The sequence below is a fragment of the Geodermatophilus sp. SYSU D01180 genome (assembly GCF_054050415.1).
The window spans coordinates 1-57,671 of record NZ_JBJGZH010000006.1 but is presented as its reverse complement, the minus strand read 5'-3'; the positions used below and the strand labels follow the sequence as shown (position 1 = coordinate 57,671).

The 57,671-nt window shown below is 76.1% G+C and carries 51 protein-coding genes (1 of these 51 running past the window's edge); 14 read left to right on the top strand and 37 right to left on the bottom strand.

The window, feature by feature from the left end; all coding sequences use genetic code 11:
• Positions 1-375 carry the 3' portion of a TIGR03085 family metal-binding protein gene (locus tag ACI8AA_RS07715; RefSeq protein WP_457043908.1) on the top strand. The gene continues 267 nt to the left of window position 1, outside the view, so only the last 375 of its 642 coding nucleotides appear in the window; its start codon lies beyond the left edge, outside the window; it ends in the stop codon at positions 373-375.
• A 14-nt stretch (positions 376-389) separates the two neighbouring features.
• Here ACI8AA_RS07715 and hisF read toward each other — a convergent pair whose 3' ends face one another.
• From hisF to priA, 3 genes are read right to left on the bottom strand one after another with little or no spacing between them, the layout of a single operon-like run.
• Positions 390-1,184 carry an imidazole glycerol phosphate synthase subunit HisF gene (gene hisF, locus ACI8AA_RS07710; protein WP_457043907.1) on the bottom strand — a complete coding sequence of 265 codons (795 nt, stop codon included), beginning with the start codon at positions 1,182-1,184 and terminating at the stop codon, positions 390-392.
• A complete protein-coding gene (locus tag ACI8AA_RS07705) occupies positions 1,181-1,573 on the bottom strand; it encodes a RidA family protein (RefSeq protein ID WP_457043906.1) in 393 nt (130 codons plus the stop codon). Before ACI8AA_RS07705 ends, hisF begins: the two co-directional genes overlap by 4 nt.
• Positions 1,570-2,304: a bifunctional 1-(5-phosphoribosyl)-5-((5-phosphoribosylamino)methylideneamino)imidazole-4-carboxamide isomerase/phosphoribosylanthranilate isomerase PriA gene (priA, locus tag ACI8AA_RS07700; RefSeq protein WP_457043905.1), complete on the bottom strand. Its 735-nt coding sequence runs from the start codon at positions 2,302-2,304 to the stop codon at positions 1,570-1,572. Before priA ends, ACI8AA_RS07705 begins: the two co-directional genes overlap by 4 nt.
• Positions 2,305-2,362: 58 nt before the next feature.
• Between priA and ACI8AA_RS07695 the strand changes: the two genes are divergently transcribed.
• Positions 2,363-2,974, top strand: a complete 612-nt coding sequence (locus ACI8AA_RS07695) for a nitroreductase family protein (protein WP_457043904.1) — start codon at positions 2,363-2,365, stop codon at positions 2,972-2,974.
• Positions 2,975-2,984: 10 nt separating this feature from the next.
• Entirely contained in the window at positions 2,985-3,743 is a 759-nt protein-coding gene (locus ACI8AA_RS07690) for an SDR family NAD(P)-dependent oxidoreductase (RefSeq protein WP_457043903.1), read from the top strand.
• A 6-nt stretch (positions 3,744-3,749) separates the two neighbouring features.
• Here ACI8AA_RS07690 and ACI8AA_RS07685 read toward each other — a convergent pair whose 3' ends face one another.
• A complete protein-coding gene (locus tag ACI8AA_RS07685; RefSeq protein WP_457043902.1) occupies positions 3,750-4,151 on the bottom strand; it encodes a VOC family protein in 402 nt (133 codons plus the stop codon).
• A gap of 105 nt (positions 4,152-4,256) precedes the next feature.
• On the opposite strand from ACI8AA_RS07685, the gene ACI8AA_RS07680 reads away from it, so the two are divergent.
• Positions 4,257-5,201, top strand: coding sequence for a helix-turn-helix transcriptional regulator (locus ACI8AA_RS07680; protein ID WP_457043901.1), 945 nt, complete (start codon positions 4,257-4,259; stop codon positions 5,199-5,201).
• Positions 5,202-5,208: 7 nt separating this feature from the next.
• Here ACI8AA_RS07680 and ACI8AA_RS07675 read toward each other — a convergent pair whose 3' ends face one another.
• On the bottom strand, positions 5,209-7,524 hold the full coding sequence (locus ACI8AA_RS07675; RefSeq protein ID WP_457043900.1) for a M20/M25/M40 family metallo-hydrolase: 2,316 nt from the start codon (positions 7,522-7,524) through the stop codon (positions 5,209-5,211).
• A 65-nt stretch (positions 7,525-7,589) separates the two neighbouring features.
• Between ACI8AA_RS07675 and ACI8AA_RS07670 the strand changes: the two genes are divergently transcribed.
• Positions 7,590-8,630 (top strand): molybdopterin-dependent oxidoreductase, encoded by a 1,041-nt coding sequence (locus ACI8AA_RS07670; protein ID WP_457043899.1) that lies wholly within the window; start codon positions 7,590-7,592, stop codon positions 8,628-8,630.
• Position 8,631: 1 nt separating this feature from the next.
• On the opposite strand, the gene hisH is transcribed toward ACI8AA_RS07670, so the two are convergent.
• From hisH to hisD, 5 genes are all read right to left on the bottom strand, one after another.
• Complete coding sequence (hisH, locus tag ACI8AA_RS07665; protein WP_457043898.1) at positions 8,632-9,267, bottom strand: imidazole glycerol phosphate synthase subunit HisH; 636 nt, start codon at positions 9,265-9,267, stop codon at positions 8,632-8,634.
• Between the two features lie 149 nt (positions 9,268-9,416).
• Entirely contained in the window at positions 9,417-9,593 is a 177-nt protein-coding gene (locus tag ACI8AA_RS07660) for a hypothetical protein (protein ID WP_457043897.1), read from the bottom strand.
• Positions 9,594-9,596: 3 nt separating this feature from the next.
• Positions 9,597-10,193, bottom strand: a complete 597-nt coding sequence (gene hisB / locus ACI8AA_RS07655) for an imidazoleglycerol-phosphate dehydratase HisB (protein ID WP_457043896.1) — start codon at positions 10,191-10,193, stop codon at positions 9,597-9,599.
• A 5-nt stretch (positions 10,194-10,198) separates the two neighbouring features.
• On the bottom strand, positions 10,199-11,335 hold the full coding sequence (locus ACI8AA_RS07650; RefSeq protein WP_457043895.1) for a histidinol-phosphate transaminase: 1,137 nt from the start codon (positions 11,333-11,335) through the stop codon (positions 10,199-10,201).
• Positions 11,332-12,636: a histidinol dehydrogenase gene (hisD, locus tag ACI8AA_RS07645; RefSeq protein ID WP_457043894.1), complete on the bottom strand. Its 1,305-nt coding sequence runs from the start codon at positions 12,634-12,636 to the stop codon at positions 11,332-11,334. The genes ACI8AA_RS07650 and hisD overlap by 4 nt, the downstream gene beginning before the upstream one ends.
• Positions 12,637-12,742: 106 nt before the next feature.
• On the opposite strand from hisD, the gene ACI8AA_RS07640 reads away from it, so the two are divergent.
• Positions 12,743-13,579, top strand: a complete 837-nt coding sequence (locus ACI8AA_RS07640) for an LON peptidase substrate-binding domain-containing protein (RefSeq protein WP_457043893.1) — start codon at positions 12,743-12,745, stop codon at positions 13,577-13,579.
• Between the two features lie 122 nt (positions 13,580-13,701).
• Here the strand turns inward: ACI8AA_RS07640 and ACI8AA_RS07635 are convergent, their stop codons facing one another.
• The 6 genes from ACI8AA_RS07635 to lspA all read right to left on the bottom strand — a co-directional run bounded on the left by ACI8AA_RS07635 (position 13,702) and on the right by lspA (position 21,101).
• Positions 13,702-14,304 carry a hypothetical protein gene (locus ACI8AA_RS07635; RefSeq protein ID WP_457043892.1) on the bottom strand — a complete coding sequence of 201 codons (603 nt, stop codon included), beginning with the start codon at positions 14,302-14,304 and terminating at the stop codon, positions 13,702-13,704.
• Between the two features lie 50 nt (positions 14,305-14,354).
• Positions 14,355-17,918, bottom strand: coding sequence for a DNA polymerase III subunit alpha (gene dnaE, locus ACI8AA_RS07630; RefSeq protein WP_457043891.1), 3,564 nt, complete (start codon positions 17,916-17,918; stop codon positions 14,355-14,357).
• Between the two features lie 211 nt (positions 17,919-18,129).
• Positions 18,130-18,561, bottom strand: coding sequence for a GNAT family N-acetyltransferase (locus tag ACI8AA_RS07625; RefSeq protein ID WP_457043890.1), 432 nt, complete (start codon positions 18,559-18,561; stop codon positions 18,130-18,132).
• On the bottom strand, positions 18,558-19,376 hold the full coding sequence (locus ACI8AA_RS07620) for a CPBP family glutamic-type intramembrane protease (protein WP_457043889.1): 819 nt from the start codon (positions 19,374-19,376) through the stop codon (positions 18,558-18,560). Before ACI8AA_RS07620 ends, ACI8AA_RS07625 begins: the two co-directional genes overlap by 4 nt.
• Positions 19,377-19,383: 7 nt before the next feature.
• On the bottom strand, positions 19,384-20,319 hold the full coding sequence (locus ACI8AA_RS07615) for an RluA family pseudouridine synthase (RefSeq protein ID WP_457043888.1): 936 nt from the start codon (positions 20,317-20,319) through the stop codon (positions 19,384-19,386).
• Positions 20,320-20,336: 17 nt separating this feature from the next.
• Positions 20,337-21,101 carry a signal peptidase II gene (gene lspA / locus ACI8AA_RS07610; RefSeq protein WP_457043887.1) on the bottom strand — a complete coding sequence of 255 codons (765 nt, stop codon included), beginning with the start codon at positions 21,099-21,101 and terminating at the stop codon, positions 20,337-20,339.
• Positions 21,102-21,218: 117 nt separating this feature from the next.
• On the opposite strand from lspA, the gene mqo reads away from it, so the two are divergent.
• Positions 21,219-22,712, top strand: coding sequence for a malate dehydrogenase (quinone) (gene mqo / locus ACI8AA_RS07605; RefSeq protein ID WP_457043886.1), 1,494 nt, complete (start codon positions 21,219-21,221; stop codon positions 22,710-22,712).
• Positions 22,713-22,784: 72 nt separating this feature from the next.
• Here mqo and ACI8AA_RS07600 read toward each other — a convergent pair whose 3' ends face one another.
• The gene (locus ACI8AA_RS07600; RefSeq protein ID WP_457043885.1) at positions 22,785-24,296 is read right to left on the bottom strand and encodes a potassium/proton antiporter; all 1,512 of its coding nucleotides are present in this window, start codon (positions 24,294-24,296) and stop codon (positions 22,785-22,787) included.
• Positions 24,297-24,414: 118 nt separating this feature from the next.
• On the opposite strand from ACI8AA_RS07600, the gene ileS reads away from it, so the two are divergent.
• The gene (gene ileS, locus ACI8AA_RS07595) at positions 24,415-27,570 is read left to right on the top strand and encodes an isoleucine--tRNA ligase (RefSeq protein WP_457043884.1); all 3,156 of its coding nucleotides are present in this window, start codon (positions 24,415-24,417) and stop codon (positions 27,568-27,570) included.
• An 18-nt stretch (positions 27,571-27,588) separates the two neighbouring features.
• Here ileS and ACI8AA_RS07590 read toward each other — a convergent pair whose 3' ends face one another.
• Together ACI8AA_RS07590 and ACI8AA_RS07585 are read right to left on the bottom strand one after the other, a co-directional pair.
• On the bottom strand, positions 27,589-28,323 hold the full coding sequence (locus ACI8AA_RS07590; RefSeq protein WP_457043883.1) for a hypothetical protein: 735 nt from the start codon (positions 28,321-28,323) through the stop codon (positions 27,589-27,591).
• Positions 28,324-28,326: 3 nt separating this feature from the next.
• Entirely contained in the window at positions 28,327-29,448 is a 1,122-nt protein-coding gene (locus tag ACI8AA_RS07585) for an ABC transporter ATP-binding protein (protein WP_457043882.1), read from the bottom strand.
• 327 nt (positions 29,449-29,775) lie between these two features.
• On the opposite strand from ACI8AA_RS07585, the gene ACI8AA_RS07580 reads away from it, so the two are divergent.
• From ACI8AA_RS07580 to ACI8AA_RS07570, 3 genes are all read left to right on the top strand, one after another.
• Positions 29,776-31,146, top strand: a complete 1,371-nt coding sequence (locus tag ACI8AA_RS07580) for an ABC transporter substrate-binding protein (protein ID WP_457043881.1) — start codon at positions 29,776-29,778, stop codon at positions 31,144-31,146.
• A gap of 122 nt (positions 31,147-31,268) precedes the next feature.
• Positions 31,269-32,258, top strand: a complete 990-nt coding sequence (locus tag ACI8AA_RS07575; protein ID WP_457043880.1) for a carbohydrate ABC transporter permease — start codon at positions 31,269-31,271, stop codon at positions 32,256-32,258.
• Positions 32,255-33,178 (top strand): carbohydrate ABC transporter permease, encoded by a 924-nt coding sequence (locus tag ACI8AA_RS07570; protein WP_457043879.1) that lies wholly within the window; start codon positions 32,255-32,257, stop codon positions 33,176-33,178. The genes ACI8AA_RS07575 and ACI8AA_RS07570 overlap by 4 nt, the downstream gene beginning before the upstream one ends.
• Before the next feature lie 179 nt (positions 33,179-33,357).
• Here ACI8AA_RS07570 and ACI8AA_RS07565 read toward each other — a convergent pair whose 3' ends face one another.
• The 17 genes from ACI8AA_RS07565 to mraZ form a co-directional block, all read right to left on the bottom strand.
• Positions 33,358-34,083 carry a DivIVA domain-containing protein gene (locus ACI8AA_RS07565; protein ID WP_457043878.1) on the bottom strand — a complete coding sequence of 242 codons (726 nt, stop codon included), beginning with the start codon at positions 34,081-34,083 and terminating at the stop codon, positions 33,358-33,360.
• 60 nt (positions 34,084-34,143) lie between these two features.
• Positions 34,144-34,440, bottom strand: a complete 297-nt coding sequence (locus ACI8AA_RS07560) for a YggT family protein (RefSeq protein ID WP_073422422.1) — start codon at positions 34,438-34,440, stop codon at positions 34,144-34,146.
• Positions 34,441-34,509: 69 nt separating this feature from the next.
• Positions 34,510-35,418 carry a cell division protein SepF gene (locus ACI8AA_RS07555; protein ID WP_457043877.1) on the bottom strand — a complete coding sequence of 303 codons (909 nt, stop codon included), beginning with the start codon at positions 35,416-35,418 and terminating at the stop codon, positions 34,510-34,512.
• Positions 35,418-36,167, bottom strand: a complete 750-nt coding sequence (locus tag ACI8AA_RS07550; protein ID WP_457043876.1) for a YggS family pyridoxal phosphate-dependent enzyme — start codon at positions 36,165-36,167, stop codon at positions 35,418-35,420. The genes ACI8AA_RS07555 and ACI8AA_RS07550 overlap by 1 nt, the downstream gene beginning before the upstream one ends.
• A gap of 29 nt (positions 36,168-36,196) precedes the next feature.
• On the bottom strand, positions 36,197-36,883 hold the full coding sequence (pgeF, locus tag ACI8AA_RS07545) for a peptidoglycan editing factor PgeF (RefSeq protein WP_457043875.1): 687 nt from the start codon (positions 36,881-36,883) through the stop codon (positions 36,197-36,199).
• Between the two features lie 149 nt (positions 36,884-37,032).
• Complete coding sequence (ftsZ, locus tag ACI8AA_RS07540; protein WP_457043874.1) at positions 37,033-38,316, bottom strand: cell division protein FtsZ; 1,284 nt, start codon at positions 38,314-38,316, stop codon at positions 37,033-37,035.
• A 365-nt stretch (positions 38,317-38,681) separates the two neighbouring features.
• Positions 38,682-39,467 carry a cell division protein FtsQ/DivIB gene (locus ACI8AA_RS07535; protein ID WP_457043873.1) on the bottom strand — a complete coding sequence of 262 codons (786 nt, stop codon included), beginning with the start codon at positions 39,465-39,467 and terminating at the stop codon, positions 38,682-38,684.
• Positions 39,464-40,909, bottom strand: coding sequence for a UDP-N-acetylmuramate--L-alanine ligase (gene murC, locus ACI8AA_RS07530; RefSeq protein ID WP_457043872.1), 1,446 nt, complete (start codon positions 40,907-40,909; stop codon positions 39,464-39,466). The genes ACI8AA_RS07535 and murC overlap by 4 nt, the downstream gene beginning before the upstream one ends.
• Complete coding sequence (murG, locus tag ACI8AA_RS07525) at positions 40,899-41,999, bottom strand: undecaprenyldiphospho-muramoylpentapeptide beta-N-acetylglucosaminyltransferase (protein ID WP_457043871.1); 1,101 nt, start codon at positions 41,997-41,999, stop codon at positions 40,899-40,901. The genes murC and murG overlap by 11 nt, the downstream gene beginning before the upstream one ends.
• Positions 41,996-43,477: a putative lipid II flippase FtsW gene (ftsW, locus tag ACI8AA_RS07520; protein ID WP_457043870.1), complete on the bottom strand. Its 1,482-nt coding sequence runs from the start codon at positions 43,475-43,477 to the stop codon at positions 41,996-41,998. The genes murG and ftsW overlap by 4 nt, the downstream gene beginning before the upstream one ends.
• Positions 43,478-43,572: 95 nt before the next feature.
• Positions 43,573-44,652 (bottom strand): phospho-N-acetylmuramoyl-pentapeptide-transferase, encoded by a 1,080-nt coding sequence (gene mraY / locus ACI8AA_RS07515; protein WP_457043869.1) that lies wholly within the window; start codon positions 44,650-44,652, stop codon positions 43,573-43,575.
• A complete protein-coding gene (locus tag ACI8AA_RS07510) occupies positions 44,649-46,058 on the bottom strand; it encodes a UDP-N-acetylmuramoyl-tripeptide--D-alanyl-D-alanine ligase (protein WP_457043868.1) in 1,410 nt (469 codons plus the stop codon). Before ACI8AA_RS07510 ends, mraY begins: the two co-directional genes overlap by 4 nt.
• Positions 46,055-47,599, bottom strand: coding sequence for a UDP-N-acetylmuramoyl-L-alanyl-D-glutamate--2,6-diaminopimelate ligase (locus ACI8AA_RS07505; protein WP_457043867.1), 1,545 nt, complete (start codon positions 47,597-47,599; stop codon positions 46,055-46,057). The genes ACI8AA_RS07510 and ACI8AA_RS07505 overlap by 4 nt, the downstream gene beginning before the upstream one ends.
• A 65-nt stretch (positions 47,600-47,664) precedes the next feature.
• Positions 47,665-49,611 (bottom strand): peptidoglycan D,D-transpeptidase FtsI family protein, encoded by a 1,947-nt coding sequence (locus ACI8AA_RS07500; RefSeq protein WP_457043866.1) that lies wholly within the window; start codon positions 49,609-49,611, stop codon positions 47,665-47,667.
• 2 nt (positions 49,612-49,613) lie between these two features.
• Entirely contained in the window at positions 49,614-50,174 is a 561-nt protein-coding gene (locus ACI8AA_RS07495; RefSeq protein WP_457043865.1) for a hypothetical protein, read from the bottom strand.
• A complete protein-coding gene (gene rsmH / locus ACI8AA_RS07490; RefSeq protein WP_457043864.1) occupies positions 50,171-51,133 on the bottom strand; it encodes a 16S rRNA (cytosine(1402)-N(4))-methyltransferase RsmH in 963 nt (320 codons plus the stop codon). The genes ACI8AA_RS07495 and rsmH overlap by 4 nt, the downstream gene beginning before the upstream one ends.
• Positions 51,134-51,499: 366 nt before the next feature.
• On the bottom strand, positions 51,500-51,934 hold the full coding sequence (gene mraZ, locus ACI8AA_RS07485) for a division/cell wall cluster transcriptional repressor MraZ (RefSeq protein WP_387994466.1): 435 nt from the start codon (positions 51,932-51,934) through the stop codon (positions 51,500-51,502).
• 316 nt (positions 51,935-52,250) lie between these two features.
• On the opposite strand from mraZ, the gene ACI8AA_RS07480 reads away from it, so the two are divergent.
• Genes ACI8AA_RS07480 through ACI8AA_RS07470 form a run of 3 tightly spaced genes read left to right on the top strand, consistent with a single transcriptional unit; the run spans position 52,251 to position 57,084 of the window.
• On the top strand, positions 52,251-53,234 hold the full coding sequence (locus ACI8AA_RS07480; protein WP_457043863.1) for an AAA family ATPase: 984 nt from the start codon (positions 52,251-52,253) through the stop codon (positions 53,232-53,234).
• Positions 53,235-53,239: 5 nt separating this feature from the next.
• Positions 53,240-54,652, top strand: coding sequence for a DUF58 domain-containing protein (locus ACI8AA_RS07475; protein WP_457043862.1), 1,413 nt, complete (start codon positions 53,240-53,242; stop codon positions 54,650-54,652).
• On the top strand, positions 54,649-57,084 hold the full coding sequence (locus tag ACI8AA_RS07470) for a transglutaminase family protein (protein WP_457043861.1): 2,436 nt from the start codon (positions 54,649-54,651) through the stop codon (positions 57,082-57,084). Before ACI8AA_RS07475 ends, ACI8AA_RS07470 begins: the two co-directional genes overlap by 4 nt.
• Positions 57,085-57,117: 33 nt before the next feature.
• Here ACI8AA_RS07470 and ACI8AA_RS07465 read toward each other — a convergent pair whose 3' ends face one another.
• Positions 57,118-57,489, bottom strand: coding sequence for a cupin domain-containing protein (locus ACI8AA_RS07465; protein WP_457043860.1), 372 nt, complete (start codon positions 57,487-57,489; stop codon positions 57,118-57,120).
• Between the last annotated feature and the right edge of the window lie 182 nt (positions 57,490-57,671).

Here is a 57,671-nt window from a genome sequence, read left to right as displayed (position 1 = left end):
CGGGTCCGGCAGGGCCCGCCGGCGTGGCTGCCGATGGGCTGGCCCGGGGTGTCGGCGGTCGCGGACTCCGCCGAGTTCGCGATCCACCACGAGGACGTGCGGCGGGCGCAGCCCGGCTGGGCGCCGCGCGCGCTGCCGCTGGCCGACGCCGACCGGCTCTGGGGCGCGGCCCGGCTGTTCGCCCGCACGGCGGCCGCGCGGCACCCCGGCGGCCTGGTGCTGCAGCGCAGCGACGTCCCCGGGCCCGGGAGGCGGGTCCGCGCCGGGTCCGCACCGACCACGGTCGAGGGCGAGCCGATGGAGCTCCTGCTGTGGGCGACCGGGCGGCGCGATGTCGCCCGGGTGGTCGTGCGGGACGACGCCCCCGTCGCCTGACGGGCCGGCCGCGGTCAGCGCAGCGGCGTGTCCGCGGCGGTGCGCACCGGGACGCCGGCGCCGGCCAGCGCGGCCTTGACCTCGCCGATCCGCAGCGTGCCGAAGTGGAAGACGCTGGCCGCCAGCACCGCGTCGGCGCCGGCCTCGACCGCGGGCGGGAAGTGCCCGACCGCCCCGGCGCCGCCGCTGGCGATCACCGGCACGGTCACCTCGCGACGGACCGCGCGGATCAGTTCGGTGTCGAACCCGGCGCGGGTGCCGTCGGCGTCCATCGAGTTGAGCAGCACCTCCCCCACCCCGAGCTCCGCGGCCTGCACCACCCACTCGACGGCGTCCCGGCCGGTGCCGCGGCGCCCGCCGTGCGTGGTGATCTCGAAGCCCGAGTCGGTCGATGCGCCGTCGCGCACCCGGCGGGCGTCGAGGGACAGCACGAGCACCTGGTTGCCGAACCGGTCGGCGATCTCGCCGATCAGGTCGGGCCGGGCGACGGCGGCGGTGTTCACCGCGACCTTGTCCGCGCCGGCGCGCAGCAGCCGGTCGACGTCGTCGGGGCTGCGCACGCCGCCGCCGACGGTGAGCGGGATGAACACGCTCTCGGCGGTGCGCCGGACGACGTCGTAGGTGGTCTCGCGGTCGCCGGAGCTGGCGGTGATGTCGAGGAAGGTGAGCTCGTCGGCGCCCTCGGCGTCGTAGACCCGGGCCATCTCCACCGGGTCGCCGGCGTCGCGCAGGTCGACGAAGTTGACGCCCTTGACCACCCGGCCGGCGTCGACGTCCAGGCACGGGATGACGCGGACGGCGAGGCTCATGCTCCCGCTCCCCGGACCGCGTCGGCCTCCACCTCGACCAGCATGTCGGGGTGCAGCAGCGAGGCCACGCCGATCATCGCGGTGGCCGGCCGGACCGCACCGAAGACCTCGCCGTGCGCGCGCCCGACCTCCTCCCAGCGGGAGGTGTCCGTGACGTACACGCGGGTGCGGACGACGTCGGCGGCCGTCAGGCCCGCGGACTGCAGCGCGGCGACCAGCACGCCGAACGCGACCCGGGCCTGTGCGCCCGCGTCGCCGGGGTGGACGACCGCGCCGTCGACGGTGGCGGTGCAGCCGCTCACCCAGGCGGAGTCCCCGTGCACGACGACGCGGCTGTAGCCGACGACGTCCTCCCAGGGCCCGCCGGAGCCGATCCGCCGCGCGGTCACGACGACGCCTCGCGGGTGACCGCCAGCGCCTCGGGCAGCGTGAACGCGCCGGCGTAGAGCGCCTTGCCGACGATCGCGCCCTCGACGCCGACCGCGGTCAGCCCGGCCAGCGCGCGGATGTCGTCGAGCGAGCTGACCCCGCCGGAGGCGACCACCGGCCGCGCGGTGGCGGCGCAGACCTCGCGCAGCAGGTCCAGGTTGGGGCCGCGCAGCGTGCCGTCCTTGGTGATGTCGGTGACCACGTAGCGGGCGCAGCCCTCGGCGTCCAGCCGCGCGAGGGTCTCGTAGAGCTCGCCGCCCTCGCGGGTCCAGCCGCGGGCGGCCAGCCGGGTGCCGCGGACGTCGAGGCCGACGGCGATCCGGTCGCCGTGCTCGGCGATCGCGCGGGCGCACCACTCGGGCGACTCCAGCGCCGCGGTGCCCAGGTTGACCCGGCGGCAGCCGGTGGCCAGTGCCGCGGCCAGCGACTCGTCGTCGCGGATGCCGCCGGAGAGCTCCACGTCGACGTCGAGCTCGCCGACCACCCGGGCGAGCAGCTCGCGGTTGCTGCCCCGGCCGAAGGCGGCGTCGAGGTCGACCAGGTGCACCCACTCGGCGCCGTCGCGCTGCCACTGCAGGGCGGCGTCGAGGGGGTCGCCGTAGGAGGTCTCGCTGCCGGCCTCCCCCTGCACGAGTCGGACGGCCCGGCCGTCGGCGACGTCGACGGCGGGGAGCAGCTGGAGGGTCGGCACGGCTCCAGCCTAGGGACCGGCCCGCTGTGGCCTGACCCACCCGAGGCAGGCTGCGGGGGTGGAGTTCGCCGACGTCGTCCGCAGGCGCCGCATGGTGCGCGACTACGACCCCGGCCGGCCGGTGCCGCCGGAGGTGCGCGAGCGGCTGCTCGAGCACGCCACCCGGGCGCCGTCGGCCGGGTTCACCCAGGGCTGGGCCTTCCTGGTGCTCGAGTCGGCCGAGGACCGGGACCTGTTCTGGTCGGTGACCGCCGGCGAGGGTGCGCCCGACGCGTGGCTGACCCGCATGCGGCGGGCGCCGCTGCTCGTGGTCCCGCTGTCGTCGAAGGACGCCTACCTCGACCGCTACGCGGAGCCGGACAAGGGCTGGACCGACCGCGACGAGGCCCGCTGGCCGGTGCCCTACTGGGACGTCGACGCCGGCATGGCGGCGCTGATGGTGCTGCTGACCGCCGTCGACGAGGGGCTCGGCGCCTGCCTGTTCGGCGTCCCGGCCGAGCGGGTGGACGCCTTCCGGGACGCGTTCGGCGTCCCCGGCACCCACCGGCCGGTCGGCGTCGTGTCGGTCGGCTACCCGGGCACGGACGACCGGCGCTCGCCGTCGCTGAGGCGGGGCCGGCGGGGGCTGGACGAGGTCGTGCACCGCGGCCGCTGGAGCACGGCTGGTTGACTGCCCGCCCGTGACCTCCTCCTCGCGCGCCGTCCTCGTCACCGGTGGCTCCCGCGGCATCGGCCGCGCGATCGCCCGCGCCTTCGCCGGGCGCGGCGACCGGGTGGCCGTCCACTGGGGCAGCTCGGAGGAGCGCGCCGAGGCCGTGCTCGCCGAGCTGCCCGGCACCGGCCACGCGCTGGTGCAGGCCGACATGACCGACGCCGAGGCCGTGGGCACGATGGTCGACGCCGCCGCGGAGGCGCTGGGTGGGCTGGACGTGCTGGTCAACAACGCCGGCGTCTTCGTGGCCTCCCCGCCGCTGACCGCCTCCTTCGAGGAGTGGCGGGAGGTGTGGGAGCGGACGCTCGCGGTCAACCTGCTCGGTGCCGCGCACGCCACCTTCCGCGCCGTCCCGCACCTGCGCGCCGCCGGCGGCGGCGCGGTGGTCAACGTGTCCAGCCGCGGCGCCTTCCGCGGCGAGCCGCAGAACCCGGCCTACGGCGCGTCGAAGGCCGGCATGAACGCCTTCGCGCAGTCGATGGCGCTGGCGCTGGCACCGCTGGGCATCTCGGTCACCGCCGTGGCGCCGGGCTTCGTGCAGACCGAGATGGCGCGCGAGGTGCTCGACGGCCCGGGCGGTGACGCCGTGCGCGCGCAGTCGCCGTTCGGCCGGGTCGCCCGCCCGGAGGAGGTGGCCTCGGCGGTGCTGTGGCTGGCCTCGCCCGAGGCGCGGTTCAGCACCGGCACGATCGTCGACGTCAACGGCGCGTCCTACCTGCGCAGCTGAGCCCGCTCATCCGCCGTGGGCGGCGGCCCAGTGCGGGCTGGTGATGAGCCCGAGCAGGTTGCCGAACGGGTCGGCGACCACGGCGGTCGACCAGCCCTCGCCGCGTACGGTGGGCGGGGAGACGACGGTCGCGCCGGCGTCCTCGAGGCGCCGCAGCGCCGCGGGCAGGTCGTCGACGTGCCAGTGGACGACGACGCCGGCCGGCCGCCCCGCGGCCCAGGTGGCGTAGCGGGCGTCCATGACGCCGAGCTCGTCCTCGTCCTCGCCGATGCGGAACTCGACGTACGCCGGCGGCCCCTCCTCCGGCCGGGTGAAGTAGGGCTCGGTGTCGAGCACGCCGGCGTACCAGCGGACGGCGGCGGGGACGTCGTCGGCGAGCAGGGTCACGGTGGCCAGTCCTCGGAGCACGGGGGGTCCCTCCGTCGGGCGGTCCGCCTGCCGCGTCCCGCTGGACCCCATGCTCCACACAGAAGTGCTCACCTCCTGAGCACTTCCCGCGGCATCCTCGACGGCGTGCGCGCGGACCGGCTGGTCGCCCTGCTCCTGCTGCTGCAGGCCCGCGGCCGGGTCACCGCCGCGCAGGCCGCCGCCGAGCTGGAGGTGTCGGTGGCGACCGCGCGGCGCGACCTGGAGGCGCTGTCGGCCGCGGGCGTCCCGGTCCACCCGCAGGCCGGTCGGGGCGGCGGGTGGCAGCTGGTCGGTGGGGCGCGCACCGACCTCACCGGCCTGACCGGGCCCGAGGCGCGGGCGCTGTTCCTGCTGCTCGGCCCGGCGACCGCGGCCGGGCCGGACGCGCGGGGCGCGCTGCGCAAGCTGCTGCGGGCGCTGCCGGGCACCTTCCGCGCCGAGGCCGCGGCAGCCGCGGAGGCGGTCGTCGTCGACCCGGCCGGCTGGGGCGAGCGCGCCCGGGACCGGCCGGAGGTGGCGCTGCTGCTCGACGCCGTCGTCGCCCGGCGGGTGGTGGAGTTCGACTACGCCGGGCGCGGCGGCGGCCCGGGCCGGCGGCGGGCCGAGCCGTGGGGGCTCGTGGACAAGGACGGCACCTGGTACCTGGTCGCCGGCACCGCGGCCGGGCGGCGCACCTTCCGCGTCGACCGCATGGGGGCGCCGGCGGTGACCGGGGAGGTCTTCGAGCGGCCCGCCGACCTCGACCTGCCCGGCGTCTGGGACGAGGTGGCCGGCGAGGTCGAGCGGCGCCGGTCGCTGGTGGCCGCGACGGTGCTGGTGCCCGCGCGGCTGGTCCCCGTGCTGCGCGACCGGTTCGGCCGGCACTGCGCCGTCGAGGGCGGCCCGGACGGCGACGGGCGGGTGAGGCTGCGCCTGGCCGCGCACACGGCGCGGTCGGTGGCCGAGCAGTTGGCCGGCTTCGGCGGCGCCGTCGAGGTGCGGCACCCCGCGGCCGTGCGCGCCGAGCTGGCCGCGCTCGGCGCCGAGCTGCTGGCCCGCCACGGGGACTGAGCGCCCGTCAGCCGAGGTCCGTCGTCGCCCCCACGACCACGAGGTCGGAGCTGTGCGTGCCGGCCGCGTCCACGCCCGGCGGGCGCTCCTCGAAGCCGGGCAGGTCACCCAGCCCGTCGCTGCCGTCGACCACCCGCAGCCGCAGCGGCCCGGCGCCGTCCACGGTGAACGTCGCCTCCACGCCCTGCGCGGGCGGCGCGTGGAAGGTGACCCACAGCCGGCCCTCCCCCAGCGCCTGCGCCGGGACGTCGCGCGCCTCCACCCGGGCGGCGTCGACCGTCCCGCCGTCGGCGGTCAGGTCCAGCACCACCAGCCGGACCTCGCGCTGCGGCGTGACCCGCACGGTGACCGTCCGCTGCCCGCCGGAGGATCGGTCGTCGAGGACCTCGACCCGCGACGTCGGCAGGTCGGCGGCCTCCGCCGGCCCGGCCGCCACCGCCTCCCCGGCGAGGTAGGGGTAGTCGTGCGGCAGCGTCCGCGGGGTGCCGACGTAGCGCGCGGTGTACTCCCCCGGGTCGTCCTCGGTGCTGGCCCACCACGCCTCGCCGGTGTCGGCCTCCAGCGCGTAGACCAGCTGGCTGGGCACCGGGTGCTGCGGGTCGAAGCGGTCCACGGCCAGCCCGACGGCGGTGAGCAGGACGGTCAGGGCGACGGCGAGACCGGGCACGGCCAGCGTCCGCAGCCGCGCGCGGCCGGCCGGGAACAGCCCCTCGACCCCGGGCAGCAGGGCCAGGGCGAGCACCGTCGCGACCGCCGCCGGCGCGGCCCCGCCGGCCAGGCCGAGCGCCGGGAAGAAGAGCGCCACGGTCGGCGCGAGGACGACGACCGCGACCGCCCCGGCGACCAGCGCGCCGGCGAGCTGCGCCTGTCGCGGCAGCAGCCCGGCCAGCGCGCCGGCCAGCGCCGGCAGCGCGGCCAGGTACGACCCGCCGGGCGCCAACGCCGCGAGGACCGCGGCGAGGACGGCGAGCAGCGCCAGCGCGCCGGTGCGCAGCGCCGCGGCGCCCAGGCGGCGACGCAGCAGCGCGTACCAGGCCAGCACCACCACCGCGACGAGCGCGACCGCCGCCAGCCGGAACCAGCCCGGCTGCCACGGGTCGAGCATCGAGGCGTAGCCGGGCCGGACGAGCACCAGCAGCCGCCACAGGCCGATCACCGCCAGTGGCGCGAGCGCGAGCGGCAGCAGCGCCGCGGCCGTGCCGAGCAGCGTCCGCGGCAGGGAGGAGCCGCGCCGCCGGTCGACCAGGGCCAGGACGGCGACGCCGAGCACCGCCGCCCCGGCCAGCGGCCACACCAGCGCGCCCGGGTACCGCGCGAGGCCGGTGGGCAGCGGGAAGTAGGTGGCATCGCCGTCGCCGGGGCGGGCGAGGTCGGTCAGGTCGGCGTCGCCGAGCTCCCGGGTGAGGGCGAGGGTGTTGTCGCCCAGCGCCTGCAGCGTCCGCTGGTCCAGCCGGGCGGGGGTGTCCTGCGGGGTGTGGTAGCCGGCGTTGCCGTCGATGAAGGCGGTGTTGAGGCCGGTGAAGTCGCCGTCGCCGAGCAGGACGCTGAAGTCGGTGTCGTTGGGCAGCGTCCGGTACACCTCGACGGCGAAGCTGCTGGCCACCGGGTGCGGCACCGCGGCGGCGTAGCGCGCGGCCAGCCCGGCGTTGCCGAGCGACGTCTCGAACATGATCGGCGGGCCGGTGGTGCCGCGGGCCTCGAGGTTGAGCACGACCCCGCCCTCGCCCGCCAGCGGGTGGCTGTCGGCGAACGCCTCGGCGCCGCACAGGCAGGCCTCCTCGGCATCGGTGATCACGACGACGACGTCGTTGCGCAGCGGCTCCCCCTCGCCGAGGGCGCGCACCGTCTCGAGGATCGCGGCCACGCCGGCGGCGTCGTCGCTGGCGCCGGGGCCGGTCTCCACCGAGTCCGAGTGCGCCACGAGGAACAGCCGGCCGGTGCTGTCCGTGCCGGGCAGGACCGCGACGACGTTGCGCACCCGCGCCATCTCCGCCGCCCCCGGGCCGGCCTGCCAGGTGCCGACGGCGTTCTGCACGCGGGTGTCCAGGCCGAGGTCGGTGAGCGTGGCGACCAGCCCGCCGACGACGCGCTCGTGCGCCGGGCTGCCCGCGACGTGCACCTGCGCGGCGATCTCCTCCACGTGCGCGAAGGCCCGGCCGGCGCTGAACGAGCCCGCCGGGGCGTCGGCGGGCGCGGGGGCCGGCGGGCGCAGCGCCAGCACGCTCCAGACGGTCAGCCCGGCCAGCAGGACCAGCGTGACGAGCGGGCCGGCCAGCCCCCCGCGGCGCTCGGGTGCCGGAGCGGGGGTGCGCGACGCGGGCAAGCGGGTCCTCCTCGACCGGATGCGGGACCGGGTCACCCTAGGCGCGCGCGGAGGACACTCCGGGGATGCTGCGCGGTGCGCTCCCCGCCCGTGCCGGGCGCCGGACCAACCTGGGGCTGCTGGCGCTCCTGCTGGTGGCCGGCGGGACCGGGGTGCTCGCGTTCGGCGTCGGGACGCCGCTGCCCTCCCGGCTGGTGGCCGCCGTGCACGGGGTGGCGGGGCTGGGCCTGCTGCTGCTCGTGCCGTGGAAGGCCGTCGTCGTCCGCCGCTCGCGGGCGCGCACCCGCGGCCGCCGCGACCCCACGGCGGCGTGGGGCCTCGCGGTCCTCGTCGGGCTGACCGTGGTCACCGGCGTGCTGCACACCGTCGCCGGGCCGCGCCTGGCCGTGGGCGGCGTGGCGCTGCTGCAGGTGCACGTCGCGACGGCGGTCGGCACCGCGGTGCTGCTGGCGGTGCACGCCGCGGGCAGCCGGCAGCGGCCGCGGCGCAGCGACGCCTCCCGCCGCGCGCTGCTGCGGACCGGTGGCCTGGCCGTCGCCGCGGCCGCGCTGTGGGGCGCGGTCGAGGGCGGCCTGCGGCTCACCGGGGCGCCGGGCGCGCGGCGGCGCGGCACCGGCTCGCACGAGCGCGGCAGCGGCGACCCCGCGGCCATGCCGGTGACGCAGTGGTTCACCGACGCCGTCCCGGACGACGCCGGCGGGACCGTGGAGCTGGTCGCGGGCGGCCGCACGACCCGGCTGCGCGCCGCCGGGCTCGACCGCGGCGACACGGTGACCGCCGTCCTGGACTGCACCGGCGGCTGGTACGCCGTCCAGCAGTGGCGCGGCGTGCGGCTGGACCGGCTGCTGGCCGGACTCGACCTGCCGGGCGGCGGCAGCGTCGACGTCGTCAGCGTCACCGGCTACCGACGGCGGCTGCCGCTGGCCGACGCGGGCGCGCTGCTGCTGGCCACGCACTGCGCGGACCGGCCGCTGTCGGCCGGGCACGGGGCGCCGATGCGGCTGGTCGCGCCGGGCCGGCGCGGCTACTGGTGGGTGAAGTGGGTGCGCCGGGTGGAGGTGGTCGACGCCCCGTGGTGGCTGCAGCCGCCCTTCCCGCTCACCTGAGTCAGAGCGTCGCCAGCCAGTTGGTGAGCAGCTGGGCGCCGGCGTCGCCGCTCTTCTCCGGGTGGAACTGCGTCGCCGACAGCGCGCCGTTCTCCACGCCCGCGACGAACCGGTCGCCGTGCTCGGCCCAGGTGACCTTCGGCGGCGCCAGCCGCGACGGCGGGCCGTCCTGGCCGAGGGGAAACGAGCGCACGCCGTAGGAGTGCACGAAGTAGAAGCGCTCGTCGGCCAGGCCGTCGAACAGCACGCTGCCCTCGGGGACCTCGACCCGGTTCCAGCCCATGTGCGGCAGCACCGGCGCCTCCAGCTGCTCCACCGTGCCGGGCCACTCGCCGCAGCCCTCGGCGTCGTGGCCGTGCTCGACCCCCCGCTCGAAGAGGACCTGCATGCCGACGCAGATGCCCAGCACCGGCCGGCCGCCGGCCAGCCGCCGGCCGATGGTGCGCGGCCCGTCGACGGCACGCAGCTCCTGCATGCAGTGCGCGAACGCGCCCACACCCGGCACGACGAGCCCGTCGGCCTCGAGGGCGGCGTCGCGGTCGGCGGTCACGGTCACGTCGGCGCCCACGCGGGCCAGGGCCCGCTCGGCCGAGCGCAGGTTGCCCGACCCGTAGTCGAGGACGACCACCTTCTTCACGTCTGCCACGGTACGTGGCAGCGCCCCGTGCCCCGCCGGGATTCCCGGTCAGTCCCGGGGCAGCAGGCTGAGCTCGGGCCACACCGCCCGCCAGCGGGCGGCCACCGTGGGGTCGGCGAGGACGAGCCCGAGGAACCGGTCCTCGGGCGTCAGATCAGCCTCAGGATCCCCGACGCGGTGGCCAGCAGCGCCGCCACCAGCAGGACGACCGCGATCACGACCTGCGGGCCGGTGCGGCCCCGGGTGTCGTGGTCCGCCTTCCACATGCTCCACGCCCCGCCCAGCAGGAACCCGCCGAGGACGAGGAGGACGACGCCGAACTCCATCCGTTACAGCGCGCCCTTGGTGGAGGGGACGTCGGCGACCCGCGGGTCGATCGCGACGGCGACGCGCAGCGCCCGGGCGAGCGCCTTGAACTGGCCCTCGACGATGTGGTGGGCGTCCCGGCCGGCGTAGAGCACCCGCACGTGCAGGGTGATCCGCGCGTTGAAGGCGAAGGACTCGAGCACGTGCTTGGTCAGCGACGTCGGGTAGTCCGGCCCGATCATCGGCGTCATGGTCTCGGGCTCGGCGTGCACGAAGTACGGCCGGCCGGACAGGTCGACGGCGGCCTGCACGAGCACCTCGTCCATGGGGATCGTGGCGTCGCCGTAGCGGGTGATGCCCTTCTTGTCCCCGAGCGCCTCGCCGAAGGCCTGGCCGAGCGCGATGGCGACGTCCTCGACGGTGTGGTGCGCGTCGATGTGCAGGTCGCCGTCGGCCTGCACGGTGAGGTCGATGCCGCTGTGCTTCGACAGCGCGGTGAGCATGTGGTCGTAGAAGCCGACGCCGGTGCTGATCGAGCTCTTCCCGGTGCCGTCGAGGTCGAGCTCGACGACCAGCTTGGTCTCGCTGGTGGCGCGCTCGACGCGGGCGGTACGACTCATGGGTCTCAGTCTCCCAGGCGGTGGTCGGGGGCCACCTCACCCAGCGCGGTGAGGAAGGCGTCGGTCTCCTCCGGCGTGCCGGCGGTCACCCGCAGCCACCCGGGGATGCCGACGTCGCGGACGAGCACGTCGCGGTCCAGCAGCGCCTGCCAGGCGGCGCGCGCGTCGGCGAACCGGCCGAACAGGACGAAGTTGGCGTCGCTGGGCACGCTGGTCAGGCCCAGGGACGGCAGGGTGGCGACGATCCGGTCGCGCTGGGCCTTGACCGCGTCGACGGTGGCCAGCAGCGCGTCGGTGTGCGCCAGCGCGGCCCGCGCGGCGGCCTGGGTCAGCGAGGACAGGTGGTAGGGCAGCCGGACCAGCTGCAGCGCGTCGACGACGGCGGGGTCGGCGGCGAGGTAGCCCAGCCGCAGGCCGGCCATGCCGAACGCCTTGCTCATCGTGCGGCTGACCACCAGCCGCGGGCGGCCGGGCAGCAGGGTCAGCGCCGACGGCGTGCCGGTGCGGGCGAACTCCTCGTAGGCCTCGTCGACCACCAGCACGCCGGCGCGCCCCCGGCCGTAGGACGTCGCGTCGTACAGCTCGGTGATCGTCCCCAGCGCCACCGCGGTGCCGGTGGGGTTGTTCGGGCTGGTCACGAAGACGACGTCGGGCCGGACCTCGCGCACCTGGGCGGCGGCCTGCGCGGCGTCGATGGTGAAGTCCTCGCGGCGGTGCCCGTCGACCCACGCCGTCCCGGTGCCGGCGGAGATGATCGGGTGCATCGAGTAGGACGGGGTGAAGCCCAGCGCCGTGCGCCCGGCGCCGCCGAAGGCCTGCAGCAGCTGCTGCAGCACCTCGTTGGAGCCGTTGGCCGCCCACACCTGCGCGGGCTCGACCCGCTCCCCGCCGCGGCCGAGGTAGGCGGCGAGGTCGGTGCGCAGCGCGACGGCGTCCCGGTCGGGATAGCGGTTGAGCTCGACCGCCGCGTGCCCGAGCGCCTCGCCGAGCGTGGCCAGCAGCTCGGCCGGCAGCGGGTGCGGGTTCTCGTTGGTGTTGAGCCGGTGGGTGACCTGCAGCTGCGGGGCGCCGTAGGGCGTGCGGCCGCGCAGCTCCGGCCGCAGCGGCAGCTCGTCGAGCGACGTCCTCGGAGTGGTCGTCACGAGCGCTGCCGCACCCGGACCGCGGCCGCGTGCGCGGGCAGGTCCTCGGCGTGGGCGAGGGCGTCGACGTGCCCGGCCACCTCGGCCAGCGCCTGCTCGTCGTACTCGACGACGTGGATGCCGCGCAGGAACGACTGCACCGACAGCCCGCTGGAGTGCCGGGCGCAGCCGCCGGTGGGCAGCACGTGGTTGGACCCGGCGATGTAGTCGCCCAGCGACACCGGCGACCAGGCGCCGACGAACACCGCGCCGGCGTTGCGCACCCGCATCGCCACCTCGCGGGCGTCCCGGGTCTGGATCTCCAGGTGCTCGGCGGCGTAGGCGTCGACCACCGCGAGCCCGGCGTCGAGGTCGTCGACCAGCACGATCCCCGACTGGCTGCCGTCGAGCGCGGTGAGGATGCGGTCGGAGTGCTTGGTGGCCGCGACCTGGCCGGGCACGAGGTCGAGGACGGCGTCGGCCAGCTCCTCGCTCGTGGTGACCAGCACCGCGCCGGCCAGCGGGTCGTGCTCGGCCTGGCTGATCAGGTCGGCGGCCACGTGCACCGGGTCGGCGGTGTCGTCGGCGAGGATCGCGACCTCGGTCGGGCCGGCCTCGGAGTCGATGCCGATCAACCCGCGCAGCAGCCGCTTGGCGGCGGTCACGTAGACGTTGCCGGGGCCGGTGACCACGTCCACCGGCTCGCACGAGCCCGCGCCGTAGCCGAACACCGCGATGGCCTGCGCGCCGCCGACGGCGTAGACCTCGGTGACGCCGAGCAGCGCGCACGCGGCGAGCACGCCGGGGTCGGGCAGGCCGCCGTGGTCGCGCTGCGGCGGGGAGGCGACGGCGATCGACGCGACGCCGGCGATCTGCGCCGGGACGACGTTCATCACCACGCTCGACAGCAGCGGCGCCAGCCCGCCTGGCACGTAGAGGCCGACGCGGCGCACCGGCACCCAGCGCTCGGTCACCGTGCCGCCGCGGACCACCTGGGTGGTGACGTCGGTGCGGGCCTGGTCGGCGTGCACCCGCCGCACCCGCACGATGGCCTCCTCGAGCGCGGCCCGCACGTCGGGGGCCAGCCCGTCGAGCGCCGCCTGGATCGCCTCCACCGGGACGGCGAAGTCCTCGAGGTCGACGCCGTCGAGGCGGGCGGTGATCTCGCGGACCGCCTGGGCGCCGCGGATGCGGACGTCCTCGCACAGCGGCCGCACGGTGGCGAGGACGGAGTCGATGTCGGTGGCGGCGCGCGGCAGCAGGCCGGCCAGGTCACGGACCCCCGGCAGCGCGGATCCACGCAGGTCGATGCGGGCGAGCACGGGGAGGCCTCCGGAACCAGGCGAGGGACGACTCCCCAGCGTAGTCGGGGCGCGGTCGCCCGCCGTCACGGCGCCGAGGGGGCGGGGCGCCCGTAGGCTCGCCGGTGTGGGCGACCTCATCCCGCTGTTCCCGCTCGGGTCGCCGCTGTTCCCGGGGATCGTGCTGCCGCTGCAGGTCTTCGAGCCCCGCTACCGGGCGCTGGTGCGGGACCTGCTCGCGCAGCCGGAGGACGGGGACGGCCGGTTCTTCGGGGTGGTCGCGATCCGGCAGGGCTGGGAGGTCGAGCGGGTCTCCCCCGCGCAGGCGCTCTACGACGTCGGCTGCACCGCGCACCTGCAGACCGTGCGGCCGCAGCCCGACGGCGGGTTCCGCATCACCACCGTCGGCGGCGACCGGTTCCGGCTGCTCGACGTCCTGGTCGGCGGGGACGGCGAGGACGGGGACGGCCCGCCCTACCTGCGCGCCGAGGTCGAGTGGCTGGCCGAGGAGGAGGCCGCCGAGGAGGCGGCCGGCGACCAGGAGGTCGGCTCCGCCCCGGCCGGCGGGGGCCCGGACGAGGGGCTGGTGGCCGAGGTGGCCCGCGGGTCGCTCGGCGTGCTGGAGCGTGGGGTGGGGTCGCTGTTCACCCGCTACGTGACCGCCGTGGCGGGCCTGCAGACCGGGAGCGCGGAGACCGCCGTGGCCGGCGACGCGCAGGAGCTCGACGGCGTCGACGCGCTGCTCGACGTCGTCGACGGTGACGCCCGCGCGCTGTCCTACCTGGTGGCCTCGGCGGCGCTGCTGACCACCGAGGACCGGCAGGCGCTGCTGGCCGAGTCGGCGACCCGCCGCCGGCTGGTGGCCGAGACGCGGATGCTGCGCCGGGAGCTGACCCTGCTCGAGACGGTGGGGGCGGTCCCGGCGCCGCTGCAGCAGTTCGCCGGCCCGACCAGCCTCAACTGAGCAAGGACCCCGTCCCCCTCATCCCTCGCAAGCTCGGGACGAGCCTCTGGACGGGGCCGGGAATCGCCCCCCACGCCTCGCACGCTCGGCGCGGGCCCCTGAGAGGTGCCCGTTCCAGCACGTCACCCCCGCCCGAGGTCGTCGCGGGCGGCGAACAGCGCCGCGACGACGTAGACCAGCAGCGCGGCGAACGGGGCCACCGCCAGCGCCGGCGGGCTGGACAGCTCCAGCCCGGTGGTCACCCGGGTGCCGACGTCGCCGAGCTGGGCCGGCGTGGGCCCGGGCGCGAGCAGCTCCCCCAGCTGCCAGGCGAGCACCCCGGCCAGCGCGGTGCCGACCGCGGTGCCCACCACGGTGGCCACGCCCCGGCGGCGGCGCATCGCCCAGGCCGTCCCGCCGGCGAGCAGGCCGAGGCCGGCGAGGACGAGCACGAGCACCGAGTCGTCGGCGACCAGCAGCTCCGCCGACGGGCGACCGACCGGCACCGCGCCGCCCTCGACCACCTCGAACCGGGCCCGCGGCGCCAGCCAGACCCACAGCAGGCCGGCCGGGACCCCGGCGAGCGCGACCAGCGCGGCCCACAGCGCCGCGCCCCGCAGGTCCCGCCGCAGCTCCGCGAGCACCGCGGCACGGGCCGGCCGGGCGGGCGGCACCGCGGGCACCGCCGCGGACACCACCGCGGGCGGGGCGTACGGGCTGTCGGGGAGCGGAGACGGGCTGCTCACGGCCCCCAGTGAACCCCGCGGAGCGGACGGCCCGCTCCCGGGCGTGCCGGTCACAGCAGGGCGACGCTGGTCGGCCCCAGCAGTGCCTTGATGTCGCCCATCAGCGCCGTGCTCGGCCGCACCCGCAGCCCCTGGTCCAGCCGCAGCACCGTCTCGCGCCCGTTGTTGAGCAGCTTGAGGTGCACCTCGGTGGTGCCCGGGTGGCTGCCCAGCACCTCGCGCAGCCGCTCGACCACCGGCGGGGTGCAGCGGGCCGCGGCCATCGACACGAGCACCGGGCCGCGGGGGCCCTCGGTGAGCTCGGGGATGGTCACCTCGGAGCCGAACAGCGAGGGCTGGTCGTCGCGGCGGCTGATCCGGCCCTTGACCACGACGATCTGGTCGCGGACGACCTTCTCCGAGACCTCCGCCCACGTCTTCGGGAAGAACAGGACCTCGATGCCGGACTCGAGGTCCTCCAGCGTCGCGATCGCCCACGGCGCGCCCTGCTTGTTGGTGCGGGGCTGCACCGAGGTGAGGATGCCGGCGATCGTGACGTTGGCGCCGTCCTCGACCCCACCGGCGTTGATCTCCGCGATCGGGGTGTCCGCGTTGGCGGCGAGCACGTGCTCGACGCCGTGCAGCGGGTGGTCGGAGACGTAGAGGCCGAGCATGTCGCGCTCGAAGACCAGCCGCTCGGACTTCGACCAGTCCGCCGTCGGGACGGCGATGTCCAGCGCGCCGCCGAACGGGTCGTCGCCGTCCCCGTCGCCGCCGAAGCTGCCGAACAGGTCGAACTGGCCCTCGGCCTCCTTGCGCTTGAGCGACATGGCGGCGTCGACGGCCTGGGCGTGGACGGCGGCGATGCCCTGCCGCGAGTGGCCGAGGGAGTCGAAGGCGCCGGCCTTGGCGAGGGACTCGATCACCTTCTTGTTGCAGGCGACGGTGTCGATCTTGCGCATGAAGTCGGCGAAGTCCTTGAACGCGCCCTTCTCCTCGCGCGCCCGGACGATCGAGTCGACGACGTTGGTGCCGACGTTGCGCACCGACGCCAGGCCGAAGCGGATGTCGGTGCCGACCGCGGTGAAGTCCCAGGAGGACTCGTTGACGTCCGGCGGGAGCACCTTGATGCCCATCCGGCGGCACTCGGCCAGGTAGACCGGCCGGCGGTCCTTGTCGTCGCCGACGCTGGTGAGCAGCCCGGCCATGTACTCGGCCGGGTAGTTGGCCTTGAGGTAGGCCGTCCAGTAGGAGACCAGGCCGTAGGCCGCTGAGTGCGCCTTGTTGAACGCGTAGTCGGCGAACGGGACGAGGATGTCCCACAGCGTCTTGATCGCGGCGTCGGAGTAGCCGCGCTCCTTCATGCCGGCCTCGAAGCCGACGAACTCGGCGTCGAGGACGGACTTCTTCTTCTTGCCCATCGCGCGGCGCAGCAGGTCGGCCTTGCCGAGCGAGTACCCGGCGACCTTCTGCGCGATCGCCATGACCTGCTCCTGGTACACGATCAGGCCGTACGTGCCGCCCAGGATGTCCTCGAGCGGCTCGGCCAGCTCGGGGTGGATCGGCGTGATCTCCTGCTGGCCGTTCTTGCGCAGCGCGTAGTTGGTGTGCGAGTTCGCACCCATCGGGCCCGGCCGGTAGAGCGCGCCGACCGCGGAGATGTCCTCGAAGTTGTCCGGCCGCATGAGCCGCAGCAGCGAGCGCATCGGCCCGCCGTCGAACTGGAAGACGCCGAGGGTGTCACCGCGGGCCAGCAGCTCGTAGGTGGCCTTGTCGGTGAGGTCCTTGCTGATCTCGTCGAGGTCGATCGGCTCCTTGCCGTTCGCGACGATGTTGCGCAGCGCGTCGTCGATGACCGTGAGGTTGCGCAGGCCCAGGAAGTCCATCTTCAGCAGACCGAGCGTCTCGCAGGTCGGATAGTCGAACTGCGTGATGATCGCGCCGTCGTTCTCACGGCGCATGATCGGGATCGAGTCGATCAGCGGGTAGCGGCCGATGATGACGCCGGCCGCGTGCACGCCCCACTGCCGCTTCAGGCCCTCGAGCTTGCGCGCCTGGTCGACCACCTCGGCCGCGCCCGGGTCGGACTCGTAGCGGGCGCGGAACTCCGCGGCCTCCTTGTAGCGCGGGTGGGCCGGGTCGAACACGCCCGACAGCGGGATGCCCTTGCCCATCACGTCCGGGGGCATGAGCTTGGTCAGCTCGTCGCCCACCGAGTAGGGGCGGTCGAGCACCCGGGCGGCGTCCTTGATCGCGGCCTTGGCCTTGATGGTGCCGTAGGTGACGATCTGGCTGACCCGCTCCTCGCCGTACTTCCGCGAGACGTACTGGATCACCTCACCGCGGCGGCGGTCGTCGAAGTCGATGTCGACGTCGGGCATCGAGACCCGCTCGGGGTTGAGGAACCGCTCGAAGATCAGCCCGTGCTGCAGCGGGTCGAGGTCGGTGATGCCCATCGCGTAGGCGGCCAGCGAGCCCGCGGCCGAGCCGCGGCCGGGACCGACGCGGATGCCGTTGTCCTTGGCCCAGTTGATGAAGTCGGCGACCACGAGGAAGTACCCCGGGAAGCCCATCTGCGTGATGATCCCGACCTCGTAGTCCGCCTGCTTGCGCACGTGGTCGGGGATGCCGTTCGGGTACCGCTTGTGCAGTCCCCGCTCGACCTCCTTGACGAACCAGGAGGTCTCGTCCTCCCCCGGCGGCAGGGGGAACCGCGGCATGAGGTCGGCGCCCTCGGTGAAGGACACCTCGCACTGCTCCGCGATCACCAGGGTGTTGTCGCACGCCGAGGCCAGGTCACCGGGGAACAGCGCGCGCATCTCGGCGGCGCTCTTCAGGTAGTAGCCGTCGCCGTTGAACTTGAAGCGGTTGGTCTCGTTCAGCCGCGACCCGGTCTGGATGCACAGCAGGGCGTCGTGGGCCTCGGCGTCCTCCTTGTGCGTGTAGTGGAGGTCGTTGGTGGCCAGCAGCGGGATGCCCAGGTCCTCGGCGATCTCCAGCAGCTGCGGGCGGGTCTTCTGCTCGATGGACAGCCCGTGGTCCATGAGCTCGGCGTAGAAGTTCTCCCTGCCGAAGATGTCCTGGAAGTCGGCGGCCGCCTGCCGGGCCCGGTCGAGCTTGCCCGCGCGCAGCCACATGTTGACCTCGCCCGACGGGCAGCCCGTCGTCGCGATGAGGCCCTTGCCGTAGCGCTCGAGCAGGTCGCGGTCGAAGCGCGGCTTGCGGTACTGGCCCTCGAGGCTGGCCAGCGAGGAGATGCGGAAGAGGTTGTGCATCCCCTCGGTGGTGCGCGCCAGCAGGGTCATGTGCGTGTAGGCGGCCTTGCCGCGGGAGGACCCGCCCTCGCCGTCCTCGTCGATGAGGTTGTCGCCGAAGTCGAACGGTGCGCGGTCGAACCGCGAGCCGGGCGTGTAGTAGCCCTCCATGCCGATGATCGGCTTCACGCCGGCGGCCTTGGCCTGCTTGTAGAAGTCGTAGGCGCCGAAGACGTTGCCGTGGTCGGTCATCGCCAGCGCCGGCATGCCCTGCTCGGCCGCGGCCTTCGTCACCTCGGGCAGCTTGGCCGCCCCGTCGAGCATCGAGTACTCGGTGTGGACGTGCAGGTGCGCGAACGAGTCGGTCGACGGGCTGCTCACGGCGGTGCGGTGCTCCTCACGGGTCGTGCTGGCCCGGCCGTCGGGTGCTCCGGCGGGCGACCGGCGGGGAAGACCGGGCGGTGCGGTGCGGGCTCGGGACTGGTCCGGCCGGGCACCGACGCAGGCCGGGCCGGTCCCCCGATCCTCGCACCGGGGACGTTCTACGCCGAGGGTCTGACAGGACGTGTCTCGGCGCGGCGGGACGACCCCGTCACAGTCGGCGGCGCATGGTGACGTGCCGGATGCCTGCCTCCTCGTACTCCTCCCCCACGGCGGTGTAGCCGGCCCGCTCGTAGAAGCTGCGGGCGGTGACCTGCGCGTGCAGCTCCACCTCGGTCAGGCCGCGCAGCGCCGCCTGCCGGTGCAGCTCGGCCAGCACCGCCGCGCCGTGCCCGGCGCCGCGGGCGGCGGCGTCGACGGCCATGCGGCCGATCACGCCCCGCCCGTCGCGCTCGAGCAGCCGCCCGGTGGCCACCACCCGGCCGCTGCCGTCGCGGCCGACCGCGTGGACGGCGGTGGCGTCGGCGGCGTCCTGCTCGATCTCCGGCGGTACGCCCTGCTCCTCGACGAAGACCCGGGTGCGCACCGCGACGACCTCCGGCCAGTCGGCGGCGGTCGCGACGGCGGCCGTCGCGGCGCTCACGCGGGCGCCCCGCCGGGCGCGTGGCGCGCGGGCAGCGCGTCGGGCAGCGCCGACGACGGCACGAGCAGGAACCGCAGGTCGACCGCGGCGTGCAGCAGCACCGGCAGCAGCAGCGACCCGGTCTCCAGGTACAGCGCCGCGAACACCCCGCCGAGCACGCCGGTGAGCACGACCCCGCCCACCCCCTGGTAGGCGTGGGCCAGCCCGAAGGCCGCGGCCGCGACGGCGACCAGCACCCCCTGCGGCAGCCCGCCGCCCACCGCGGCGACCACCGCGAGGAAGAACCCGCGGTACAGCCACTCCTCGCACACCCCCGCGGTCACGCCGACGACGCTGAACAGCCGCCGCTCGGACCGGCTGCGCGGCAGCAGGGCCAGGGTGGCGTGCACCGGCGGCTCGGCGTGCCGGCCCTGGGTGGGCGGGGAGGCACCCGGCGGCTGCGCACCCGCGCGGCCCAGCGCCCCGCCGCGGATCGCCCGGACCGAGACCAGCGCCAGGACCAGCACCGCCAGCGCCGCGGCGCCGGTGACCGGCCCCGGCCAGCCGGTGGGCCAGGCCAGCCCGACCGCGGCGGCGTCGACGTCCGGCGCGGCCAGCCAGATGACCAGGGCGAGGGTCGCCAGGCCCCATTCGAGGACCAGCAGCCGCCGGTAGAAGGAGCGCCGGGCAGCCGGGTCGGTGCGCAGCCGGCCCTCGAAGCGGCGGTGCAGCACGTGCCCGACCAGCGGCTCGCCGACGACGAGGTAGACCCCGACGACCACGGCCGACAGCGCGGCGGGGCCCCAGTCGGCGAGGGTGGCGGGGAGGCCGGTCACGGGAGGGTCAGGACTCGGCGCGTAGGACGGCCAGCGCCCCCGCGAGGTCGTCCGGGTAGTCGCTGGTGAACTCCACCCAGTGCCCGTCGGCGGGGTGCGCGAAGCCCAGCCGCACCGCGTGCAGCCACTGCCGGGCCACCCCGAGCCGGGCGGCCAGCGTGGGGTCGGCGCCGTAGGTGGTGTCGCCGACGCAGGGGTGGCGCAGCGCGGAGAAGTGCACCCGGATCTGGTGGGTGCGGCCGGTCTCGAGGTGGATGTCGACCAGGCTGGCGGCCGGGAAGGCCTCGATCACCTCGTAGTGGGTGACCGACGGGCGCCCGCCGGAGACGACGGCGAACTTCCAGTCGTGCCGCGGGTGCCGGTCGATGGGCGCGTCGATGGTGCCGCGCGACGGGTCGGGGTGGCCCTGCACCAGCGCGTGGTAGCCCTTGTCGACGGTCCGCTCCTTGAACGCCGCCTTGAGCAGCGTGTAGGCGCGCTCGCTCTTGGCGACCACCATCAGCCCCGTCGTCGCGGCGTCCAGGCGGTGCACCACACCCTGCCGCTCCGGCGCGCCGGAGGTGGAGATGCGGTAGCCGGCCGCGGCCAGCCCGCCGACGACGGTCGGGCCCTCCCAGCCGGGGCTCGGGTGCGCCGCGACGCCGACCGGCTTGTCCACGACCACCACGTCGTCGTCGTCGTGGACGACGGTCAGGCCGGGCACCGGCTCGGGCGGGGGCGCCTCGCCCGGCGGCGGGGGCAGCTCGACCTCCAGCCAGCTGCCGCCGGAGAGCCGGTCGCCCTTGCCGCGCACGCGGCCGTCGACCCACACCTTGTCGGCGTCGGCGAGGTCGGCGGCGACCGCGCGGGACAGCCCGAACAGCCGCGCGAGCGCCTGGTCCACCCGCTGGCCCTCCAGGCCGTCGGGCACCGGGAGGGCGCGGTGCTGGCCGGGAGCGCTCACCGGTCCATCGTGACAGGTCAGCCGCGGGACACCGCGCCGTCGCCGCGGTCGCGGGTCCGGGTGCCGTCGAACTCGACGCCGCGCAGCGCGAGGTAGGCCCCGAGCAGCCCGCCGCAGACGATCGCGGAGTCGGCCCCGTTGAAGATCGGGTAGACCTCCCCGTTCGGCGCGAACACGGACAGGAAGTCGACGACGCCGCCGCGCAGGAAGCCCGGCTCGCGGAACACGCGGTCGACCAGGTTGCCCAGGGCGCCGCCGAGGACCAGGCCCAGCGCCACCGCCCAGCCGGTCGAGTACAGCCGCCGCGCCGTCCGGACGATGACCACCGCGACGGCGACCGCGATCAGCGTGAAGACCACGGTGAACCCCTCGGCGAAGGAGAAGGCGGCGCCGGTGTTGCGTGCGTGCGTGAGGTACAGCGCCCCGCCGAGCAGCCGGAGGTTCTCGCCGCGGTCGATCGTCGCGACGACGAGCAGCTTGCTGCCGAGGTCGGCCAGGAAGACCAGCGCGGCGAGCAGGAGCAGCAGCCGCGTGCGCGGCCGCCGGGCCGGTGCCGGGGCGGCGTCGTGCGCGGCGCCGTCGTCCGGAGCGCCGTCGTCCAGGGCGGCGTCGTCCGGAGCGGCCGCGGCGGGGGCCTCCGCGGGGTCCTCGGGTCGCTCGCTCAGCGGGGGGCTCCTCGTGCTCGCGGCGGTCGGCGGGTGGCCGCGGGAGGCGGCCGACGAGCCGACGATAGCCTCGGCGGCTGTGCCTCCCGGCCTGCCGCGCGGCCGCACCGCCGCCACGATGGTGAGGCACCTCACCGCCGGGTAGACGAATCTCACACCCCGTCGAGGGCGTCCCAGCGCGCCGTTCGGCCGATCGTCGGAGATGGCGCACGTCCACCCGGCAGGAAGGCAGTCGTGTCCACCGACCTCGGTTCAGCCACCGACCCCGATGTGGTGCTCGTCGGCGGGGGCATCATGAGCGCGACCCTCGCGTCGCTGCTCGGTGTCATCGCGCCGGAGTGGAGCATCACCGTCTTCGAGTCCGCGGACGCGGTGGCGGGCGAGAGCTCGGACGCGTGGAACAACGCCGGCACCGGGCACGCGGCGCTGTGCGAGCTGAACTACACGCCCGCGGGGCCGGACGGCCGGGTCGACACCGCCAAGGCCCGCCTCATCAACGAGCAGTTCCAGGTGTCGCGCCAGTTCTGGTCGCACCTGGTGCGCAGCGGCCTCACCGGCTCGCCCAAGGACTTCATCTCCCCCGTCCCGCACGTCAGCTTCGTGACCGGGGAGGGCGGGCGCACCTACATGCGCAACCGCCACGCGGCGCTGTCGGCCGAGCCGCTGTTCGCCGGGCTCGAGTACACCGACGACCCGGCCGAGCTGGCGCAGTGGGTGCCGCTGGTCATGGACGGCCGCGACCCCGCGCAGGTGGTCGCCGCGACCCGCTCGGTCGCCGGCACCGACGTCAACTTCGGCGCGCTGACCCGGCTGCTGCTGGAGCAGGGCGAGGCCCGCGGCGTGCAGGTGCACACCGGCCAGCGCGTCACCGGGCTGGAGAAGCGCGACGACGGCCGCTGGACGGTCACCGTCACCGACCGGCGGACCGACGAGGAGCGCACGGTGCGCGCCCGGTTCGTCTTCGTCGGCGCGGGCGGCGGCGCGCTGCCGCTGCTGCAGAAGGCCGCGGTCCCCGAGATCCGCGGGTTCGGCGGCTTCCCGGTCAGCGGCATGTTCCTGCGCACCCGCTCCCCCGAGCTGGTCAGCCGGCACCAGGCCAAGGTCTACGGGCAGGCCGCGGTGGGGGCGCCCCCGATGTCGGTGCCGCACCTGGACCTGCGCCTGGTCGACGGCGAGTTCTCGCTGCTGTTCGGCCCCTACGCCGGCTGGTCGCCGAAGTTCCTCAAGGGCGGCTCGGTGTTCGACCTGCCGCTGTCGGTGAAGCCGAACAACCTCGGCTCGATGCTGGGCGTGGCCCGCACCGAGATGGCGCTGACGAGGTACCTGGTCACCGAGCTGCTGCAGTCGCGCACGGCGCGGCACCGCACGCTCACGGAGTTCGTGCCCCTGGCCGAGCAGGCCGACTGGGACATGATCACCGCCGGCCAGCGGGTGCAGGTCATCAAGCGGGACCCGAAGAGCGGCAAGGGCGTGCTGCAGTTCGGCACCGAGCTCGTCGTCGGCGGCGACGGCTCGATCGCGGGCCTGCTGGGCGCCTCCCCCGGCGCCTCGACGGCGGTGTCGGCGATGCTCTCGCTCGTCGAGCGGGCGTTCCCCGACCGGGTGGCCGCGCGCCGCGCCGCGCTCGAGGAGGCGATCCCCTCCTACGGCCGCGACCTGTCCTCCGACCCGGCCCTGCTGCAGGCCGTCCGCGCGGAGACGATGCAGACCCTCGAGCTCAACGGCTGAGGGCCCCCACCGAGCACACGCCGGACGCCCCCTCAGGTCCGCCGAGGGGGCGTCTGGCGTGTGCTCGGCCGTCTAGTCGGACTCGGTCGCCGCGCCCTGCTCGCCGCGCCAGGTGGCCAGCCGGCCGGCGCGGCTGACCGCCCGCAGCCGCCGCTCGGCCTCCGGGCGGGACCGGCGGGCCGACACCAGCAGCGCCTGGTCCCCGCGCATGAGCCGGGTGGTCTCGTCGGGCACGAACGACCGCCCGTCGCGGACGATGAGCACCACCGCGGCGTCCTCGGGCAGCCGCAGCTCGGGCAGGTAGACGCCGTGCAGCCGGGAGCCGTCGGGCACCCGCATCTGCATGAGCTCGGCGTCGAGCTCCTCCAGCGGCGCGGACTCCACCTCGATCTCGCGCGGGGTCAGCGGCGCGGCGATGCCCAGCCGGCGGGCCATCCACGGCAGCGACGAGCCCTGCACGAGGGTGAAGACGACGACCAGCACGAAGACCGTATCGAAGACGAACGCCGCGCCGGGCACGTCCGCGGTGAGCGGGAAGGTGGCCAGCACGATCGGCACCGCGCCGCGCAGCCCCGCCCAGGACACGAACGCCTGCTGCGCCGCCGGCATGCGGAACCAGACGAGGCTCGCCAGCACCGACAGCGGCCGGGCCACCAGCAGCAGCGCCCCGCCGACCAGCAGCGCCGGGCCGATCGCGTCGGGCAGCCGGGCGGGCGAGACCAGCAGCCCGAGCAGGACGAACAGCCCGATCTGCGCGAGGGAGGCCATCCCCTCGGCGAACCCGATGGTGGCCGAGCGGTGCGGCAGCGCCACGTTGCCGAGCACCAGCCCGCACAGGTAGACGGCGACGAAGCCCGACGTGTGCGCCAGCGACGCCGACGCGAAGGCGAGCACGCACAGCGCCAGCGTGGCCAGGGGGTAGAAGCCCGACAGCGGCAGCGCCGCGCGGCGCAGCAGCCAGGCGCCCCCGGCCCCGATCAGCAGCCCGACGACGGCGCCGCCGGCGAGCTCGGCGAGCACCACCACCACGGTCACCCACCAGGACTCCGTCTCCTCCCCGGTGAGCGCGTCGGACAGCACAGCGACGAGGAGGATGACCGGCGCGTCGTTGAGCCCGGACTCGACCTCCAGCGCGGCGACCATCCGGCGCGGCAGGGGCAGCCGGCGCAGGGTCGCGAACACCGCGGCGGCGTCGGTGGAGCTCACGACGGCGCCCAGCAGCAGCGCGAACGGCCAGGCCAGGTCCAGCAGCCAGACGCCGATCGCCGCCGTCGTCGCCACGCTGACCACGACGCCGACCGTCGACAGCGCCAGCCCCGGCCCGACCGCGCGGCGGACGTCGCCCCAGCGGGTGGTCAGGCCGCCCTCGGCGAGGATGACGACGAGCGCGGCGACGCCGAGGGTCTGGGTGAGCGCGACGTCCTCGAACTCGATGCCCAGCCCGCTCTCCCCCAGCGCCACCCCGAGCGCGAGGTAGAGCAGCAGGCTCGGCAGGCCCAGCCGGTCGGCCAGGCGCAGGGCGACCGCCGCCACGAGCACCACCAGCGCCCCGACGGCGAGGGCGAGCGTGACCGTGGTGTTCACCGCCCGCTCCCCATGGTGATCAGTCTCCCGTACTCCCGCGCCCCGGCCCGTCGCGCCTGGACGCGGACGGGCTCGACGGCTCGGGGACCGGGGGAGGGCAGGGTGGGAGGATCGACCCGTGAGCTCTCCGTTCCGTGCGCTGCCGCCCCAGGTCGACCTGCCCGCGCTCGAGCAGGACGTGCTGCGCCGCTGGGAGGACGCCGACGTCTTCGCCCGGTCGCTGGAGGCCTCGCAGGGCCGGCCGCAGTGGGTCTTCTACGAGGGGCCGCCCACCGCCAACGGCCGCCCGGGCACCCACCACATCGAGGCCCGCGCGTTCAAGGACGTCTTCCCGCGCTTCAAGACGATGCAGGGCTGGCACGTGCCCCGCCGCGCCGGCTGGGACTGCCACGGCCTGCCGGTCGAGATCGCCGTCGAGCAGGAGCTCGGCTTCGCCGGCAAGCCCGACATCGAGCGCTACGGCATCGCCGAGTTCAACGCCCGCTGCCGGGAGTCGGTCGAGCGGCACGTCGGCGACTTCTCCCAGCTCACCCGCCGCATGGGCTACTGGGTCGACATGTCCACCGCCTACTGGACGATGGACCCCGCCTACATCGAGAGCGTCTGGTGGTCGCTCAAGCAGGTCTTCGACAAGGGCCTGCTGGTCGAGGACCACCGCGTGGCCCCCTACTGCCCGCGCTGCGGCACCGGCCTGTCCGACCACGAGGTCGCGCAGGGCTACGAGTCGATCACCGACCCCTCGGTGTACGTGCGGCTGCCGGTCACCGACGGCGAGTGGGCCGGGAAGGCCGACCTGCTGGTCTGGACGACGACGCCGTGGACGCTGCCGAGCAACACCGCCGTCGCGGTCCACCCGGACGTGACCTACGTCGTGGCCCGCCGCGGCGAGGACACCCTCGTGGTCGCCAAGCCGCTGCTGGGCGCGGTGTTCGGCGACACCGACGACGTCGAGGTGCTGGCCCGCACCACCGGCCGCGACTGGGAGCGCACCCACTACCGGCGCCCGTTCGACCTGGTCGAGTTCCCCGAGGGGGAGGACGCGCACTACGTCGTCCTGGCCGACTACGTCACCACCGACGACGGCACCGGCCTGGTCCACCAGTCCCCCGCGTTCGGCGCCGACGACCTCGCCGTCTGCCGCGCCTACGGCCTGCCCGTGGTCAACCCGATCGACGCCTCCGGCCACTTCCTGCCCGAGGTGCCGCTGGTCGGCGGACACTTCTTCAAGGCCGCCGACGACGCCCTCGTCGTCGACCTGCAGTCGCGCGGCGTGCTGTGGCGCGAGCAGCGCTACGAGCACAGCTACCCGCACTGCTGGCGCTGCCACACGCCGCTCATGTACTACGCGCAGCCGTCCTGGTACATCCGCACCAGCGCGGTCAAGGACCAGCTGCTCGCCGAGAACGAGAAGACCCACTGGCACCCGGAGACCATCCAGTGGGGCCGCTACGGCGACTGGCTGAACAACAACGTCGACTGGGCGCTGTCCCGCGACCGGTACTGGGGCACCCCGCTGCCGATCTGGCGCAACGACGCCGACCCGTCGCGCACGGTCGTCGTCGGGTCGCTGGCGGAGCTGTCGGAGCTGGCCGGCCGCGACCTGTCCGACCTGGACCCGCACCGCCCCTACATCGACGAGGTGACCTTCACCCGCCCCGGCGAGGAGGGCACCTACCGGCGGGTCCCGCAGGTCATCGACGCCTGGTACGACTCCGGCTCGATGCCCTTCGCGCAGTGGGGCGCGCCGCACCGGAACCGGGAGCAGTTCGAGGCGGCCTACCCGGCGCAGTTCATCTGCGAGGCGATCGACCAGACCCGCGGCTGGTTCTACTCGCTGATGGCCGTCGGCACGCTGGTGTTCGGGAAGAACTCCTACGAGAACGTGCTGTGCCTGGGCCACATCCTCGCCGAGGACGGCCGCAAGATGAGCAAGCACCTGGGCAACATCCTCGAGCCGATCCCGCTCATGGACCGGCACGGCGCCGACGCCGTCCGCTGGTTCATGCTGGCCGGCGGCTCGCCGTGGTCGGCGCGGCGGGTCGGGCACGAGACGCTGTCCGAGGTGGTCCGCAAGGTCCTGCTGACCTACTGGAACACCGCCAGCTTCCTCACCCTGTACGCCGAGACCAACGGCTGGGACCCGGCGGCCTCCCCCGCCCCGCCGCGGGCGCAGCGGCCGCTGCTGGACCGCTGGGCGCTCGCGCAGCTGGCCGCGGTCACCGAGGGCGTGACCGACGCGCTGGAGGCCTTCGACACCCAGGGCGCCGGGCGGCTGCTCGCGCAGTTCGTCGACGACCTGTCCAACTGGTACGTCCGCCGCTCGCGGCGCCGGTTCTGGGACGGCGACCCCTCGGCGCTGGGCACGCTGCACGAGGTGCTCGACGGGCTGACCCGGCTCATGGCGCCGTTCACGCCGTTCGTCACCGAGGAGGTGTGGTCCCGGGTCGTGCGGCCGGGCCTGGTCACGGGCGATGGCGCTGACGCGCCCGACTCGGTGCACCTGGCGTCCTGGCCGGCCGTCGACGAGGACGCCCGCGACCCGCAGCTGGTGGCGCAGGTGGACCTGGTGCGCCGGCTGGTGGAGCTGGGCCGGGCGGCGCGGACCTCGGCGAAGGTGCGCACCCGCCAGCCGCTGGCGCGTGCGCTGGTCGCCGCACCGGGCTGGTCCGCGATGGGCCGCGACCTGGTGGCCGAGGTCGCCGACGAGCTCAACGTCGCCGCGCTCGACGAGCTGGCGGCGGTGGGCGGCGACCTGGTGGACGTCAGCGTCAAGGTCGACTTCCGCGCCGTCGGGCGACGGCTGGGCAAGCAGGTGCAGGCGGTGGCGAAGGCCGTGGCCGCGGCCGACCCGGCCGCCCTGGTCGCGGCCTACCGGGCAGGTACGGCGTCGGTCGACGTCGACGGCGAGGGCGTGGCCCTGCAGGAGGGCGACCTGGTCGTGACCGAGACCCCGCGCGAGGGCTGGACGGTGGCCAGCGCCGCCGGGCTGACCGTGGCGCTGGACCTCGCGCTCACTCCCGAGCTGGAGCGGGCCGGGCTGGTCCGCGAGGCGGTGCGGCTGGTGCAGGAGGCCCGCAAGAACACGGGCCTGGCGGTCAGCGACCGGATCGAGCTGTGGTGGACCGCGGACGGCGCGATGGCCGAGGCGCTCACCGGCTCCGGCGAGCAGCTGGCCGGCGAGGTGCTGGCGACCGCCGTCCACGCGGGCACCGCGGGCGAGGGCGCCGGCGTCGAGGGGCCGAACGGCTCCCGCTTCTGGCTCGCCCGGGCGTGATGCAGCCGCCCGCCGCGGTCAGCCGCGGCGGGCGGCCCTGCGGGCGCGCTCGACGGCGGCCAGGTGCGCGTCCGGCCCGCAGACCGCGCACGGGGTGAACCCGTCGGTGCGCGCCTCGTTCACCGGCAGCGGGATCGTCTCCCGGCCGGCCAGCCAGGGGCAGTCGGCCAGGTGGTAGCGGGGGTGCTCGTCGACGACGAGCACCTCGTCGGTCAGGTCCACGACCGTGAGCAGGTCGGTGACCTCGACGTCCTCCTCCGGGGTGTCGCCGCCGTTGAGGGACGTCCCCGCGCCCGCGCTGCGGGCCGGCTGTGCGGGGGCCTGGGCCGGCGCCTCGGAGACAGCGGGCTCGGCGGGTGGCCCGTCCGGCGTCTCGGGGGCCTCGTGCCGTCCGGCGTGGGCCCCGGCCTCCTGGGCGCGCCCCGGCGCGGCGGGTGCCTCCCCGGTCCCCGGCGCCTCCGCCGGCCGGTCCGCCGTCTTCCCGAGGGAGCGGGCCGGCTCCGAGCGGGCGGGCTCCCTGCGGGCCGGGGCGTCGGCGCGGTCCGGCGTGCGGCCGGCGGCCGGTACGCGGGTGCCGGCGGGGGCGCGCAGCCGGGCGACCACCAGCAGGACCGCGGCGAGGGCGCAGGCGCCCACGCAGGCCCAGTACCAGGCGGTGACGGCGGTCAGCACGCCGGCGACGAACAGCCCGAGGCCCGCGAGGACCAGCAGCGCCGCGGCGACGATCACCGGCGGCTCCCCGGCGCCGGGCACCGGTCAGTCCCCGGCATGGCCGATCCGTCGTCCGGTCAGGGCGGAGAAGACGTGCGCCTCGCCCGGGCGGATGGTCACGTGCACGACCTCGCCCTTCGCCGGGGGCCGGCGCGCGTCGGCCCGCAGCACCAGGGGCCGCTCGGTCGCCTCCGCGCCCCCGATCCCACTCCCGGCCTGGAGCCGTCCGTAGGCGAAGGCGTCCGAGCCGAGCTCTTCCACCACCTGGACCTCGACCGGGAACCCCTCCCCGGCCCCGACGAACTGGACGGCCTCGGGCCGGAAGCCGAGCGTGGCGGTCCCGGTGCCGTCCTGCGCGAGGACGTCGAGCACCGAGCGGGAGAGCGGCACCGGGTGGCCGCCGAGGACGGCGCCGCCCTCGCGCAGCGGCACGGGAACGAGGTTCATGGCCGGGGAGCCGATGAAGCCGGCGACGAACTCGTTGACCGGCCGGTCGTAGAGGGCCCGTGGGGTGTCCACCTGCTGGAGGACACCCTCCTTGAGGACCGCGACCCGGTCGCCCATGGTCATGGCCTCGACCTGGTCGTGGGTGACGTAGACCGTCGTCGTCCCGAGCCTGCGCTGCAGGGCGGCGATCTCGGTGCGGGTCTGCACGCGGAGCTTGGCGTCGAGGTTGGACAGCGGCTCGTCCATGAGGAAGACCTGCGGGTTGCGGACGATCGCCCGGCCCATGGCCACCCGCTGCCGCTGCCCGCCCGAGAGCGCCTTGGGCTTGCGGTCGAGGTACTGCTCCAGGTCGAGCAGCCGGGCTGCCTCGCGGACCCGGGCCAGCCGGTCCTCCTTGGACATGCCGGCGATCTTGAGCGCGAAGGCCATGTTGTCGGCCACCGTCATGTGCGGGTACAGCGCGTAGTTCTGGAAGACCATCGCGATGTCCCGCTCCTTGGGCGGGAGGTGCGTGACGTCCCGTTCGCCGATGCGGATCGACCCGTCGGTGACGTTCTCGAGGCCGGCCAGCATCCGCAGGGACGTGGACTTGCCGCAGCCCGACGGGCCGACCAGGACGAGGAACTCGCCGTCGGCGATGGACAGGTCGAGCGCGTCGACCGACGGGCGGGTCGCCCCCGGGTACACGAGCGTGGCCCGGTCGTAGGTGATGGCGGCCATGGCGTTCGTTCAGCATCCCTTCTGCGCCGGTGCAGAGCGCGCCCACTGTGACACGCAGCGTTCCCGGGGACCAGCGCCCCGCCCGGGCGGCACTCGTCCGGGACGCCGACCGTGACCGGCTCGTGACCTGCGCGGACGTGAGCGCGGTCTCCTCCCTCGGACAGGGCAGGCGTTGCATAACGGTTTCGGCAACGTGACCGGACGGCGTCGTCCGCGACGTTATGGTCCCCCGGCGTACCAGACGGGCCGGCAGCTGACCGGCCCGTTCGCACGTGACCACACGCCGCGGTCGACGACCGCGGGGACCCCGAAGGGACGTACATGACGATGCGCGCGACAGGCCGGCGCAAGGGTGCGCTGGCCGGCGGCCTGGGCGTGGCACTGGTGCTCGCCGGCTGCGGCGCCAGCGAGACCAGCGGGGGCGGCGGCGGGACCGCGGCGGCCTCCGACCTGACGATCGACTGCGCTCCGTACGAGGAGTTCGGCGACCTCGAGGGCGAGACGGTGAGCGTCTACACCTCGATCGTCGATCCGGAGGACCAGCCCCACATCGACTCCTACGTGCCGTTCGAGGAGTGCACGGGCATCGACGTGGAGTACGAGGGCTCGCGCGAGTTCGAGGCCCAGCTCGTCGTCCGCGTCCAGAGCGGCAACGCCCCCGACATCGCCTTCATCCCGCAGCCGGGGCTGCTGGCGACGCTGGCCGGAACCGGCGCCGTCGTCCCGGCTCCCCAGCAGGTCGAGGCGAACGTCGACGAGTACTGGGACGAGAGCTGGAAGGCCTACGGCACCGTCGACGGCACCTTCTACGCGGCTCCGCTGGGCGCCAACGCCAAGTCCTTCGTCTGGTACTCGCCGTCGGCGTTCGAGGACGCCGGCTACGAGGTCCCGACCACCTGGGACGAGATGGTCGCGCTGTCCGACGAGATCGCCGCCTCCGGCGCCAAGCCGTGGTGCGCCGGCATCGGCTCCGGCGACGCCACCGGCTGGCCGGCCACCGACTGGCTGGAGGACGTCGTCCTGCGCACCGCGGGTCCCGACGTCTACGACCAGTGGGTCGCCCACGAGATCCCGTTCGACGACCCGCAGATCGTCGAGGCGCTGGACACCGTCGGCGGGATCCTGAAGAACCCCGAGTACGTCAACGGCGGCCTCGGCGAGGTGCAGTCCATCGCGTCCACCGAGTTCGGTGACGCGGGCCTGCCGATCCTCGACGGCAGCTGCTGGATGCACCGCCAGGCGTCCTTCTACCAGGCCAACTGGCCCGAGGGCACCGAGGTCGCCGAGGACGGCGACGTCTTCGCCTTCCCGCTGCCGCCCATCGAGGGCGACGGTGCGGCCCCCGTGCTCGGCGGTGGCGAGTTCACCGCGGCGTTCAACGACGACCCGGCGACGCAGGCGTTCCAGACCTACCTGTCCTCGGCGGACTGGGCCAACGTCAAGGCCCAGGTCTCCGGCCCCGGCTGGGTCAGCGCCAACACCGGCCTCGACGTCGAGAACCTCGTCTCCCCGATCGACCAGCTGGCCGCCGAGCAGTTCCAGAACCCGGACGCCGTCTTCCGCTTCGACGGGTCGGACCTGATGCCCGGTGAGATCGGCGCCGGTGCGCTGTGGACCGAGCTGACCAACTGGATCGCGACCGACAAGGCGACCCAGCAGGTCCTCACCGACGTCGAGAACGCCTGGCCGACGGCCTGATCACCGAGGTCCCGGCAGCCGCCGGCTGACGGGACCGCCGTACCCATCCCTGGAGACCGGGGGGACCGCAGCCGTCGCCGCGGTCCCCCCGGCCTTCCGTTGCCGGAGAGAGGTCGTCAGCCGTGCAGTGGTTCCTCGACGCGAGCACCACGGGGCACAAGCTCGCCCTGATGGTGGTCGCCATCCTCCTGTTCGCCGCCGTGATGGCGGCGATCCTGTTCGCCGTCGACCGGCCCCGGCGGGTGCCGAACTGGGTCGTCGCGGCCGGCTTCGTCGGCCCGACGCTCCTGCTGCTCGTCGTGGGCCTGGTCTACCCCGCCCTCGACACCATCCGCGGGTCGTTCTACAGCCGGGACGGCTCGGAGTTCGTCGGCCTGGACAACTACGTCACGGTCTTCACCGAGGACAACTTCCAGACCGTCCTGCTCAACACCCTCCTGTGGGTGGTCCTCGTCCCGCTGGTGACCACCGGCCTCGGCCTGGTCTACGCCTACCTGGTCGACCGCACGCGGTTCGAGAGCCTGGCCAAGGCGCTGGTGTTCCTGCCGATGGCGATCTCGATGGTGGGCGCCGGGGTCATCTGGAAGTTCGTCTACGAGTACCGCCCCGACCAGCCCGGCGTGAACCAGATCGGCCTGCTCAACCAGCTGCTGGTCGTGCTCGGCATGGAGCCGCGGCAGTTCCTGCTCGACGCGCCGTCGAACACCTTCTACCTGATCGTCGTGATGATCTGGATCCAGGCCGGCTTCGCCATGACCGTGCTGTCGGCGGCCATCAAGGCCATCCCCGACGACATCGTCGAGGCCGCCCGCCTCGACGGCGTCGGCGGCTTCCAGATGTTCCGCTACGTCACCGTGCCGAGCATCCGGCCGGCCCTGGTCGTCGTCCTGACGACGGTCGCCATCGTCACGCTGAAGGTGTTCGACATCGTCCGGACCATGACCGGCGGCCAGTTCGGCACGAGCGTCGTGGCGAACGAGTTCTACACGCAGGCCTTCCGCCAGTTCAACGTCGGTCTCGGCGCGGCCCTCGCCGTCCTGCTGTTCGTGCTGGTCATCCCGATCATCGCCTACAACGTCCGACAGCTGCGTCTCGCCGAGGAGATCCGATGACCACGACCACCCCGGTCATGGCGCCCGTCCCCGCCGACGAGCGCCCGCTCACCCGGGCGGAGCGCCGTGCGGGCGCCGCCCGGACGAAACTCAGCTCCCCCGCGGCATCGGTCATCGCGCTGGTCATCGCGGTGCTGTGGACGGTGCCGACACTCGGCCTGCTCATCACCTCCTTCCGGCCGGAGCTCGACATCCGCCGCTCCGGCTGGTGGACGGTGTTCACCGACCCGTCGTTCACCGTCGACAACTACAACGAGGTCCTCTACGGCGGCGGGACGAACTTCGCCTCGCTGTTCGTCAACTCGCTGGTGATCACGCTGCCGGCGGTCGTCATCCCGATCTCGCTGGCGCTGCTGGCGGCCTACGCGTTCGCGTGGATCCCGTTCCGGGGACGCAACGTCCTGTTCGTCGCCGTGTTCGCCCTGCAGGTCGTGCCGATCCAGGTGACGCTGATCCCGCTGCTGAGCCTCTACGTGGACACCGGGCTGGCCGGCTCCTTCTGGACCATCTGGCTGTCGCACTCGATCTTCGCGCTGCCGCTGGCGGTCTTCCTGCTGCACAACTTCATGAAGGAGATCCCCGCGTCGCTGGTGGAGGCCGCCCGGATGGACGGCGCCGGCCACGTGAAAATCTTCTTCCAGGTGCTGCTGCCGCTGCTGACGCCGGCCATCGCGGCGTTCGCGGTCTTCCAGTTCCTGTGGGTGTGGAACGACCTGCTCGTCGCGCTGACCTTCGCCGGTGGCGCGCCCGACGTCGTGCCGCTCACCGTGCGGGTCGCCGAGCTCGCCGGCACACGCGGCTCGGACTGGTACCTGCTCGCAGCGGGGGCGTTCGTCTCCATCGTGCTGCCGCTGGCGGTCTTCCTGGGCCTCCAGCGCTACTTCGTGCGGGGCCTGCTGGCCGGGAGCGTCAAGGGCTGACGGAGGTCCCCGCGCCGGCAGCGGGGTCGTGGAGCCCGCGGAGGGCCCCGGACGGGACGTCCGGGGCCCTCCGCGTTTCCAGCGCCGCCTGTGCCGGCCGGCACGGCGGCGTCCCCGGGCCGGCGCCGGACGCGACAGGGCCCCGGACCGGTGGTCCGGGGGCCCTGTGCGGGGCGACGTCAGGCGGTCGCGTGCTGCGTCTGCCGGCTGGCCGACGACGGCTCGGCGGAGCCGCGGGCGTCGAGGTCGCGCAGGTGCGACTCGAGGTAGGAGCGGAAGCGGGTGCGGTACTCGCGCTCGAAGGTCCGCAGCTCCTCGATCTTGCGCTCGAGGTTCTGCCGCTTCTCCTCGAGGGGGCCCATGACCTCGCGGTGCCGGCGCTCGGCGTCCTGGTCGAGCGCGGCGGCCTTGGCGCGCGCCTCGCGCTCCATCGTGTCGGCGCGGGTGCGGGCGTCGTTGACCATCGACTCGGCGCGCTGCCGCGCGTCGTTGACCATCTGCTCGCTCTTGGCGCGGGCCTCGGCGACCAGCCGGTCGCTCTGGGACTTGGCGCCGGCGACCATCTGGTCGGCCTGGGCCTTGGCCTCGTTGACGTAGCGGTCGGCGGTCTCCGACGCCAGCGCCAGCATCCGGGAGGCACGGGTCGTGTCGTCCTCGCGCGCGGCCGGCTGCGGGACCGGGGCGGGAGCCGGGGCCGGTTCCGGGGCGACCGGCTGGGCGGCGACCCGGCCGGTGCCCGAGCCCGCGCGCAGCTCGTTGTTCTCCTCGATGAGGCGGGCGAGCTCGGCCTCCACCACGTCGAGGAACGCGTCGACCTCGTCCTCGTCGTAGCCACGCTTACCGATCGGCGGCTTCTTGAAGACGACGTTGTGCACGTCGGCTGGCGTGAGTGGCAAGGGGCTCACCTCGGGTCGGACGGCGGGTACGGGGTCTGTCGGATCACGCGCGGTGCGCGCGCACGTCGGTCACGCGGTGAGGGCGAGACCGGACGTGATGCTCCGCAGGATGTAGACGGCGATCAATAACACCATGAACGCGAGGTCCAGGCGGATGGACCCCAGGTTCAGGGGCGGGATCACCTTCCGGATCGCCTTGAGCGGCGGGTCGGTGGTCGCGTACACGACCTCCAGGCCCGCGGCGACGAAGCCGGACGGGCGCCAGCTGCGCGCCAGCACCATCACCCAGTCCACGACGAAACGCGCGAACAGCAGGATCAGGAAGACGAGCAGGATCGACGACACGATCTGCCAGAAGAGAGCCACTGTCCTCGCTCGTCCCGGGGCACCTGCGGTGCCGTCTCTGCCTTTCCTCCAGCGCCCCGGCCGGACGGCTCAGGACTCGGGGAAGGACCCGCCCTCGCGGATCCTGGCCTTGTCCTCGGCCGTCACGTCGACGTCCCGCGGGCTGAGCAGGAACACCTTGGCCGTGACGGGCTCGATGCTACCGCGGAGTCCGAACACGAGTCCCGCGGCGAAGTCCACCAGTCGCCGCGCGTCGGCGTGGTCGAGCTCGGTGAGGTTCATGATGACCGGACTGCCCTCGCGGAACGCCTCGCCGATGGCGCGGGCCTCGTTGTAGGTCTTCGGGTGCAGCGCGGTGATCCGGTAGGGCTGCGCCACGGGCGCCGGCTCCGGCGCGGCGACCGGCTCGCGGGCGGCCAGGCCGGCGGCCGCGCCCCCGGTGCCGCCGCTCACCGAGCCCAGCCGGGACGGGCCCGACGCCGCGGCCGGGGTCGCGGCGGGGGCCGACGGCGGCTGCTGGGCCAGGCCGAGGCGGGTCGCGCCCGCGCGGCGGAGGGGGGCGGGCTCGGACGCGGCCGGCGCGGCGACGCGGGGGCCGGGGCGGTCCTCGTCGGGGCGGTCGCCGGGGTGGCGGTCGTCGAACCGGTCGCCGTCGAAGCGGTCGCCGTCGAGGCGGTCACCGGCGGGACGGCGGCCCTCGTCGGCGCGGTCGCCGGCGTAGGAGTCGTCGAACCGGTCGTAGCGGCGCTCGTCGTAGCGGCCGGAGTCGTACCGGCCGGCGTCCAGCCGCGGGGCCTCCAGGCGCCCGGAGTCGTAGCGGGCGTCGTCGTAGCGACCCTCGTCGTACCGCCCGTCGTCGTAGCGGCCCTCGTCGTAGCGGCCGTCGTCGTACCGGTCGTGGGGGTCGGACTGGCGGGCGTCGTAGCGCCCGTAGGCGCGGGCGTCGTCGTCCTCGACGAGCCCGAGGTACATGCCCATCCTCCGCATGGCGCCGGCCATCAGACGACCTCCTCCGGCGTCCCGGGTGGGACCCCTGTGACTGGTGTGACTCGGGGCGAGGGTAGGGGCCGCGGGCCGAAGAGCGCGGTTCCGACACGCACCAGCGTGGCGCCGGCCGCGATCGCCTCCTCGAGGTCGCCGCTCATGCCGGCGGACAGCTCCGCGGCGGCGGGGTGGTCGGCCCGCACGCGGTCGGCGACCGCGGCCAGCCGGGCGAAGGCGGGGCCGGGCTCCTCGTCGCGCGGGGCGACGGCCATGAGGCCGCGCAGCCGCAGCCCGGGCAGGCCGGCGACGGCGTCGGCGAGGGCGGGCACGTCGTCGGGGACGGCGCCGCCGCGCTCGGCGACCTCCCCCTCGGCGCCGCCGAGGTCGACCTGGACGAAGACCTCGACCGGCCGGCCGGCCTCCTCCCCCGCCCGGGCGAGCGCCCGGGCCAGGGGCAGCCGGTCGACGGAGTGGACTACGGCGCCGGTGCGGGCGACGGCGGCGGCCTTGTTGCGCTGCAGCTGGCCGATGAAGTGCCACTGGAGCGGCAGGTCGGCGAGCTCGGGCACCTTGGCGGCGAGCTCCTGGGCACGGTTCTCGCCGAACGCCACCTGGCCGAGCGCGGCGAGCTCGCGGACGTCGCCGGCCGTCCGCGTCTTGCTCACCGCCACCAGCGCCACCGAGGCGGGGTCGCGCCCGGCGGCGCGGGCGGCGGCGGCGATGCGCTCGCGGACGGCGCGCAGGCGATCGGCCGGGGTGGTCACGGGACGATCATCCCGCGCCGGGGCTGCCGTCATCCCAGCCAGGTGACGCCGGCCTGGCGGCCGGTGACGCCGTCGCGGCGGTGGCTGTAGAGCCGCCGGTCCTCGACGGTGCAGCGCGGGTCGTGCACCACCTGGGCGAGGCCGGCGCGGCCGAGCAGCTCGGTGAGCCCGGCGCGCAGGTCGAGCCCCGGCGTGCCCTTCCGGGTGCGCACGGCGGCCGCGGGCGCCACCCGGGCCACCTGGGCCTGCATGTCCCGCGGGACCTCGTAGCAGGCGCCGCAGACGGCCGGGCCGAGCAGCGCGGTGGTGTCGGCCGGGCGGCTCCCCAGCCGGGCCATGGCCGCCAGGGCGGCCGGGACGACGCCCTGCCGGACCCCCTCCCGGCCGGCGTGGACGGCGGCGACCACCCCGGCGACCGGGTCGGCCAGCAGCACCGGCACGCAGTCGGCGACCAGCACGCACAGCACCAGGCCGGGGGTGCGGGTCACCAGGGCGTCGGTCGCCGGCAGCGGCCGCTCGGCCGGGCCGTCGACGACCGCGACGCCGGTGCCGTGGACCTGGTCCATCCACACCAGCCGGTCCCCGGGCACGCCCAGCTCGCGGGCGAGCCGCTCCCGGTTGGCGGCGACGTCGGCCGGATCGTCGCCGACGTGGCTGCCGAGGTCGAACGAGTCGTAGGGCGCACGCGAGCGGCCGCCCCGCCGGTCGGTGACCACCCGTCGGGGTCGCACCGCCGGCGAAGCGGCCGCCTCGTGGCCCCCCTGCAGGGGCCCGCGGCGAGCCTGCGAGCCGTGGAGTGCAGGGGCGCCCCCGTCCAGAGGCTCGACGCGAGCCTGCGAGCGATGAGGGGGACGGGGTCCTTCGATCACTGACGCAGGAACTCCGGGATGTCGAGCTCCTCCTCGAAGTCCTCGTTGCCCAGCGGCCGGCGGCCCGCGGCGGCGCTCGCCGCGTGGTTCTGGACCGGGGGCAGCGGCGGGACGGTGATCCCGCCGCCGGCCGGCGGGGCCGGGCGGACCGGGGCCGGGCTCACGGGCGCCGGGGCGACCGCGGGCGCCGGCGGGACCAGGCGCTCCCCCGTCGCGCGCGGCGCGGACGACGCCACCGGCGGCGGGCTGCCGCCGAACCGGCTCGGCGCCGGCGGGGCGGCCGGGGCCGCCGCGGGGGCGGCCGCGGCGGAGGTGTCCTTGCGGGCGGAGGGCCGGCCGCCGTCGAAGCCCGCGGCGATGACGGTCACGCGGACCTCGTCGCCCAGGGCGTCGTCGATGACCGCACCGAAGATGATGTTGGCGTCGGCGTGCGCTGCGTCGGAGACCAGCGAGGCGGCCTCGTTGATCTCGAACAGGCCGAGGTCCGAACCGCCGGAGATCGACAGCAGGACGCCGTGGGCGCCCTCCATCGACGCCTCCAGCAGCGGGCTGGCGATCGCCTGCTCGGCGGCCAGCAGCGCGCGGTTGTCCCCGCGGGCGCTGCCGATGCCCATGAGCGCCGACCCGGCGCCGGACATGACCGACTTGACGTCGGCGAAGTCGAGGTTGATCAGGCCGGGGGTGGTGATCAGGTCGGTGATGCCCTGGACACCGGAGAGCAGCACCTGGTCGGCGGTGCGGAAGGCGTCCATCACGCTGACGTTGCGGTCACCCAGCTGCAGCAGCCGGTCGTTGGGGATGACGATGAGCGTGTCGCACTCGTTGCGCAGCTCCTCGATCCCCGACTCGGCCTGGACCGCGCGGCGCTTGCCCTCGAAGGAGAACGGCCGGGTGACCACACCGATGGTGAGCGCGCCGAGCTTGCGGGCGATCGAGGCGACGACCGGCGCGCCGCCGGTGCCGGTGCCGCCGCCCTCGCCGGCGGTCACGAAGACCATGTCGGCGCCCTTGAGCACCTCCTCGATCTCCTCGCGGTGGTCCTCGGCGGCCTGGCGGCCGACGTCGGGCTGCGCGCCGGCGCCGAGGCCGCGGGTGAGCTCGCGGCCGACGTCGAGCTTGACGTCGGCGTCGCTCATCAGCAGCGCCTGGGCGTCGGTGTTGATGGCGATGAACTCCACCCCCTTCAGACCGACCTCGATCATCCGGTTGACCGCGTTCACACCGCCGCCGCCGATGCCGACGACCTTGATGACCGCGAGGTAGTTGTGCGGAGGTGTCATGTGGGGCTCCCGACCTCGACCCTCATCCTCAAGTACAGACTTAGTGTTATGTCAACTGGGTCGACGCGGACGAAGTTAGGTGGGCTGCGTCGGGCCCTACAAGCACCCTCCCCGGCCCGGCGTGTCGCCACGTCGACACCTCACCGTCACCTGGCGACCCGGGTGTCACAACCACACCACGGTCGGTGACGACCCGCCTGTCCCAGGCCTCATCCCCGGGTCGAGACCCGGGACCCAGGCGATCCGGGGACGAATCGGATCCGCGGAGCGTGTCGGGCGTGTCGTGAGGACGGGCGTGTCGGCGGCGCGCCGACCCGGCTGCCGTCCGCGAACGGCCGCGCACGGAGGGCGAGCGGTCCGCCGGCTCAGCGCAGGACGACGGCGCGCGGCGAGCTGACGTCGATCGTCGTCGCGGGCTCGATCGCGCCGGACGCGACCTGGGCCAGCAGCGCGACCAGCGCCGCGGCCTTGTCGGCGGCGTCGTCGGCACCGCCCCAGACGACGACGGTGCCGTCGGCGAGGGTGAGCGTCACGTCCTCGCCGGTGGTGGCCCGCGCGCCGGTGACCTGGGCGCGGACGTCGGCCGGCAGCGACACCAGCGCGCCGAGCGCGGCCCGGGTGGCCGGGTCGTCCGGGCCGGGCGCGGCGACGTCGAGCGGGACGGCGCCGTCGGGCGCCTCACCGGTGACGGTGTCGAACAGCACACCGTCGCGGTCGACGAGCGAGCGCGTGCCGGCCTGCTCGACGACGGCGACCGGCCGCCGCTCGACCACGGTGACCACGACGCTGCGCGGCCAGCCGCGGGTGACCGTGACGTCGGCCACCTGCGGCAGCCGGGCCACCCGCGCGGCGGCGGCGTCGACGTCGACCCGCAGCAGCGGCGTGCCCTCGGCGACGCCGGCGGCGGTGCGCACCTGCTCGGCGGTGAGCGTGGTGGCGCCGTCGACGCGGACGTGCTGCACGGCCAGCAGCGGGCTGGCCCACACCGCCCAGCCCGCCGCGGCGACGAGCACGACGGCGACCGCGGCCCCCACGATGCGGCGCCGGCGCCGGTCGGCCGGGCTGTCGCGCCGCCGGCGGCGGGCCGGCCGGGCGACCTCGGCCGGGACGCCGCGCTCCCGGTCGGCGGTCGTCAGGCCGGTGCGGCTCACCGCGCCGCACCCTCCGCGCCGGCGGTCCCGCCGCCGAGGGCGGTGAGCACCTCGGGGCCGAGCATCGAGACGTTGCCGGCCCCCATGGTGATGACCACGTCGCCGGGGCGGGCGCGGCCGGCCAGCGCCGGGGCGGCCGCCGACCAGGACGGCTCGAAGGCCACCCGGTCCGGTGGCAGCGGCACGGCGTCGGCGACCAGCGCGCCGGTGATCCCGGGCACCGGGTCCTCCCGGGCGCCGTAGACGTCCATGACCACCACCTCGTCGGCCAGGCCCAGGGCCTCGCCGAAGGCGCCCGCGAACTCCCGGGTGCGGCTGTACAGGTGCGGCTGGAACGCGACGACGACCCGCCCCTCCCCCGCCACGGCACGGGCGGCGTGCAGCTGCGCGGTCACCTCGGTGGGGTGGTGGGCGTAGTCGTCGTAGACCCGCACGCCCGCCGCGACGCCCTTGAGCTCGAACCGGCGGTGCACCCCGCCGAAGCGCTCGAGCCCGGCGACCAGCCCGTCGGCGGGCAGGCCGAGCTCGAGGCCGGCCAGCAGCGCGGCGGCGCTGTTGCGGGCCATGTGCTCGCCGGGGACCCGGATCCGGACCCGGCCGAGCACCGCGCCGTCGAGGACGGCGGTCCAGCTCGTGGCGTCGGGGCCGACGTCGAGGTCGACGATCCGCAGGTCGGCGTCCTCGGCGGTGCCGTAGGTGCGCACCCGGGCCGGCGTCGGGACCCCGCGCAGCCGGGCCGAGCCCGGGTCGTCGGCGCACAGCACGACGAACCCGGCCGGGTCCACCGTGCCGAGGAACCGGTCGAAGGCCGCCTCGACCGCGGCGAGGTCGCCGTAGTTGTCCAGGTGGTCGGCCTCGACGTTGGTGACGATCGCGCCGTGCGGCGCCAGCAGCAGGAACGAGCGGTCGCTCTCGTCGGCCTCGGCGACGAAGACGTCGCCCTCCCCCGCGTGCGCGTTGCTCCCCGACTCGTTGAGCGTGCCGCCGATGGCGAAGGAGGCGTCGACGCCGCAGGCCTGCACGGCGACGGTGAGCATCGAGGTGGTCGAGGTCTTGCCGTGGGTGCCGGCGACGGCGACGCTGCGCCGCCCGGCCATCACCGCGGCCAGCGCCACCGCCCGCGGCAGCACCAGCAGCCCCCGGGCCCGCGCCGTGGCCAGCTCCGGGTTGTCCTCCCGGATCGCGGAGGAGACGACGACGCTGTCGGCGTCGCCGAGGTTGGCCGCGTCGTGCCCGACCTCCACCCGCGCGCCCAGTGCCCGCAGCGCGAGCAGGGTCGGGGTGTCGCGCCGGTCGCTGCCGGAGACCGGCACCCCGCGGGCCAGCAGGATGCGGGCGATGCCGCTCATGCCGGCGCCGCCGATCCCGACGAAGTGGACGGCGCCGAGCTCCTCCAGCGAGGGCACCGGCGCGGTCCACGCGGCGGTCGCGTCAGCGGTCACCGGTCGCCACCTCCAGGACGATGTCGGCCAGCCGCTCGTCGGCGTCGGGCACCCCGGCCGCTGCGGCGTGCGCCGCGTACCCGGACAGCGCCGCGGGGTCGGTGAGCAGGGGCAGCACGGTCGCCTCGATCCAGGCGGGCGAGAGGTCGGCGTCGTCGACCAGGAGGCCGCCGCCGGCCTCGACCACCGGCAGCGCGTTGCGCCGCTGCTCGCCGTTGCCGATGGGCAGCGGCACGAACGCCGCGGGCAGCCCGACCGCGGACAGCTCGGCCACGGTCACCGCGCCCGAGCGGCACAGCGCCAGGTCCGCGGCGGCGTAGGCGAGGTCCATCCGCTCCAGGTAGTCGACGACGACGTAGGGCGCGGCACCGGCCGGGCGCGGCGGCACCTCGACGTCGGTGTTCTTGGGGCCGCGGGCGTGCAGCACCTGCACCCCGGCGGCGGTGAGCGCGTCGGCCGCGGCGACCGACGCGCGGTTGAGCGACGCCGCGCCCTGCGAGCCGCCGAACACCAGCAGCGTGGGCCGGTCGGCGTCCAGGCCGAAGGCGGCGCGCGCCTCGGCGCGGCGGGCGGCGCGGTCCAGGCCGCTGATCGCGGTCCGCAGCGGCATGCCGACGTGCTCGCCGCGGTGCAGCGGCGTGCCGGGCACGGTCACCGCCACCCGGGCGGCGATCCGCGCGCCGATCCGGTTGGCCAGCCCCGGCAGCGCGTTCTGCTCGTGCACGACCACCGGCACACCGGCGCGTCGCGCGGCCAGGTAGGCCGGCAGCGCGACGTACCCGCCGAACCCGACGACGACGTCGGCGGCGAGCTCGTCGAGCAGCGCGCGGGTGTCCCGGACCGAGCGGCGCACCCGGCCGGGCACGCGCAGCAGGTCGAGCGTGGGCCTGCGGGGCAGCGGGACCGGCGGGATCAGCCGCAGGTCGTAGCCGCGCGCGGGCACCAGCCGGGTCTCCATGCCGCGGGCGGTACCCAGGCAGGTGACCCGCAGGCCGGGGTCCCGCCGCCGCAGCGCGTCGGCCAGCGCCAGCATCGGCTCGATGTGGCCGCCGGTGCCGCCGCCGGCGAGGACGACCGACAGCGCGCTCACCGGGACCGCCCGGGGCGGTCGGCGGGGCGCACGGGGCCGCGGTCGGCGGGCCGGGCGGGCACCCGGTCGCGGTCGGGACGGCGCGCCGGCGGGGGCGGCACCCGGCGCTCGGCCGGGCGGTCCTCGGCGGGCCGGCGCACCGGGTGGGCCTCCACCGGGCGGCGGGGCACCGGGCGGGACGCGCGCTCGGGCCGGGACCGGGGCGGCCGGACCGGGTCGACGGCGTGGGCGGGGACGGGCAGGAGCCAGCGGGCCAGGCGGCCGCGGGGGGTGCGGCGCAGGTGCTCGATGGCCTCGGGCTCGGATCGGGCGAAGCGGATGAGGAGTCCCACGATGAAGAGGGTGAGCACCAGCGAGGTGCCACCGGCGGAGACCAGCGGCAGGGTGACCCCGGTGACCGGGAGCAGGCCCACCACGTAGCCCATGTTCAGGGCCGCCTGGCCGACGAGCCAGACGGTGATCGCCACGCTGGCCAGCGACACGAAGCGGTCGGTGGCGCGGCGGGCGATGCGGAAGCCGGCGTAGGCCAGCACCGCGTAGAGGGTGATCACGACCAGGCAGCCGAGGAAGCCGAGCTCCTCGCCGATGATCGCGAAGATGTAGTCCGACTCCGCCTCGGGCAGCAGGTTCCACTTCATGGCGCTGTTGCCCAGGCCCACGCCCCACAGGCCGCCGTTGGCCAGCGCGTAGAAGCCGCGGATGGCCTGGAAGCCGGTGTCGGTGGGGTCGTCGAAGGGGTGGAGGAAGGCGGTGATCCGCTCCATCCGGTACGGCTCGGCCATGACCATGAGCACCACGCCGGTGACCACGGTCGCGCCGCCCACCGCCCACAGCCGCCAGGGCAGGCCGCCGGCGTAGAGCAGGCCCGAGACCACGAGCAGCAGGCTGATCACGGCGCCGAAGTCCGGCTCGAGCATGAGGAGCAGGGACAGCAGGACGAACACCGGCAGCAGCGGGAGCAGCAGCGTCTTGACCGTCAGGTGCCGCCCGTGGACGGCGAGCACGTGCGCCCCCCACAGGGAGACGACGAGCTTGGACAGCTCGGAGGGCTGGAAGTCGGTGAACCCGAGGCTGATCCAGGCCCGCGAGCCGTTGTACACGACGCCGATGCCCGGGATCAGCACCGCCACCAGCAGGACGACGACGACCAGCAGCGCGATCGGCGACCAGCGCCGCACCCACCCGGCCGGCAGCCGCACCGCGACGCCGAGGGCGACCAGGCCGAGCGCGGCGAACAGCAGCTGGTCCACGCCCGGGCGCCAGGCCGGCTGGTCGGCCAGCGCGGCCTCGATCGCCGAGGCGGAGAAGACCATGACCAGCCCGATGGCGAGCAGCAGCCCGGCCGCGCCGATCACCAGGTGGCAGCTGGTCATCGGCCCGTCGAGCCAGGCCGGCCCGCGCAGCCGCGGGCGCGCCGCGGCCGCGGGCACCCGGCGGGCCGTGCGGCGGGGGCGGGTGGACTCGCTCCGGCCGTCCATCCCGCCATCGTCGCCGCTGCGCCCGCGCAGCGTGAGCACCGACGGCGCGTGTCGCGTCCGGTCGCCGCCGACCGGACTCCTCCCCGGTCCCGCGCTCACAGCCCGGTGATGGAGAGCCAGTCGGCGTAGAACAGGCCCAGCCCGAAGGCGACGGCCATCCCGGTCACCAGCCAGAACCGCACGATGACGGTGTTCTCCGCCCACCCGGCGAGCTCGAAGTGGTGGTGCAGCGGGGCCATGCGGAACACCCGCCGCCGGGTGGCGCGGAAGAAGGCCACCTGGATGACCACCGACAGCGTCACCGCGACGAACAGGCCGCCGAGGACGATCAGCAGCAGCTCGGTGCGGGTGACCACGGCGAGGCCCGCGAGCAGGCCGCCGAGGGCCAGCGACCCGGTGTCGCCCATGAAGATCCGCGCCGGGCTGGTGTTCCACCACAGGAAGCCGAGGCACGCCCCGAGCCCGCCGGCGGCGACCAGCGTGACGTCGAGCGGGTCGCGCACCTGGTAGCAGCCGTCGACCAGCGCGCCGGAGCAGTCGTGGGTGAACTGCCAGAACGAGATGATCGTGTAGGCGCCGCAGACCATCGCCGAGCAGCCGGCCGCCAGCCCGTCCAGCCCGTCGGTCAGGTTCACCGCGTTGGAGAACCCGGCGATGAACAGGTAGGCGAGGATCACGAAGCCGACCGAGCCGAGGAACAGCGGGTCGATGTCGCGGACGAAGGAGACGAACTCCGACGCCGGGGTGACCCCGGCCTCGTCCGGGAAGTTGATCGCGAGCACCGCGAAGGCGACGCCGACCACCAGCTGCCCGACCAGCTTCGAGGTCTTGTTCAGGCCGAGGCTGCGGCGGAAGCGGATCTTGAGGTAGTCGTCGAGGAACCCGACGGTGCCCAGGCCCACCATGAGGAACAGCACCAGCAGGCCGCTGGCGGTCACCCCCCGGTTGGGCTGCCCGACGAGGAACAGGTGGGAGATCAGGTAGCCGCCGACGGTCGCCCCGACGATGACGGTGCCGCCCATGGTGGGCGTGCCCTTCTTCGACAGGTGGCTCTCGGGGCCGTCGTCGCGGATCTCCTGCCCGAACCCGCGCCGGCGGAAGGCCCGCACGGCCAGCGGGGTGCAGAGGATCGAGATGAACAGCCCGAAGGCCGCCGCGATCAGGACGGACTTCACGCGCCTGCCCCGGCGGTCAGCAGGCCGTCGGCCAGGACCTCCAGCCCGTGGGCCCGGCTGGCCTTCACCAGCACGACGTCACCGGGCACCAGCACCTCCGAGAGCAGGTCGAGAGCGGCCGCTCGGTCGGGCACGGACGCGACCTGCGCCCCGTGACCCTCCCCGTGGCGGGCACCGGCGGCCGTGGCACCCGACACCATCCCTACCGCATCGGGTCCGACGGCGACGAGCAGGTCCACCCCGGCGGCGATCGCGTCGCGGCCCAGCCGCTCGTGCTCGGCGTCGGCGTCGGGCCCGAGCTCGGCCATCCCGCCGAGGACGGCGACCCGCCGGGTCGCGGGCAGCCCGGCGAGCGCGGCCAGCGCGGCGCGCATGGACTCGGGGTTGGCGTTGTAGGCGTCGTTGACGACGGTCACGCCGTCGGCGCGGCGGGTGACCTCCATGCGCCAGCGGCTGCGCGGCTCTGCGGCCGACAGCGCCCGCGCCACGGCGGCGGGGGTCATGCCGGCGGCCAGCGCGGCGGCCGCGGCCGACAGCGCGTTGGCCACCTGGTGCTCCCCCACCACCTGCAGCGCCACCGGGTGCTCCTCCCCGCCGGCGACGAGGGTGAAGCGGGCGCGGGCGGCGTCGTCGAGGGTGACGCGGGTGGCGCGGACGTCGGCGCCGTCGGACCGTCCGGTGGTGACCACCCGGGCGCGGGTGCGCGGCGCCATGCCGGCCACCCGCGGGTCGTCGGCGTTGAGGACGGCGGTGCCGGTCGCAGGCAGCGCCTCCACCAGCTCGCCCTTGGCCTGCGCGATGACGTCGGCGGAGCCGAACTCGCCGAGGTGGGCGGAGCCGACGTTGAGCACCACGCCGACGTCGGGCCGGGCGACCGCGCACAGCCGGGCGATGTGCCCGAGGCCGCGCGCGCCCATCTCCAGCACCAGGTGGCGGGTGCCCTCGTCGGCGGACAGCACGGTCAGCGGCAGGCCGATGTCGTTGTTGAACGAGCCGGGCGGGCTGACGGTCGGGCCGGCGGCGGCGAGCACCTGGCCGAGCAGGTCCTTGGTGGAGGTCTTGCCCGAGGAGCCGGTGATGCCGAGCGTGAGCAGCCCGCCCGCGGCCAGCCGGGCGTGCACCGCGGCGGCCAGCCGGCCCAGGGCGTCCACCGTGTCGTCGACGACGAGCGCCGGCAGCGGGCCGCCGGGGCGGGTGGTCAGCGCGGCGACGGCGCCGGCGGTGGCCGCGGCGTCGAGGAACCCGTGCCCGTCGACCCGCTCGCCGGCGACCGCGACGAACAGGTCGCCGGGCGCGACGGTGCGGGAGTCGAGGGTGACGCCGGTGACGGTCGCCGCCGGGTCGGTGGCGGGCGTCAGCGCGGCGCCGACGGCCTCGGCGACCTCGGCGAGGGTGAGGGCGATCACCGGCGGGCCGCCCCGGCAGCCGCGGCGGTGAGGACCTCGCGCAGCACCGCGCGGTCGTCGAACGGCGTCACGGTGCCGGCGACCTCCTGACCCGTCTCGTGTCCCTTGCCGGCGACCAGGACGGTGTCCCCGGGCCGGGCGATCTCCACCGCGCGGGCGATGGCCGCCCGGCGGTCGCCGATCTCCTCGACGCTGCCGCGCCGCTCCGCCGGCACGCCGGCGAGGACGGCGGCGCGGATGGCGGCCGGGTCCTCCGAGCGCGGGTTGTCGTCGGTGACGACGAGGTGGTCGCTGCCGAGCGCCGCCGCGGCGCCCATCGCGGGGCGCTTGCCGGGGTCGCGGTCGCCGCCACAGCCGAGCACGGTCACCAGCCTGCCGGTCGTGGCGCCGCGCAGCGCGGCGAGCGCCGAGGCGACGGCGTCGGGGGTGTGCGCGTAGTCGACGACCGCGGTGAACGGCTGGCCGGCGTCGACCGGCTCCATCCGGCCGGGGACGACGGCGGTGGCGATCCCCTCGAGCGCCGCGGCCACCGGCACGCCGACGGCGTCGAGCAGCGCGACGGCGAGCACGGCGTTGGTGACGTTGAACCGGCCGGGCAGCCGGACGCGGGCGGGCCAGGTGCCGCCGGGGCCGGTGAGGGTGAACGCCGAGCCGCCGTCGGCGGCCGGGGCGACGCCGGTGGCGGTCCAGTCGGCCGGGCTCCCCTCGGCGGACACGGTGACCGCGCGCCCGCCGAGCATCCCGGCCAGGCGGCGGCCGTGCGCGTCGTCGACCACGACGACCTCGCGGGCGGCGCGGCCGTCGAACAGCAGCGCCTTGGCCTGGAAGTAGTCCTCGAGGTCGCGGTGGAAGTCGAGGTGGTCCTGGCTGAGGTTGGTGAACCCGGCCGCGGCGAACGGGACGCCGCCGACCCGGCCCTGCACCAGCGCGTGGCTGGAGACCTCCATGACCACGGTGTCGACGCCGGACTCGGCCATGGCGGCCAGCAGCGCGTGCAGCACGGGCGCCTCGGGCGTGGTGCGGACGCTGGGGAAGGCGGTCTCGGCGCCGCGGGCGCGGGTGCGGGTCTGCACGGTGCCGATGAGCCCGGTGCCCCGCCCGGCCGCGGCCAGGCCCGCCTCGACCAGGTACGCCGTCGTGGTCTTGCCGTTGGTGCCGGTGATGCCGACGACCGGCAGCCGGCGGGCCGGCTCGCCGTAGACGCGGGCGGCGACGTCGCCGAGCAGGGCGCGCGGCGCGTCGACGACGCAGACCGGCAGGCCGGTGGCGGCCGCCTGGTCGCGGCCGGTGGGGTCGGTGAGGACGGCGACCGCGCCGCGGGCGGCGGCGTCGGCGGCGAAGCGGGCGCCGTGCGTGCGGGCGCCGGGCAGGGCAGCGTAGAGGTCACCCGGGCGCACCTCGGGGGTGGCCAGGGTCACGCCGCGCACCGGCGTGGCGGGGTCGCCCTGCACGGGGTCGCCGACGAGGTCGCGCAGCGCGCTGAGGGCGAGCGGGCGGGTCCCCGCTGGCCGGGGCACCGACCCGGTTCCGGTCGGGCTCACGTCTGGCCAATCTACCGTCGGCACCGGCCCGCCCCGCGCACCCGCACGGCCTCGGCGGTGCGCGATCAGTCCCCCGCGGGACCGCCGGTCGCGGCCTCGGCGAGGTCCTCGCCGGTGAGCGCGAAGTCCGGCCGCGGCGTCCCCGACGGCACCACACCGCGCTCGGTGAGCACGTAGCGCATGACGTCGGCGAACACGGGTGCGGCGACCTGGCCGCCCTCGGCGGAGCTGCTGGGCCGCTCGAGGTCGACGGCGACGACGTACTGCGGGTCGTCGGCGGGGGCGAACCCGACGAACGTCGTCACGTAGCCGCCGCCCGCGTAGCAGCCGCACTCGGGGTTGGCCCGCTGCGCCGTCCCGGTCTTGCCGGCCACCCGGTAGCCCTCGACCTCGCCCAGCGGCGCGGTGCCGCCCGGGCCGACGACGGCCTCGAGCATGTGGGCGAGGTCGTCGGCGGTGGCCTCGCTGACCACGCGGGTGGGCTCGGGCGCGTCCGGTGTCGACGTCGTCCCGTCGGGCGCGGTGACCGAGTCGACGATGCGCGGCGGGACCCGGACGCCGCCGTTGGCGATGGCCTGGAAGACCGAGGCCATCTGCAGCGTCGTCACCGACACGCCCTGGCCGATGGCGATGTTGGCCGCCCGGCTGGCCTCCCACTCGTCGGAGCCCGCGAGCAGGCCCCCGCTCTCCCCGGGCAGCTCGACGCCGGTCTCCTCACCCACCCCGAAGGCGCGCAGGTAGCGCTCCAGCGTGGCGTCGCCGACCTCGCGGGCGAGCATGATCGTCCCGACGTTGCTGGACTTGGCGAGGATGCCGGTGACCGTCCAGTCGACCGGGGCGTGGTCGTGGGCGTCGGTGACGACGGCGTCGCCCGCCTGGATGTGGCCGTTGACGTTCAGCACCCGGTCCGGGGTGGCCTTCCCCTCCTCGATCGCGGCGGCCATGGTCACCGCCTTCATCACCGAGCCGGGCTCGAAGACGCTCGTCACCGCGGGGTTGCCCAGCAGCTCCGGGTCGGTGCTGCCGGCCTGGGCGGGGTCGTAGCCGGGGCAGGAGCCCATCGCGACCACCTGGCCGGTGTGCACGTCGAGCACCACGGCCGAGGCGCGGGTGGTCGCGCCGTCGGAGCAGGCCTCCGCCAGCCGCTGCTCGGTCGTGAACTGGACGTCCTGGTCGACGGTCAGCTCCACGGTGCTGCCGTCGGTGGCCGGCGTGGACTCGTCGATGCCCGAGGGGATCGGGTGGCCGCCGCTGCCGACCTCGACCCGCCGCATCCCGTCGGTGCCGCCGAGCTCGTCCTGGAACTGCAGCTCGATGCCGGCCAGCCCGTCACCGTCGCGGCCGACGAAGCCGACGACCTGCCCGCCGACGGCCCCGGTCGGGTAGAGCCGCACCGGGTCGTCCTCGAAGACGATCCCGGCCAGGCCCAGGGCGTCGATGGCGTCGACGGTCTCCGGCGAGACCTGGCGGGCGAGGACGACGTAGCGGCCGTCGCGGCCCAGCAGCTCGGTGAGCTCGGGCACCGGCACGTCGAGCAGGGCGGTCAGCGCGAGCGCCGTGCGCTCGGGGTCCTCCACCACCACGGGGTCGGCGACGACCCGTGAGGCGTCGACGGTGTAGGCGAACGGGTGGCCGTTGCGGTCGACGATCGCCCCGCGCAGCGCGGAGATCGGGTACTCGGCGAGCCGGTCCTGCTCGGCGGCGTTGGCGTAGTCGGCGCCGTCGACGCCCTGCAGCAGCACGAGCTTGCCGGTGACGGCCAGCAGCGGGACGACGACGAGCACCAGCCCCCACCGGAGCCGCTTGGCGCCCATCCGCAGCGGCCGGCCCACCCGCCGGCTGCCCGGGGCCCGCCGGGGCACGAAGGCGCCCGAGCGGGGCAGCGGCTCGCGCGGGCCGCGGGGGCCGCCGGCGCGCGGGACGGGACGGGACAGCGCGCCCCGGCCGCCGCGGGCGGCGGTGCGCGGCGTGGTGCGGCGGGCGGGCTCGGGACCGCGGGCGGGCGGGAGCACGCTCAGCCCTCGTCCCCGGCCGCGGCGGGGTCCGGGGCCGGCTCCGGGGTCCCGCGCAGGGTGCCGCTGCCGTCGGCGCCGAGCACCAGGTGCCCGGCCGCGCCGGCCGGGACCAGGCCCGCGGCGACGGCGGCCGCGGCCAGCTGCGCCGGCGTGCTGCCGGAGACGACCTGCTGCTCCAGCTCCTGCACCTCCTCGGCCTTCTCGGCGTTGGCGTTGCGCAGCTCGGTGGCCCGCAGCGAGTTGACCGCGATGGAGGTGTTGAGCACCAGCAGGCCGATGGTGGTGAGCACCAGCAGCGCGACGACCAGGAGCGCGAACGGCGCCCGGCGCCGGGCCGCCGCGGAGCGGGTGCGGGCCGCGCCGCCGGGCAGCAGCCGCAGCTCGGGCGCCGGGGTGCGGGACGCCGTCCGGGAGGTCCCCACCCGGGGCGCCGGGCCGGTGGTGCGCGTGCGGGCCGGCCGGGAGGGCAGGACACGCAGCGGCCGGCTGGGCAGGGTGCGGGCGACCCGCTCCCCCGGTGCCGACGGCTCGGCGCGCGACGCGCGCGCGGCGGCGCTCACGCCGGCCGCCGGGTGCGCTCGGCCGCGCGGACGCGGGCCGACGCCGCGCGCGGGTTGGCGGCGACCTCGGCGTCGGTGGGGCCCTCGCCGCCGCGGGTCAGCAGCCGCAGAACGGGCCCGTACTCGGGCAGCGGGACCGGCAGCTCCGGTGGCGTGCGGTCGGTGGCACCGGCGGCGAGGGTCTGCTTCACGATGCGGTCCTCGAGCGAGTGGAAGGTGATGACGGCGACGCGCCCGCCCACGGCCAGCGCGTCCAGCGCCGCGGGCAGCGCCCGCTGCAGCGCACCGAGCTCGTCGTTGACCTCGATCCGCAGCGCCTGGAAGGTCCGCTTCGCCGGGTTGCCGCCGGTGCGGCGGGTGGCGGCGGGGATGGAGTCGCGCACCAGGTGGGCCAGCCGCTCGGTGCGCGTGAACGGCTCGCGCGCCCGCTCGCGCACGATCGCGGCGGCGATGCGGGAGGCGAAGCGCTCCTCCCCGTACACCCGCAGCACGCGGGTGAGCTCGGCCGCGGAGTAGGTGTTGACGACGTCGGCGGCGGTACGCGGCGCGCCGGGGTCCATCCGCATGTCCAGCGGGCCGTCGGCGGCGTAGCTGAACCCGCGGTCGGCGCGGTCGAGCTGCAGCGAGGAGACGCCGAGGTCGAACAGCACCGCCTGCACCTCGGCCAGGCCCAGCCGCCCGAGCACGTCGGGCAGCTCGTCGAACACGGCGGGCACGAGGGTGACGCGGTCGGTGTGGCCGGCGGCGGCGATGCGGGCGGCGGCCTCGGCGCGGGCGTGCGGGTCGCGGTCCAGCCCGACCAGGCGCAGCCCCGGGTGCGCGTCGAGGAGGGCCAGCGAGTGCCCGGCCAGGCCCAGCGTGGCGTCGACCAGCACGGCGCCGTCGGCGGCGCAGGCCGGGCCGAGCAGCGCGGTGACGCGGTCGAGGAGGACCGGGACGTGCACGGCCGGTGCGCTCACGTCGCCCTCCTCGCGGGTCGGGCCCGGCGGGGAGGGCCGGGCGGGTGTCTCATGGTGGCGCGGACGGCGCGCCCGCTGGGGGAGCCGGCCGGGCGTGCCGCGCAGGGACCGGGCCTCCCGGTCCCGGGGAAAGGGAGACCCCCGCCCCCGCGGTGTCGCCTGGCGCCGGGGAAGAGCGTCAGGAGGCGGCCGCGGGGAGCGGGGGTCGCCGGATGCCGGTGGCCGGTCCGACCGGCGGCGGGGGGCGCCGCCTGCGCACGGGGTCCGAGCCGCGGGGAAGACGGTTCGGGCCGCACCCGGTCGAGCCGCGGGGAAGTCGGCTCGCGGACGGGCGTGCGGGGGTCGGGGCGACCGGCGGGACGGGGGTCAGGACAGCGTGGGCATCCCCTCGCTCTCCATGGCGGCGAAGGCCGCCTCCTGCTCCTCCACGTAGGCGTCCCACGTGGCCTGGTCCCAGATCTCGAAGCGGGTGTCGACGCCGACGACGACCACGTCGCGGTCGAGGCCGGCGTACTGGCGCAGGTTCGCCGGGATGGTGATGCGGCCGGCCTTGTCCGGCTCGACCTCGACCATCGACCCGAAGCTCATGCGGGCGCGCATCCGGGCCTCGGCGGTGTCGGCGGGGGCCATGCTGGCGGCGGCGCGGCTCTGCTCGGCGACCCGGGCCATGGTCAGGCCGTAGACGCAGCGCTCCTGGCCCTTCTTGATCACCATGCCGTCGGCCACCTGGTCGCGGAACCGGACGGGGAGGGCGAGCCGGCCCTTCTCGTCGAGGCGCAGGGCGAAGCTGCCGACGAACACCGGATCACCTCCCCCATGTGGTCCTCCTCGTGTCCTCCGCGGACCCGGGACGGGCCCTGGCTCCCCACCGCGCCACACACTAACCCACTACGCCCCACCAGACACCACTCGACACCATGTCGTGACCCACCCGCTCCACCCGCTGGCGTGCAGGTCAGGGGCGCGGGGACGGCGGGGGGCGGCCGGGTGGGGCGCGGTGGGGGGACGGCCCACCGGGAGGGGTCGCGGGGGCCGCCGTGGTGGGGACCCGGGAGGGGCCCGGTGGGGCGGTGCGCGAACACGTTGCGGACCGCTGCGGGCACGTACCGTGGGCCGGGTGACCGACACCATGCGTGCGGCGGACGGGACGGCGGGGCTGCCGGTCGACGTCGCCGCGGAGGGCGCGCGGATCGCGGCCAACGTGTCCCGCGTCGTCCAGGGCAAGCCCGACGTCGTCCGCCTGGCCCTCGTGGTGCTGCTCGCCGAGGGCCACCTGCTGGTGGAGGACGTGCCCGGGACCGGCAAGACGACGCTGGCCAAGGCGCTCGCCGGCTCGATCGACGCCAGCGTGCGGCGCATCCAGTTCACCCCCGACCTGCTGCCGAGCGACGTCACCGGCGTGGCCGTCTACGACCAGGAGACGCGGGCCTTCGAGTTCAAGCCCGGCGCGGTCTTCGCCAACGTCGTCGTCGCCGACGAGATCAACCGGGCCTCGCCCAAGACGCAGTCGGCGCTGCTGGAGTGCATGGAGGAGCGGCAGGTCACCGTCGACGGCGTCAGCTACGAGCTGGCCCGGCCGTTCCTGGTGATGGCCACCCAGAACCCGGTGGAGATGGAGGGCACCTACCCCCTCCCCGAGGCCCAGCGCGACCGGTTCACCGCGCGGGTGTCGATGGGCTACCCCGACCGCGAGGCCGAGGTCGCCATGCTCGACGACCGCGGCACCGCCGACCCGCTGGCCTCCCTGACGCCGGTGGCCGACGCCGGCACGGTGCGCGCGCTGGTGACGGCGGTGCAGTCGCTGCACGTCTCCGACGCCGTCCGCCGCTACGTCGTCGCGCTGGTCGAGGCCACCCGCCGCTCCCCCGAGCTGCGGCTGGGCGCCTCCCCGCGGGCCGGGCTGCAGCTGCTGCGCACCGCCCGCGCGTCGGCGGCGCTCTCCGGCCGCGACCACGTGCTCCCCGACGACGTGCAGGCGATGGCCGTCCCGGTCCTCGCCCACCGGCTGCTGCTCACCGCCGACGCCGCGGCCGCGCGCCGCACCGCCGAGCAGGTGGTGACCGGCCTGCTGTCCACCGTCCCCGTCCTCCGCGGACGCTGACCGGCGTGGGTGGGCCGTTGCGCTCGGCGCTGACCTCGCTCACCCTCCGCGGCCGCTGCCTGGTCGCCGCGGGGGCCACCCTGCTCGGCCTCGGCGCGCTGCTCGGCGAGCGGCCGCTGGTGCAGATCGCCGTCTTCGTGCTCGCGCTGCCGCTGCTGTCGGCGGTCGCCGTCGCCCGGCAGCGGTTCCGCGTCGGCGTCCGGCGCACCGTGACGCCGTCGCGGGTGCCGCGCGGCCAGGACGCCGAGGTGCTGCTCGAGGTGACCAACGCCGACCGGCGCACCGGGCGGCTGTGGCTGCTGTCCGAGCACCTGCCGCCCGAGCTGGGCCGCTCCCCCTCCTTCGTCGTCGAGCGGCTGCCCGCCGCCGCGACCGCCGGCGTGCGCTACCGGGTGTCCGGCGCCCGCCGCGGCCGGTTCCGTCTCGGCCCGCTGCGGCTGCGCCTGGTCGACCCCTTCGGGCTGGTGCAGCGCACCACCAGCGGCACCGACGGCGCGCCCCTGGTGGTCGTGCCGCGGGTCCGGCCGCTGGGCCCCGGCGGCCCGGGCGGCGGGCACGGCGGCGGCGGCGAGGGCGCCCGCCGCTCGATCGCCGTGCACGGCGAGGACGACGTGAGCACCCGCGCGTACCGGCACGGCGACGACCTGCGGAAGGTGCACTGGCGGGCCACCGCGCGCACCGGCGAGCTCATGGTGCGGCTGGAGGAGCGGCCCTGGCGCGCCCAGGCGGCGCTGCTGCTCGACACCCGCACCCGCGCCCACCTGCTGACCCGCGCCGCGGGCCCGGGACCGGCCGCCGGCGGCGCCGTCCCCGGCCCGCCCGGCGACCCGGCGCCGCCGCAGGACAGCCTCGAGTGGCTGGTGGAGGCCGCGGCGAGCATCGGCACCGCGCTCGCGCGGCGGGGGGCGGCGCTGCGCGTGGTCACCACCTCCGGCGAGCTCACCCCCGCCGCGCCGGACGGCGGCCGCGCCGCCCCCGCCGCGCGGGCGGCCCTGGGACCGGGCGAGCTGCTGGACCGGCTGGCCGCCCTCGGGCCGGGCCGCGGCACCGGCCTCGGGCCGGCCGCGGAGCTGCTGCACCGGGTGGCCGGCGAGGGCCCGGTCGTCGCGCTGCTCGGCGCGGTCGGCCCCGACGACCTCACCGAGCTCGTCGCCACCCGCTCGGGCCCGTCCGCCGACGTCGCCGTGCTGCTCGACGTCGCCAGCTGGGCCGACCCCGGCGCCCGCAGCAAGCGCGGGCTGTCGGCCACCGCGCGCTCGGTGCTGACCACCCAGCTGGAGCGGTCCGCGACGCTGCTGCGCGGCGCCGGCTGGCAGGTCGTCATCGCCGACTCCTCGCGCACCGTCGAGGCCGTGTGGGCCGACCTCGCCCCGGCCTCCGCCGGGGTCCGGGCCGGCGTCCTGGGGGTGCCGGGATGACCACCCTCGCCCCGCCGCCGCCCCCGGTCCGGTCCGGCGGGCCGGTCCCGCCGCCGGTCCCCGCACCCCCGCCGGCGCCCGTGCCGCCGGGCACGCTGCGCCGCGAGGGCGGCACGACGCTGGCCGCCGCGGTCGCCACCGCGCTGGGCAGCTGCGCCCTGGCGCCGGTCTTCACCCGGCCGGCCTGGGTGCCGCCGGCGCTGGCGGCCGTCGCGGTGGTCGCCCTCGCCGGGCTGGCGCTGCGTGCGGCCGGCCCGGCGGTGTGGGCCTGGGCGTCGGGCGGCCGGCCGCTGCCCGCCCGGGCCGGCGCCGCCGGGGTCCCGCTGGTGCCGCTGGGCCAGCTCGCCGCCCTGCTGTGCCTGATGACGGCGCTGTTCGCCCCCGACGACGCGATCGGCGGCTGGCTGCCCACCCCGGACGCCCTCGGCGACCTCGCCGCGGTGCTCACCGACGGCTCGGCCGAGATCCGCGAGCAGTCCACGCCGGCCCTGCCGCTCACCGGCCTGCTCGCGCTCACCGTGCTGCTGGTCGGGATCGTCGCCGTCGTCGTCGACCTGATCGCCGTCGGCGGCCGGCAGCCGGCGCTGGCCGGGCTGGGGCTGCTGGTGCTCTTCTGCGTGCCGGTCAGCACGGTCACCGGCAGCATCGGGCTGACCGCGGTCGCGGCCCCGGCCGCGGGGCTGGCGCTGCTGCTGTGGGCCGACCAGGCGCGGCGGCTGGCCGCGCGGGCCGGGCGGCGGGGCGGCGCCGGCGGGCTCGCCGCGACCGGCACCGCCGTGCTGGCGCTGGCCGCCGCGCTGGTGGGCGGCAGCGTGGTGCCGACCCTGCCCGAGGGCCGGCTGGCCGCCGGCTTCGGTCCCGGGGGCGGCGGCGGGTCGACCGGCACCGCGCTCGACGCGGCCGCGGCGCTGCAGGGCCAGCTCACGCTCCCCGAGCCGATCGACCTGCTGCGGTTCGACGCCTCGGTCCTCGACCCCGGCTACCTGCGCGTGGTGACCCTCGACGTGTACAGCGCCGAGGACGGCTGGACGGTGGGCAACCTCGACGGCGAGACGTCGGTGGCGCAGCCCGACGAGCTGGCCCCGCTGCCCGGGCGCCGCGACGGCCGGCGGATCGAGGCCACGATCACCGCGGTCGGCCACGACGACCGGTTCCTGCCGGTGCTCACCTCCCCCCTGACGGTGGAGATCGCCGACGCCGGCGCGTGGCGGTTCGACCCCACCACCGGCACCGTCTTCGGCCGCGACGTCACCACCGCGGCCCAGAGCTACCGGGTCACCGCGGTGGAGGCCCGCCCCACCGAGGACGAGCTGCGCGCCTCCGGCGAGGTGCCGCCCGGCTCGCCGGTGCGCGAGCGCGACACCGCGCTGCCGCCGCTGGACCCGGCCGTCACCGACCTGGTCGCGAGCCTGACCGCGGGCGCGGCCACCCCCTACGACGCGGTGCGCGCCATCCAGGGCCACTTCTCCCGCGCGAACGGCTTCGTCTACAGCCTGGCGACCCAGCCGGGCACCAGCGGCGACGACCTCGTCGACTTCCTGCAGCTCAAGCAGGGCTACTGCGAGCAGTACGCCGGGGCGATGGCCGCCATGGTCCGGGCCGCGGGCATCCCCGCCCGGGTCGCGCTGGGCTACACGCCCGGCCGGGTGCAGCCCGGCGGCGGGCGGCTGGTCACCAGCGACGACGCGCACGCCTGGGTCGAGGTGTACTTCGACGACCTCGGCTGGGTGCCGTTCGACCCCACCCCGATCGACAGCGAGCGCGCCGTCGACCTGCCGTGGGCGCCGCGCCCGGCCGACCAGGAGGTGCTCGAGCGCCCGCAGGACGTCCCGATCGTCCCGACCGCGCCCGCCGCGCCGACGACCCCCGCGCGGGACCGGGCCGCCGGCGGCGCCCCGCAGGGCCTCGGGTCGGCGCAGGAGCCGGCGTCGGCGCGCCCGGTGCTGGTCGCCACCGGCGTGCTGCTCGGGCTGGCCGCGCTGCTGGCCGCACCGGCCGGCGCCCGGGCGCTGCAGCGGCGCCGCCGGGTGGCCGGCGGCGGCCCGGCCGCGCTGTGGGACGAGCTCGCCGCGACCGCGCGGGACCTCGGCCTGCCCTGGGACCCCGCGCAGACCCCGCGGCAGCAGGCGGCGGCGCTGACCCGCACCCTCGACGGCGTCGCGGCCGCCGGGGGCGCGCACCGCGCCGGCGTCCCCGACGCGGCCGACGCGATCGGGCGGCTGGCCCGCGCGGAGGAGGCGGCCAGCTACGGCCGTCCCGGCGCGCCCGCCGACCCGTCCCTGGGCGCCGCGCTGACCCGGGCGCGGCGGGGGCTGGCCACGGCGGCGGCGCCGCAGGCCCGGCTGCGGGCGCTGCTGTGGCCGGCGTCGCTGGGCGACGCGCTCGCGGCCGCGGTCACCGCCCGGCTCCCCCGCCGGACCCCCGCCGCCTGAGCGGGGGCCCCGCCGGTCCCGCGCCGGCGGGGGCTAGGGCCGGGTCGCCCAGACCGAGGCGCCGTGCCAGTCGATGGCCACGACCGGCTCGTCCCCCACGACCCAGGCGTCGTGTCCCGGCGGCAGCGTCGTGACCTCACCGGGACCGGACTCGATCTCGGTGCCGTCGGCCATCACGACGTGGATCCGGCCGGAGAGCTGGTACTGCTGGTGCGGGGCCTGGCACAGGTCGGTGCCGGCCACCGGCCGGACGTGCTCGGACCACCGCCAGCCGGGCTGGACGGTGATCCGGCCGACCTCGGCGCCGCCGGCCAGGTGCAGCAGCTCCAGCCGCCAGTTGTCGCCCTCGCGGACCTCGTCGGGGCGGTCGAAGGACAGGTGCTCCAGGGGCTGCGTCTGCGTCATCGTGCTCCCCTCCCGATCGACTCGTCGGGCGGGCCCATCGTCCTCGTCCCCCGGGGACGGGTCGACCCCCTCGGGCCCGGGAACGGCGACGGCCGCCGTGCCGCTGGGGTCGGGGGGCCGGCGCGGGGTCTGGGGGGCGTCCTGGGGGAGGGGCGGCGGAAAGGGTAATAGATCCGGGTATT

What these genes read in the sequence shown, in the direction of transcription:
- ACI8AA_RS07555 (WP_457043877.1), bottom strand. Translation starts at nt 35,418, where the DNA reads ATGGCCGGCGCCATGCGGAGGATGGGCATGTACCTCGGGCTCGTCGAG.
- ACI8AA_RS07580 (WP_457043881.1), top strand. Translation starts at nt 29,776, where the DNA reads ATGCGCGCGACAGGCCGGCGCAAGGGTGCGCTGGCCGGCGGCCTGGGC.
- ACI8AA_RS07585 (WP_457043882.1), bottom strand. Translation starts at nt 29,448, where the DNA reads ATGGCCGCCATCACCTACGACCGGGCCACGCTCGTGTACCCGGGGGCG.
- ACI8AA_RS07660 (WP_457043897.1), bottom strand. Translation starts at nt 9,593, where the DNA reads ATGGAGTTCGGCGTCGTCCTCCTCGTCCTCGGCGGGTTCCTGCTGGGC.
- ftsZ (WP_457043874.1), bottom strand. Translation starts at nt 38,316, where the DNA reads ATGACACCTCCGCACAACTACCTCGCGGTCATCAAGGTCGTCGGCATC.
- ACI8AA_RS07465 (WP_457043860.1), bottom strand. Translation starts at nt 57,489, where the DNA reads ATGACGCAGACGCAGCCCCTGGAGCACCTGTCCTTCGACCGCCCCGAC.
- ftsW (WP_457043870.1), bottom strand. Translation starts at nt 43,477, where the DNA reads ATGGACGGCCGGAGCGAGTCCACCCGCCCCCGCCGCACGGCCCGCCGG.
- ACI8AA_RS07470 (WP_457043861.1), top strand. Translation starts at nt 54,649, where the DNA reads ATGACCACCCTCGCCCCGCCGCCGCCCCCGGTCCGGTCCGGCGGGCCG.
- ACI8AA_RS07670 (WP_457043899.1), top strand. Translation starts at nt 7,590, where the DNA reads ATGCTGCGCGGTGCGCTCCCCGCCCGTGCCGGGCGCCGGACCAACCTG.
- ACI8AA_RS07570 (WP_457043879.1), top strand. Translation starts at nt 32,255, where the DNA reads ATGACCACGACCACCCCGGTCATGGCGCCCGTCCCCGCCGACGAGCGC.
- hisF (WP_457043907.1), bottom strand. Translation starts at nt 1,184, where the DNA reads ATGAGCCTCGCCGTCCGCGTCATCCCGTGCCTGGACGTCGACGCCGGC.
- hisB (WP_457043896.1), bottom strand. Translation starts at nt 10,193, where the DNA reads ATGAGTCGTACCGCCCGCGTCGAGCGCGCCACCAGCGAGACCAAGCTG.